The sequence below is a fragment of the Paenibacillus sp. MZ03-122A genome (assembly GCF_024213325.1).
GTDB lineage: Bacteria > Bacillota > Bacilli > Paenibacillales > Paenibacillaceae > Paenibacillus > Paenibacillus polymyxa_B.
On sequence record NZ_JANAVI010000009.1, the window covers coordinates 1 to 57671 of the forward strand.

At 47.3% G+C, this 57671-nt stretch carries 58 protein-coding genes, 1 rRNA gene, 1 pseudogene and 1 riboswitch (1 of these 61 running past the window's edge); of the genes and pseudogenes, 49 read left to right on the forward strand and 11 right to left on the reverse strand.

Features of this window, described 5'->3' with window-relative positions; all coding sequences use genetic code 11:
• The 4 genes from rrf to NLX74_RS18325 form a co-directional block, all read left to right on the forward strand.
• A 5S ribosomal RNA gene (gene rrf, locus NLX74_RS26030) occupies nt 1-77 on the forward strand; the annotation flags it as partial.
• 216 nt (nt 78-293) lie between these two features.
• Nucleotides 294-1286, forward strand: coding sequence for a ketoacyl-ACP synthase III (locus NLX74_RS18315; protein ID WP_235307264.1), 993 nt, complete (start codon nt 294-296; stop codon nt 1284-1286).
• Nucleotides 1287-1415: 129 nt separating this feature from the next.
• Nucleotides 1416-3551 (forward strand): DNA topoisomerase III, encoded by a 2136-nt coding sequence (locus NLX74_RS18320; protein ID WP_254329565.1) that lies wholly within the window; start codon nt 1416-1418, stop codon nt 3549-3551.
• A gap of 109 nt (nt 3552-3660) precedes the next feature.
• Nucleotides 3661-3798, forward strand: a complete 138-nt coding sequence (locus NLX74_RS18325; RefSeq protein WP_254329566.1) for a hypothetical protein — start codon at nt 3661-3663, stop codon at nt 3796-3798.
• A 182-nt stretch (nt 3799-3980) separates the two neighbouring features.
• Here NLX74_RS18325 and NLX74_RS18330 read toward each other — a convergent pair whose 3' ends face one another.
• Nucleotides 3981-5147, reverse strand: a complete 1167-nt coding sequence (locus NLX74_RS18330) for a type II asparaginase (RefSeq protein ID WP_254329567.1) — start codon at nt 5145-5147, stop codon at nt 3981-3983.
• A gap of 351 nt (nt 5148-5498) precedes the next feature.
• Complete coding sequence (locus tag NLX74_RS18335) at nt 5499-5627, reverse strand: DUF4023 family protein (protein ID WP_081112528.1); 129 nt, start codon at nt 5625-5627, stop codon at nt 5499-5501.
• Nucleotides 5628-5821: 194 nt separating this feature from the next.
• Here NLX74_RS18335 and NLX74_RS18340 point away from each other — a divergent pair, with 194 nt between their 5' ends.
• The 27 genes and pseudogenes from NLX74_RS18340 (at nt 5822) to NLX74_RS18470 (ending at nt 32561) form a co-directional block, all read left to right on the forward strand.
• On the forward strand, nt 5822-6085 hold the full coding sequence (locus tag NLX74_RS18340; protein WP_235307267.1) for a DUF1294 domain-containing protein: 264 nt from the start codon (nt 5822-5824) through the stop codon (nt 6083-6085).
• Between the two features lie 144 nt (nt 6086-6229).
• Nucleotides 6230-6664: a universal stress protein gene (locus NLX74_RS18345; RefSeq protein ID WP_061832065.1), complete on the forward strand. Its 435-nt coding sequence runs from the start codon at nt 6230-6232 to the stop codon at nt 6662-6664.
• Between the two features lie 350 nt (nt 6665-7014).
• Nucleotides 7015-7116: riboswitch (purine riboswitch) on the forward strand.
• A gap of 148 nt (nt 7117-7264) precedes the next feature.
• Entirely contained in the window at nt 7265-7750 is a 486-nt protein-coding gene (purE, locus tag NLX74_RS18350; protein ID WP_254329568.1) for a 5-(carboxyamino)imidazole ribonucleotide mutase, read from the forward strand.
• Nucleotides 7747-8922, forward strand: coding sequence for a 5-(carboxyamino)imidazole ribonucleotide synthase (gene purK, locus NLX74_RS18355; protein WP_254329569.1), 1176 nt, complete (start codon nt 7747-7749; stop codon nt 8920-8922). Before purE ends, purK begins: the two co-directional genes overlap by 4 nt.
• 2 nt (nt 8923-8924) lie before the next feature.
• Complete coding sequence (purB, locus tag NLX74_RS18360) at nt 8925-10223, forward strand: adenylosuccinate lyase (protein ID WP_254329570.1); 1299 nt, start codon at nt 8925-8927, stop codon at nt 10221-10223.
• Between the two features lie 707 nt (nt 10224-10930).
• Nucleotides 10931-11812: a phosphoribosylaminoimidazolesuccinocarboxamide synthase gene (locus tag NLX74_RS18365; RefSeq protein WP_025719826.1), complete on the forward strand. Its 882-nt coding sequence runs from the start codon at nt 10931-10933 to the stop codon at nt 11810-11812.
• A gap of 58 nt (nt 11813-11870) precedes the next feature.
• Nucleotides 11871-12116: a phosphoribosylformylglycinamidine synthase subunit PurS gene (gene purS / locus NLX74_RS18370; protein ID WP_013308797.1), complete on the forward strand. Its 246-nt coding sequence runs from the start codon at nt 11871-11873 to the stop codon at nt 12114-12116.
• A 4-nt stretch (nt 12117-12120) separates the two neighbouring features.
• Nucleotides 12121-12810, forward strand: a complete 690-nt coding sequence (purQ, locus tag NLX74_RS18375; protein ID WP_254329571.1) for a phosphoribosylformylglycinamidine synthase subunit PurQ — start codon at nt 12121-12123, stop codon at nt 12808-12810.
• Nucleotides 12788-15031: a phosphoribosylformylglycinamidine synthase subunit PurL gene (gene purL, locus NLX74_RS18380; protein ID WP_254329572.1), complete on the forward strand. Its 2244-nt coding sequence runs from the start codon at nt 12788-12790 to the stop codon at nt 15029-15031. The genes purQ and purL overlap by 23 nt, the downstream gene beginning before the upstream one ends.
• Nucleotides 15016-16497, forward strand: coding sequence for an amidophosphoribosyltransferase (gene purF, locus NLX74_RS18385; protein WP_023987052.1), 1482 nt, complete (start codon nt 15016-15018; stop codon nt 16495-16497). The genes purL and purF overlap by 16 nt, the downstream gene beginning before the upstream one ends.
• Before the next feature lie 26 nt (nt 16498-16523).
• Nucleotides 16524-16760: a hypothetical protein gene (locus NLX74_RS18390; protein ID WP_254329573.1), complete on the forward strand. Its 237-nt coding sequence runs from the start codon at nt 16524-16526 to the stop codon at nt 16758-16760.
• A 447-nt stretch (nt 16761-17207) separates the two neighbouring features.
• Entirely contained in the window at nt 17208-18248 is a 1041-nt protein-coding gene (gene purM, locus NLX74_RS18395) for a phosphoribosylformylglycinamidine cyclo-ligase (protein WP_254329574.1), read from the forward strand.
• On the forward strand, nt 18248-18862 hold the full coding sequence (gene purN / locus NLX74_RS18400; RefSeq protein ID WP_069012413.1) for a phosphoribosylglycinamide formyltransferase: 615 nt from the start codon (nt 18248-18250) through the stop codon (nt 18860-18862). The genes purM and purN overlap by 1 nt, the downstream gene beginning before the upstream one ends.
• 130 nt (nt 18863-18992) lie before the next feature.
• Nucleotides 18993-20540 carry a bifunctional phosphoribosylaminoimidazolecarboxamide formyltransferase/IMP cyclohydrolase gene (gene purH / locus NLX74_RS18405; RefSeq protein ID WP_254329575.1) on the forward strand — a complete coding sequence of 516 codons (1548 nt, stop codon included), beginning with the start codon at nt 18993-18995 and terminating at the stop codon, nt 20538-20540.
• A gap of 71 nt (nt 20541-20611) precedes the next feature.
• Entirely contained in the window at nt 20612-21877 is a 1266-nt protein-coding gene (gene purD, locus NLX74_RS18410; RefSeq protein WP_061832072.1) for a phosphoribosylamine--glycine ligase, read from the forward strand.
• 216 nt (nt 21878-22093) lie between these two features.
• Entirely contained in the window at nt 22094-22549 is a 456-nt protein-coding gene (locus tag NLX74_RS18415) for a DinB family protein (RefSeq protein WP_254329576.1), read from the forward strand.
• Nucleotides 22550-22960: 411 nt separating this feature from the next.
• Nucleotides 22961-23539, forward strand: a complete 579-nt coding sequence (locus tag NLX74_RS18420) for a TetR/AcrR family transcriptional regulator (protein ID WP_254329577.1) — start codon at nt 22961-22963, stop codon at nt 23537-23539.
• A 361-nt stretch (nt 23540-23900) separates the two neighbouring features.
• A complete protein-coding gene (locus tag NLX74_RS18425; protein ID WP_025723270.1) occupies nt 23901-24602 on the forward strand; it encodes an SDR family oxidoreductase in 702 nt (233 codons plus the stop codon).
• Nucleotides 24599-25384: an SDR family NAD(P)-dependent oxidoreductase gene (locus NLX74_RS18430; protein WP_254327222.1), complete on the forward strand. Its 786-nt coding sequence runs from the start codon at nt 24599-24601 to the stop codon at nt 25382-25384. Before NLX74_RS18425 ends, NLX74_RS18430 begins: the two co-directional genes overlap by 4 nt.
• Before the next feature lie 49 nt (nt 25385-25433).
• Entirely contained in the window at nt 25434-26516 is a 1083-nt protein-coding gene (locus NLX74_RS18435; protein WP_235307278.1) for an alkene reductase, read from the forward strand.
• A gap of 111 nt (nt 26517-26627) precedes the next feature.
• Nucleotides 26628-27113 (forward strand): annotated as a pseudogene (locus tag NLX74_RS18440) (NADP-dependent oxidoreductase); the annotation flags it as partial.
• 399 nt (nt 27114-27512) lie between these two features.
• Complete coding sequence (locus tag NLX74_RS18445) at nt 27513-28190, forward strand: TetR/AcrR family transcriptional regulator (RefSeq protein ID WP_235307279.1); 678 nt, start codon at nt 27513-27515, stop codon at nt 28188-28190.
• Between the two features lie 99 nt (nt 28191-28289).
• On the forward strand, nt 28290-29147 hold the full coding sequence (locus tag NLX74_RS18450; RefSeq protein ID WP_254329578.1) for a substrate-binding periplasmic protein: 858 nt from the start codon (nt 28290-28292) through the stop codon (nt 29145-29147).
• An 85-nt stretch (nt 29148-29232) separates the two neighbouring features.
• The gene (locus NLX74_RS18455; protein WP_039272371.1) at nt 29233-29880 is read left to right on the forward strand and encodes an amino acid ABC transporter permease; all 648 of its coding nucleotides are present in this window, start codon (nt 29233-29235) and stop codon (nt 29878-29880) included.
• Between the two features lie 14 nt (nt 29881-29894).
• Nucleotides 29895-30644 carry an amino acid ABC transporter ATP-binding protein gene (locus NLX74_RS18460; RefSeq protein WP_081112529.1) on the forward strand — a complete coding sequence of 250 codons (750 nt, stop codon included), beginning with the start codon at nt 29895-29897 and terminating at the stop codon, nt 30642-30644.
• 54 nt (nt 30645-30698) lie between these two features.
• Nucleotides 30699-31124 carry an OsmC family protein gene (locus tag NLX74_RS18465; RefSeq protein ID WP_023987060.1) on the forward strand — a complete coding sequence of 142 codons (426 nt, stop codon included), beginning with the start codon at nt 30699-30701 and terminating at the stop codon, nt 31122-31124.
• A 183-nt stretch (nt 31125-31307) separates the two neighbouring features.
• The gene (locus NLX74_RS18470) at nt 31308-32561 is read left to right on the forward strand and encodes a serine hydrolase (protein WP_254329579.1); all 1254 of its coding nucleotides are present in this window, start codon (nt 31308-31310) and stop codon (nt 32559-32561) included.
• A 40-nt stretch (nt 32562-32601) separates the two neighbouring features.
• On the opposite strand, the gene NLX74_RS18475 is transcribed toward NLX74_RS18470, so the two are convergent.
• From NLX74_RS18475 to NLX74_RS18495, 5 genes are all read right to left on the reverse strand, one after another.
• The gene (locus NLX74_RS18475; RefSeq protein ID WP_254329580.1) at nt 32602-33579 is read right to left on the reverse strand and encodes a FecCD family ABC transporter permease; all 978 of its coding nucleotides are present in this window, start codon (nt 33577-33579) and stop codon (nt 32602-32604) included.
• Nucleotides 33576-34580, reverse strand: a complete 1005-nt coding sequence (locus NLX74_RS18480) for a FecCD family ABC transporter permease (RefSeq protein ID WP_254329581.1) — start codon at nt 34578-34580, stop codon at nt 33576-33578. Before NLX74_RS18480 ends, NLX74_RS18475 begins: the two co-directional genes overlap by 4 nt.
• Entirely contained in the window at nt 34577-35557 is a 981-nt protein-coding gene (locus NLX74_RS18485) for an ABC transporter substrate-binding protein (RefSeq protein ID WP_250259379.1), read from the reverse strand. The genes NLX74_RS18480 and NLX74_RS18485 overlap by 4 nt, the downstream gene beginning before the upstream one ends.
• Before the next feature lie 201 nt (nt 35558-35758).
• Nucleotides 35759-36487: a response regulator gene (locus NLX74_RS18490; protein WP_254329582.1), complete on the reverse strand. Its 729-nt coding sequence runs from the start codon at nt 36485-36487 to the stop codon at nt 35759-35761.
• Complete coding sequence (locus NLX74_RS18495; protein ID WP_254329583.1) at nt 36480-38153, reverse strand: ATP-binding protein; 1674 nt, start codon at nt 38151-38153, stop codon at nt 36480-36482. The genes NLX74_RS18490 and NLX74_RS18495 overlap by 8 nt, the downstream gene beginning before the upstream one ends.
• 161 nt (nt 38154-38314) lie before the next feature.
• Between NLX74_RS18495 and NLX74_RS18500 the strand changes: the two genes are divergently transcribed.
• Together NLX74_RS18500 and NLX74_RS18505 are read left to right on the forward strand one after the other, a co-directional pair.
• On the forward strand, nt 38315-38608 hold the full coding sequence (locus NLX74_RS18500) for a putative quinol monooxygenase (RefSeq protein WP_250259376.1): 294 nt from the start codon (nt 38315-38317) through the stop codon (nt 38606-38608).
• A gap of 44 nt (nt 38609-38652) precedes the next feature.
• A complete protein-coding gene (locus NLX74_RS18505) occupies nt 38653-39477 on the forward strand; it encodes an aldo/keto reductase (protein WP_235307288.1) in 825 nt (274 codons plus the stop codon).
• Between the two features lie 132 nt (nt 39478-39609).
• On the opposite strand, the gene NLX74_RS18510 is transcribed toward NLX74_RS18505, so the two are convergent.
• Together NLX74_RS18510 and NLX74_RS18515 are read right to left on the reverse strand one after the other, a co-directional pair.
• Nucleotides 39610-40266: an SdpI family protein gene (locus NLX74_RS18510; RefSeq protein WP_254329584.1), complete on the reverse strand. Its 657-nt coding sequence runs from the start codon at nt 40264-40266 to the stop codon at nt 39610-39612.
• Nucleotides 40263-40574 carry an autorepressor SdpR family transcription factor gene (locus NLX74_RS18515; protein ID WP_254329585.1) on the reverse strand — a complete coding sequence of 104 codons (312 nt, stop codon included), beginning with the start codon at nt 40572-40574 and terminating at the stop codon, nt 40263-40265. Before NLX74_RS18515 ends, NLX74_RS18510 begins: the two co-directional genes overlap by 4 nt.
• A 218-nt stretch (nt 40575-40792) precedes the next feature.
• Here NLX74_RS18515 and NLX74_RS18520 point away from each other — a divergent pair, with 218 nt between their 5' ends.
• The 10 genes from NLX74_RS18520 to NLX74_RS18565 all read left to right on the forward strand — a co-directional run bounded on the left by NLX74_RS18520 (nt 40793) and on the right by NLX74_RS18565 (nt 51107).
• Nucleotides 40793-41404 (forward strand): alpha/beta hydrolase, encoded by a 612-nt coding sequence (locus NLX74_RS18520; RefSeq protein ID WP_254329586.1) that lies wholly within the window; start codon nt 40793-40795, stop codon nt 41402-41404.
• Nucleotides 41405-41476: 72 nt separating this feature from the next.
• Nucleotides 41477-41701 carry a small acid-soluble spore protein Tlp gene (gene tlp, locus NLX74_RS18525; RefSeq protein ID WP_013308822.1) on the forward strand — a complete coding sequence of 75 codons (225 nt, stop codon included), beginning with the start codon at nt 41477-41479 and terminating at the stop codon, nt 41699-41701.
• A 240-nt stretch (nt 41702-41941) separates the two neighbouring features.
• A complete protein-coding gene (locus tag NLX74_RS18530; RefSeq protein ID WP_235307292.1) occupies nt 41942-43234 on the forward strand; it encodes an ABC transporter substrate-binding protein in 1293 nt (430 codons plus the stop codon).
• Between the two features lie 27 nt (nt 43235-43261).
• Nucleotides 43262-44224 carry a carbohydrate ABC transporter permease gene (locus NLX74_RS18535; RefSeq protein WP_254329587.1) on the forward strand — a complete coding sequence of 321 codons (963 nt, stop codon included), beginning with the start codon at nt 43262-43264 and terminating at the stop codon, nt 44222-44224.
• Nucleotides 44225-44227: 3 nt separating this feature from the next.
• Nucleotides 44228-45067 (forward strand): carbohydrate ABC transporter permease, encoded by an 840-nt coding sequence (locus NLX74_RS18540; RefSeq protein WP_029517136.1) that lies wholly within the window; start codon nt 44228-44230, stop codon nt 45065-45067.
• Between the two features lie 219 nt (nt 45068-45286).
• The gene (ilvA, locus tag NLX74_RS18545; protein WP_254329588.1) at nt 45287-46573 is read left to right on the forward strand and encodes a threonine ammonia-lyase IlvA; all 1287 of its coding nucleotides are present in this window, start codon (nt 45287-45289) and stop codon (nt 46571-46573) included.
• 188 nt (nt 46574-46761) lie between these two features.
• Nucleotides 46762-47736: an arabinan endo-1,5-alpha-L-arabinosidase AbnA gene (gene abnA / locus NLX74_RS18550; RefSeq protein ID WP_250267473.1), complete on the forward strand. Its 975-nt coding sequence runs from the start codon at nt 46762-46764 to the stop codon at nt 47734-47736.
• Between the two features lie 270 nt (nt 47737-48006).
• Complete coding sequence (locus NLX74_RS18555) at nt 48007-49026, forward strand: FecCD family ABC transporter permease (protein ID WP_483311659.1); 1020 nt, start codon at nt 48007-48009, stop codon at nt 49024-49026.
• Nucleotides 49026-50030: a FecCD family ABC transporter permease gene (locus tag NLX74_RS18560; protein WP_254329590.1), complete on the forward strand. Its 1005-nt coding sequence runs from the start codon at nt 49026-49028 to the stop codon at nt 50028-50030. The genes NLX74_RS18555 and NLX74_RS18560 overlap by 1 nt, the downstream gene beginning before the upstream one ends.
• A gap of 129 nt (nt 50031-50159) precedes the next feature.
• Entirely contained in the window at nt 50160-51107 is a 948-nt protein-coding gene (locus NLX74_RS18565; protein WP_254329591.1) for an ABC transporter substrate-binding protein, read from the forward strand.
• 161 nt (nt 51108-51268) lie between these two features.
• Here NLX74_RS18565 and NLX74_RS18570 read toward each other — a convergent pair whose 3' ends face one another.
• Nucleotides 51269-51700, reverse strand: a complete 432-nt coding sequence (locus tag NLX74_RS18570) for a hypothetical protein (protein ID WP_254329592.1) — start codon at nt 51698-51700, stop codon at nt 51269-51271.
• Between the two features lie 197 nt (nt 51701-51897).
• On the opposite strand from NLX74_RS18570, the gene NLX74_RS18575 reads away from it, so the two are divergent.
• The 3 genes from NLX74_RS18575 to NLX74_RS18585 all read left to right on the forward strand — a co-directional run bounded on the left by NLX74_RS18575 (nt 51898) and on the right by NLX74_RS18585 (nt 54178).
• Nucleotides 51898-52197: a hypothetical protein gene (locus NLX74_RS18575; protein WP_235307298.1), complete on the forward strand. Its 300-nt coding sequence runs from the start codon at nt 51898-51900 to the stop codon at nt 52195-52197.
• A gap of 272 nt (nt 52198-52469) precedes the next feature.
• Nucleotides 52470-53294 carry an alpha/beta hydrolase gene (locus NLX74_RS18580; protein WP_068938549.1) on the forward strand — a complete coding sequence of 275 codons (825 nt, stop codon included), beginning with the start codon at nt 52470-52472 and terminating at the stop codon, nt 53292-53294.
• A gap of 92 nt (nt 53295-53386) precedes the next feature.
• The gene (locus NLX74_RS18585) at nt 53387-54178 is read left to right on the forward strand and encodes a dioxygenase family protein (protein ID WP_235307299.1); all 792 of its coding nucleotides are present in this window, start codon (nt 53387-53389) and stop codon (nt 54176-54178) included.
• A 157-nt stretch (nt 54179-54335) separates the two neighbouring features.
• Here NLX74_RS18585 and NLX74_RS18590 read toward each other — a convergent pair whose 3' ends face one another.
• Nucleotides 54336-54854 carry a DoxX family membrane protein gene (locus tag NLX74_RS18590; RefSeq protein WP_235307300.1) on the reverse strand — a complete coding sequence of 173 codons (519 nt, stop codon included), beginning with the start codon at nt 54852-54854 and terminating at the stop codon, nt 54336-54338.
• A gap of 247 nt (nt 54855-55101) precedes the next feature.
• On the opposite strand from NLX74_RS18590, the gene NLX74_RS18595 reads away from it, so the two are divergent.
• The 3 genes from NLX74_RS18595 to NLX74_RS18605 form a co-directional block, all read left to right on the forward strand.
• A complete protein-coding gene (locus NLX74_RS18595) occupies nt 55102-56196 on the forward strand; it encodes a DUF3048 domain-containing protein (protein ID WP_254329593.1) in 1095 nt (364 codons plus the stop codon).
• A 188-nt stretch (nt 56197-56384) separates the two neighbouring features.
• Nucleotides 56385-56999, forward strand: coding sequence for a DUF47 domain-containing protein (locus NLX74_RS18600; protein ID WP_007428879.1), 615 nt, complete (start codon nt 56385-56387; stop codon nt 56997-56999).
• Nucleotides 57000-57013: 14 nt separating this feature from the next.
• Nucleotides 57014-57671 carry the 5' portion of an inorganic phosphate transporter gene (locus NLX74_RS18605; protein ID WP_039272398.1) on the forward strand. The gene runs 332 nt beyond the window's last position, so the window shows 658 of its 990 coding nt (coding positions 1-658); it begins with the start codon at nt 57014-57016; its stop codon lies off the right edge, out of view.

Genomic DNA, 57671 nt, shown 5'->3' on the forward strand with positions numbered 1-57671 from the left:
CGAACACGACCGTTAAGCCCTCCAGCGCCGATGGTACTTGGACCGCAGGGTCCTGGGAGAGTAGGACGTCGCCAAGCAACAAGCAAGAGAGACCATGATCTTCTGAAGATCTTGGTCTCTTTTTTTTGCGTTAAAAGACAGTGGGATTTTATTTAAAGTGAGTTTGTTATAAGTTCAACTGGATAAGTGGATATTAACTAATAAATAAGAAGACGGTTTTAAAATAATTTAGTACCAGGTATTAGTATCTGGTGTTATAATGTGAATAAGGATTACAAAGGAGAGTGATCAGATTGTTGAATTCAAAAGCTAAGCTTACGGCCTTTGGCACTTATGTACCTGAACGGATTTTGACGAACGCTGACTTGGAGAAGCTTGTGGATACGAGTAACGAGTGGATTGTACAGAGAACGGGTATGCATGAAAGACGCATTGCGGCTGAAGATCAATATGTATCGGATTTATGTATACAAGCTATTACTCGTATGATTAACCTGTATGACGTAAATATAAACGATGTTGAGATGATCATTGTAGCGACGAGTACACCTGATTACTACTTTCCAAGCACGGCTTCACGTATTCAGGCTCATTTTGATATTCCAAACACAGGATCAATAGATGTTAGTGCAGCATGTGCAGGTTTTTCCTATGGACTTCATTTGGCAAATGGCCTTATTACGAGTGGTCTGCATCGTAAGGTGCTGGTAGTGGGAGCCGAAACGTTGTCCAAAATTACAGATTATACGGATCGGACGACGTGCATACTTTTTGGAGATGGTGCAGGGGTTGCACTTGTAGAATATGACGAGGATGAAGGATCATTTTTAACTTCAGATATAGGTACCTATGGGCAAGGGGGAGCACATCTTTACCGTGTGGGATTATCTGATCATTTGGATGGAGAGAAGCTGCAAGACCATGGATTTATTGCTCAAAATGGACGAGAGGTTTATAAATGGGCTGTTCGCTCTGTTCCAACGGGAATCGAACGATTATTGGATAAGGCAAATATGAAGAAGGCGGATCTTGATTGGTTTGTACCTCATAGCGCTAATTTGAGAATGATCGAGTCCATATGTGAAAGAAGTACAGTACCTTTGGAAAAAACGCTGACAAGCGTAGAATTGTATGGTAATACATCGGCGGCATCCATCCCGTTGGCTTTGCAGTGTGGTTTGGATGATGGACGTTTACGGTATGGACAACATGTGTTGTTATATGGATTTGGGGGAGGCCTCACCTATGCGGGTCTGCTATTAAAATGGAGTGTGCCTGATTTGTAAGTTATCCTAACCCATGTAGAAGCAATAGCACTAGTATGTACGATCATGTTAATAAGAGCCGTTGGCATTAGAATTTATCGTAAGTTGGCAGGATGCTATAATTAACACTATGAGAGAAAGGAGCGTAACATGAAGGTATTGGTATTGGCAGAAAAACCGTCCGTGGCCAGAGAGATTGCACGTGTGATGGGTAGCCGCGAGAAGCATAAAAGTTATATAGAAGGACCCCAGTACGTGGTGACGTGGGCACTGGGACATTTGGTTGGCTTAGCAGAGCCAGAGGATTACGATTCTAAGTATGCGACCTGGAATTTGGAGGACCTACCTATTCTTCCGAAGAGTTCAAAGTTAAAGGTGCTGCGCGAAAGTAATCATCAGTTCAAAGCTGTGCAGCAGCTCATGAAGCGGCAGGACATTGGAGAGCTTATCGTGGCAACAGATGCTGCCCGCGAAGGAGAATTGTTGGCACGCTGGATCATCCAAATGGCAAACTGGAAAAAGCCCTTCCGGCGCTTATGGATCTCCTCGCAGACGGACAAGGCGATTAAAGCAGGTTTCGCAAAGCTATTGCCTGGTCAGCAGTTTGATCGTTTATATGAATCGGCTCGCTGTAGAGCTGAAGCAGACTGGATGATTGGTCTCAATGTAACTCGCGCGTTGACTTGTCGTTATAACGCCCAACTTTCGGCTGGAAGAGTGCAGACACCAACGCTGGGGATGATTATGGAACGTGAGAAGGAAATTACCGAATTCCGTTCTCAGGAATATGATACTCTGACGGCGGATTTTGGCGATTTTCAGGCAACTTGGCGGGCAGAAAGCGGGGATTCACGCATGTTTGACCGCACTCAAGCAGAGGCTTTGCGCCGAAGACTTGAGGGGGCCAAAGGCACAGTTGCCAGTGTTAAAAAGAGCGAAAAGAACGAGCCTCACCCGCTGGCGTATGATTTAACGGAGCTGCAAAGAGATGCTAACCAGCGCTATGGCTTTTCGGCTAAACAGACTTCTAATCTGCTTCAGCGTCTGTATGAGCAGCATAAGCTGGTGACCTATCCACGTACAGACAGCCGTTATCTGACATCCGATATGGTGGATACACTTAAGGAAAGGCTCAGTAGTGTAGCAGTAGGTCCGTATGCTTCCTTGGCACGTCCGCTATTGCGTAACAACCTACCAATCACAAAGCGAATTGTGGATGACAGTAAAGTCACGGATCATCATGCGATTATTCCTACTGAGCAGACATTATTGCTTAATCAGTTGAGCCCTGAGGAACGTAAGCTGTATGATCTGATTGCACGACGTTTTATCAGTCTATTCTATCCACCTGCACGTTATGATGCTGTAGCCGTATCAGTAACGGTGGAGCAGGAGACGTTTCAGGTAAAAGGTACAACGGTAAAAGATAGCGGATGGCGTGCTGTATATGACGCGAACCATTATGATATGGATGATGAAGAAGCAGAGGATCGGGAAAACAATGGACGAGGCGTTATTTTACCTGAGCTGCAAAAAGGAGATTCTGTCCGGTTACAGCGTTGTCTTGTACGACCTGGGCGAACAATGCCGCCGAAGCGTTATACAGAAGCTGCCCTGCTCGCTCAGATGGAAAAACATGGACTGGGTACTCCTGCTACCCGTGCCGATCTGATTGAGAAGCTTGTCAGCTCGGATACGATTGAGCGTCAGGGGAACGTGATGCATCCAACCGGGAAAGGTAAGCAACTGATTGAACTGGCGGCTCCACAGCTTCGAACGCCCGAATTGACGGCACGTTGGGAAGCGGAGCTAGAACGGATTGCTCGTGGTCAAGGACAACCGGAACCGTTTTTGAATTCTATTCGTGCTATGGCGAAAGAGCTGGTTTCCACTGTGAAAAATAGCAATGCGGAGTACAAGCCCCATAATGTGACGAATAGTCATTGTCCAGATTGTGGTACAAAGCTATTGGAGAAGAAGGGTAAGAAAGGCAAGTTCCTTGTATGTCCAAGTGCGGATTGCGGTTACCGTCGTTCAGGGGAAAAACGTTTGTCCAATCGACGTTGCCCGCAGTGTCATAAGAAAATGGAAATGAAAGAGGGCAAAGCAGGATTGTATGTAAGATGCCTGCCCTGTGGCATTACCGAGACGTTGGATAAGGACAAGCAACGGGTAAACAAACGGGAACAGCAAAAGCTAGTAAGACAATTTGAAAAACAGGAATCTTTTGGCTCCAGTTTGGGTGATTTGCTTAAAGCAGCGATGGAACAAAAGCAGGGCAAATAGCAGGCAAATAACGGATGACCAAAAATGCTACAGTCAACATAATCAGCAGGTATACGTCGGTATAAAAACGATCACTCCTTGGCATGGTAAGCCGAGGAGGTGAGTATTTATGTCCAAACATAAACCGCTTAAAATCAATAATCAGCAAAATAAATCAAGCATACTGGAGGAGGAAATTGCTGCTCATCCAGAGAAGCAAGCGAAATATCCTCCAAGCTTGAATGGGATTCCCAAACAGCAGTCTTGATGCTGCGTGGGAGGGACAACGAATTATTGTATAGAACCAAGACGATTGGACGTCAGATGAAGTAGTTACTAATGCTAGACCTGTCTCGCAAAAAAAAGAAGCAGCAGTTACGGTGGTCAACCGTAATCGCTGCTTCTTTTTCATAATAGAATGTTGATTTATTTGAATTGGGATAACTACTTTTAGTATTCATTAAAAAAGGATTGAATTTGGTTAACATCGTGTGTTTGGGTCAAAGCAAGCATGAGCAAAATCCGTGCTTTTTGCGGATTAAGCGAATCGGTCGATACAAAGTTCGATGCCGCGTCTTTTGTTGACGGGGACACCACTCCACTTCCCACGCGGCTGGAGCGGGCAATGATCACTCCTTTTTTACCTGCGGCCTCTGCGCCTTCTGAGGAGGTCTTGGACAAGGAGCCATTACCGGAACCAGCTACGACAATTCCCTTGGCACCAGCTGCTACGGCTGCATCATACAGATAGCGACCATTGTTTTGATATTCGTATAAAATATCTACTTGTGGTAGTTGAGTCAGGTTAGAGATGTCGAATACAGAAGAAGTCGTATGCTTGTGTGTGGATTTGTTGTAGTAGTACACTTGATCGCCCACAACAGCTCCAAGGTACCCCTGCTCCACAGACTTGAACGTATCGACTGCTGTTGTGTTCGTTTTGGTGATGTATCTTGCTGCACCGATACGGTCGTTCAACAGGACGAGTACACCCTGACCTTTAGAGGCCGAAGCCCCGGCGACTTTCACTGCATTATAAAGGTTGAAGGGACCATCAGCACTGATGGCAGTAGCTGGACGCATAGAGCCAACGACAACTACTGGCTTATCGCTTTTGATAACAAGATTGAGGAAATAAGCTGTTTCTTCTAATGTATCTGTACCATGTGTAATGACAACGCCATCTATATCGTCTCTGGCAAGCAGTTCATTGGTGCGTTTGGCAAGTTTTAAGAGGATCTCATTATTAACGTCGGGACTACCTACATTAACAACTTGCTCACCACTGACATTTGCAATACTTTTCATCTCAGGAACGGCATTGATCAGAGTTTCTACACCCAACGCGCCTGCTTTGTAGCCGGTTGTATCCGTATTGACGGAAGATGATCCTGCAATGGTCCCTCCTGTGGCAAGTATTTTAATATTGGGTAAATGATTGGTTTGAGGATTTTCGGATTTGTCCGACGTAGTAGTGGTAGAAGCAGGTGCAGTTGTGCTGTTGGTAGCTGCTGCCGCAACCGCAGCGTTGGCGGTAAATCCACCACTCCATAAGGTACTACCGAGAATAAAGCTAGCCAACAGGGGAATCATCGTCATTTTTTTCATGTTAGTCATATAAAGCTCCTCTCCAATCTTAAACCTCAAATATAAATGATAGATTAACTGACAAATATTTTGTCGAATTACGTTAATATCACGAATTATAGGGTGTAAAATTACTTTTAGTCAACACCTATGTTAGGAAATATGACTTTAGAACTTATTTATTATAAATGTAATCGATTTCAAAAAAGACATGTGCAAAACAAAACAACAAGCAGATATCTCATAAGGAGTCTGCTTGCTGTTATTGTGGAAGCTAAACAATAGAGTTTACCCTGTAATCAATTCGCATAAAAGGCTGCAGGGTTAAGTTAATACTTTAGGTTAATAACGCGGCTATACAGCTTAATGCAGATTCGTTGATCAAGGATTGTTGGAATGCTGTTTTGTCGGCAAGCTGGCGCTGGGAGTTCCTTTTCCTCGTTTACGGTTGCGTTCTGCCTTTTTTGCATTTTCTCGCAGCTTTTCAACGTATTCATGGGTGCTTTCCATCGCAGTTCCTCCTTTAAGACGAAATAGATGCACTCGGGGATTGCCCTTATGCCACCTTACTATTTCCGCAAAAGCGCTATCCAAGTCAGAAGAGGCGTTGTTTCTGTAAAAGGGGTGGGGTTATAATGAGGGGGAGAGCGCTATATAAGGCCTAATACCTGAACTTGGTACGGTGTGCAAAAGGAGGAGAGACATTGCAGACAGGCTTGTTGGTATGGCTGCTGTTTATCAATGCAGTAGGCTATCTGGTAATGTCGGAGGATAAAAAGAGAGCACGTAAACATCGTGATCGTGTACCTGAACGGACGTTGTTTTTCCTGGCCCTGATCGGGGGAGCGTTAGGCGTTCTAATTGCCATGTACCGTAAACGCCATAAAACACGGCATATGAGCTTCAGACTAGGTATTCCTGCGTTGCTATTCATGAACGCATTGCTGTTTGGTTATTTTTTACGGTAAGGCTGGGGGTTTAGGTTCTCATAGGGAAGTTTAATGATGAGTGAGAAGACTATTTCAGCCATCCGGTGACATGGAATGAACAACCACAGGAATACATATTTCAGGCTTTGAATCAATAAACTGAATGAGGAAGAGGTGCATATTATGATATTTTCAAAAGTATTGCTTGCTTATGACGGTTCGGATGCATCCAACAAGGCTTTGTTAAAGGCGGCTGAATTGGTCAAGGCATCACCGTCCTCGAAGCTTGAGGTGGTAACGGCATTCGATTTTCCTCGGATCTTTATGGGCGAAGGTTTGGCTCCAATTCCGGCTTCAATAAATAAAGAATATTACGATTTGGCCGAACAAACTACGGATGAAGTTAAAAAACGACTTGCTGAGCAGGGTGTAGATGCCAAGGTGGAACTGATTCAAGGTTCTCCAGCCGAAGTCATTTTGGATTATGCCAATGAGAATGGCTTCGATGCGATTGTGATCGGCAGCCGAGGTTTAGGTGGTATCCGTGAATTTGTATTGGGTAGCGTAAGTCACAATGTGGTGCAGCATGCGCGTATTCCTGTGCTGGTCGTAAAATAACTAAATAAAAAGTAAAAGTCGGTTTACTGCCTGTATAGGGAGTGCCGACTTTTATTTTTTTTCAGTGGGATGCGTTGCGGTCGCTGTTATCAGGGGAGGGGAGCGATAGCTAAATATAATACAATAGTCCTGACCTGTAGGTATATAAGGGTACTGATTTCACTAAACACGAACATTCTATTGTATGATTATTCTAATGTTCGTTTTCAAGTTGACATAAGGTGTAGGGAATTGTTAAACTAGGAAGTGTATTATCGATAAAAAATGAACTTAAGGTACAATTTAATAAGGTACACATGTTTGAGCCGAAACAAACCACGATCATACTTGTAAAGAATATCGATTGGGATGGAATAGGCACAATGCTAACTCGTATAATGCCGGGGATATGGCCCGGAAGTTTCTACCTGGAAACCTTAAATTTCCGGACTACGGGAGACATACGGCTGAAGCCGCATTGGATGCGGTGGAAGAGGCTTGCTTTTGGCATGCCTTTAAGAGGCTCTGTCGTTTGTTTTTTCGTAGTCCGGTGTCTTGAAAATAACGTTATTTTCGAGTGCCGGATTTTTGGCGCTTATTGATAAACAGGGAGTGAAGGACATGTCAGTGCAGGTCGCTGTCATTATGGGCAGCACATCAGACTGGGACACCATGCAGCATGCATGTGCTGTGCTGGACGAGCTTGAAATCGGATATGAGAAAAAAGTAGTTTCAGCCCATCGTACACCGGATTTAATGTTTCGTTTTGCAGAAGAGGCCGCTGGGCGTGGACTAAAGGTCATTATTGCTGGAGCGGGTGGGGCTGCGCATCTGCCAGGAATGGTGGCTGCGAAGACAGCATTGCCGGTCATTGGTGTGCCTGTTCAGTCGAAGGCTCTGAACGGTCTGGACTCCCTGCTCTCCATTGTGCAGATGCCGGGTGGTATTCCGGTTGCCACTGTGGCAATTGGTAAGGCAGGCGCTACAAATGCAGGACTGCTGGCAGCACAAATATTAGGCGCTTTTGACGAAATGATAAGCCAGCGGGTTTTGGCGAGACGCGACCGTATTCGTGATGAGGTGCTGGAAGGCAGTGACTCGCTATGAATGGGGCAAGTGAACCCGCAGGCCGTATCCGACCTCCTGGTACAACGATTGGACTTTTAGGAGGCGGGCAATTAGGAAGAATGCTTGTACTGGCCGGAACCAATCTAGGATATCACTTTGTGACACTGGACCCTGCACCGGATAGCCCTTGTGGACAGGTGTCAGAACAAATCCGCGCTGCCTATGATGATGAGCATGCGGCCAGAGAGCTGGCTGAGCGGTGCGATGTGATCACGTATGAGTTTGAAAATGTGGACGCAGGTGTGGCTGCGCTTTTGGAACAGGAATCCAGCGTACCGCAAGGTAGTAGTCTTTTGTACACAACACAGCATCGTCTGAGAGAAAAGCGTTCTATTGAAGCTGCTGGTGTCCCTGTCGCTCCGTATCGTGAAATCAGTAGTTCTGCGGATATGGTGCAAGCGGTAGCTGAACTGGGTGTACCGTGTGTGCTTAAGACAGCAGTCGGTGGTTATGATGGCAAGGGACAAGTGGTCATTCGCCAACCGGAGCAAGCCACGGCTGCCTACGAACAACTGGCAGGAGGCGGTGCGGAACTGGTATTGGAACAGTTCATTCGTTTTCGCTGCGAAATCTCGGTGATTGTAGCTCGCAGCACGAACGGTGAAGCCAAAGCCTTTCCACCTGCCGAAAACATTCACGTGAACAATATTTTGCACACGTCAATTGTGCCTGCACGTGTGCCAGAGCCTGTCCAGGAGGAAGCACGCAAGTTGGCGCTGGCTGTGGCAGAGTCGCTGGGTGCGGTGGGACTGCTCGCTGTGGAGATGTTTGTCACCGAAGACGGACAATTGTACGTTAATGAGTTAGCACCACGACCGCATAACTCTGGTCATTACACGATGGAGGGGTGCGCGACGTCGCAATTCGAGCAGCACATACGTGCGATTTGCGGTTTACCCTTGGGCAGCACGAAGCTGCTGACTTCCGTTGTGATGGTCAATGTGCTAGGTGAGCATTTGGAGGATGTGGTTCGGCGGTTTGCGCAATCGGATGTTGAAGCTGAAAGATTGGATGTTGTACCCAAGCTGCATTTGTATGGAAAAAGTGAAGCCAAGCCAGGCCGAAAGATGGGACATATTAATCTATTGTGCCAGGATGCGGAACAAGCGCTGGAATGGATTGAACAAACCAATATTTGGGGGAATAAATAGTCATGATCGAACGCTATAGCAGACCGGAAATGAGAGCGATTTGGACGGAAGAAAATAAATTTAAAGCGTGGCTGGAAGTAGAGCTGTGTGCCTGTGAAGCTTGGGCGGAATTAGGGGTTATTCCAAAAGAGGATACTGTGGCTCTGCGTAAGAATGCAAGTTTTGATATTGAACGGATCTATGAAATTGAGCAGGAGACAAGACATGATGTCATTGCTTTTACCCGCACGGTATCCGAAAGTCTTGGAGACGAGCGCAAATGGGTACATTATGGCTTGACCTCCACAGATGTAGTTGATACGGCACTGGGCTACCTGTTAAAGCAGGCGAATGAAATCCTGGAGCGCGATATCTTGAATTTTATTGAAATTTTGAAGGAAAAGGCATTGGCTTACAAGCATACACCGATGATGGGACGTACACATGGAGTGCATGCCGAGCCGACCACATTCGGACTGAAGATGGGATTGTGGTACGAGGAAATGAAGCGCAATCTGGAACGCTTTCGTTTTGCGGCTGACCAAGTACAATACGGTAAAATGTCCGGTGCAGTTGGGACATATGCCAACATTGACCCGGCTGTAGAAGAATTTGTATGCCGCAAGCTGGGCACCAAGCCTGCACCCATTTCTACACAGACGCTTCAGCGCGACCGTCATGCCGAATACATGGCAATATTAGCGTTGATCGCCACATCGCTGGACAAATTTGCTACAGAAGTTCGTGCTCTGCAAAAGAGTGAGTTCCGTGAGGTGGAAGAAGCTTTTGCCAAAGGTCAAAAAGGTTCTTCCGCGATGCCGCATAAACGCAATCCGATCGGCAGTGAAAACATCTCCGGTCTGGCGCGTGTGATTCGTGGGCATATGGTATCTGCGTATGAGAACGTAACCCTGTGGCATGAACGCGACATCTCGCATTCTTCTGTGGAACGTATTATCCTGCCGGATGCAACAATGCTGTTGAACTACATGCTGAACCGTTTTGGCAATATCGTAAAAAATCTGACGGTCTTCCCTGAAAATATGAAGCGCAATATGGCACGTACGTATGGTGTACCATTCTCCGGCCGTATTATGACGAAGCTGATCGACAAAGGCTTTAGTCGTGAAAAAGCCTACGATACCGTGCAGCCGCGTGCTATGCAGGCATGGGAAGAACAACGCCAGTTCCGCGAAATCGTCGAGGCGACCCCGGAAATTACTGCCGTGCTCAGCGCAGACGAAATCGAGGATGCGTTCAACCCAGCCTGGCATCTGAAGAACGTGGATACGATCTTCAAAAAGCTGGGATTAGGGGAGTAGGAGGGAAGGTTGCTGCGTGGTGAGGCCGCTGCGCCAACGGATCATTCTTCCGATTGCTGTTGCCCCTGGATTCCTGTGATTGTATAAGACCAGATAATTGGTTGGAATCCAGAGGCAAAGGCAAGCGCTGACGCTTCTCCAGAACGATTCCGTCCGCTCCGCTGCACCCAGCACCAACCCTCATGTGGGAGCAGAACTAGGGAAGGTGCGGCACATAAGATGCCGCACCTTCCCAAAGGCGATGGAAAAGAGTGTTCCACTGCTTTCTATCGCAGGCCACGTTCTCGGGAGGGCTGCCGAATTTGCGCAGCAAACAGCCCGCTGCCCTCCCGAGAACGCGCAGGCTCAAGAAGCGAAGCCTTGAGCCACCGTATCCGTGCGCAGCGTAGCACATGCGCACAACAGGGCGAAGCCAGAATGCTCGCTGCACGGCATGCCGTGCTACGGCCACGGGCCGAATGGTATTGCGGCGACATGTGCGTAAAAACGTTGTTTTGTACCAACGTAAAAGCGTTGCTGGATGAAAACTTGTGCGAACAAGCCTTCATCCAGCAAAACGCGCTCACACCACTCTAGCCACATAATAAACGCCCCCATCCCGCTCACCAAGCCAACCCTTGCGGGAGTCCCGAGGGCAGCAGCCCTGGGGGTCCTCCCCGAGGGGAGGATTTAGGAGGGGAATACTCTTTTGGAAGAGGTGTAATGAAATGTCATTGTCTACTGCCGAAGGCCTGATCCATGCGCCGCTCTTGTATAAAGGCAAGGTGCGTGAACTGTATGATCTCGGAGAGCATTTTCTGATTGTGGTGACAGACCGAATTTCGGCTTTTGATTATGTGTTAGAGCCACCCGTGCCCGAAAAGGGGAATGTGCTGAATAAGCTCAGCGCTTTCTGGTTTGAGCAGACGAAAGACTTGTTGGAAAACCATGTCGTGCACACTGATGTGAACAAGCTCGGGCATGTGATCGACGAACAGAATAAAGAGTTGCTGAAGGACCGGATCATGGTCACGCTGAAGGCTGAACGCATCGACATTGAGTGTGTGGTGCGCGGATATATTACCGGAGGCGGCTGGCGTCAGTATGAGCAGAACGGTGAGGTGAACGGCATTCCATTGCCAGAGGGGCTGCGTAAAAACGAGCGCTTTCCCAAGCCATTATTTACACCAGCTGCAAAAAATGATGTTGGACACGACGAGGACATTTCCCTTCACCAAATGAAAGAACTGGTCGGGGTTGAACTCACAGGTGAGCTTGAGGAAAAGAGCTTGGCGTTGTACGAATTTGCACGTGCTTTCTGCGAGAAGCGGGGGATTATTTTAGCCGATTGCAAGTTTGAGTTTGGTCTTGTTAACGGTAAGGTGATTTTGATTGACGAAATTTTCACTCCAGATTCATCCCGTTTTTGGGCGCAGGAAAAGTATGAGCTGGATGTTGAGATTGACAGCATGGACAAGGAGCCGGTACGAAGCTATTTGGCATCATCCGGTTGGGACAAGAATAGCAAGCCCGATCCATTGCCTGCTGAGGTCGTAGAAGAAACAACTGCAAGATATACGGATATTTGGCGGCGTCTGACGGCACAGTAAATAGTAATCATAATTCAACCAATAGGATTCACTCATTCGGAGGAGGAACTGAAGGAACATGATGAAAGCAACAGTCTATGTCACGATTAAGCAAAGCGTTTTGGACCCGCAGGGGGTTGCGGTGCAAGGCGCACTACATTCTATGGGTTTCGGAGAAGTGGACAGCGTCAGAATTGGTAAGTATATGGAATTGAATCTGGATACAACAGACCGCGAGAGTGCTGAAAAGCGCATCATTGAGATGTGCGAAAAGCTGTTGGCCAACACGGTCATTGAAGACTACCGCTACGAACTGGAGGGCTGATTCCATGAAATTTGCAGTTCTGGTTTTTCCGGGCTCCAACTGTGATATTGACTGCTATAAGGCGGTAGAGGACACGGTCGGTGAACCTGTCGATTATGTTTGGCATACTGCGACGGATCTGTCGCCTTATGATTGTATTCTTGTTCCAGGAGGCTTCTCCTACGGGGATTACCTGCGTTGCGGCGCGATTTCCCGGTTTGCTCCGGTGATGAAGGAAGTTGCCAAAGCGGCTGCCGAGGGCAAATATATTTTAGGGATTTGCAACGGATTTCAAATTCTGACCGAAGCCGGGTTGTTGCCAGGCGCTTTACGCCGTAATCTGTCGATGAAATTCCTATGCCGGGATACGGTGTTGCAGGTTGCGAATAACCAAACACCTTTTACAAGAGACTATGCTGCTGGTGAAGAGATCATTGTTCCGATCGCCCACGGTGAAGGCAACTATTACTGTGATGATGAGACGCTGGCTCGTTTGCAGGCGAACAATCAGATTGTATTTAAATATAAAGATAATCCTAATGGTTCCGTGACGGATATTGCAGGGATTTGTAATGAGCAAGGTAATGTGCTGGGTATGATGCCCCACCCGGAACGCGCGGTGGACGCATTGCTCGGGACGGATGATGGCAAACGTATGTTTACATCTATTTTGAACGCTTGGAGGGATCGACATGGCGCAGCAAGTGTCCGCTAAGGAACCGACGGCAGAGCAGGTTGCCGAACATAAACTGTATCAGCAGATGGGTGTATCGGACAGTGAATATGCGTTGATCTGTGAATTCATGGGACGTCAGCCCAATTATACGGAGATAGGCGTGTTCAGTGTCATGTGGTCAGAGCATTGTGCTTACAAAAACTCCAAGCCGTTGCTGCGTCGTTTTCCAACAAGCGGTCCACGAGTTCTGATGGGACCCGGCGAGGGTGCAGGCATTGTAGATATCGGTGACAACCAAGCGGTTGTATTTAAGATTGAAAGTCATAACCATCCATCCGCTGTGGAGCCTTTTCAAGGGGCAGCGACTGGGGTAGGCGGTATCATCCGTGATATTTTCTCCATGGGTGCAAGACCAGTTGCGGTGTTGAACTCTCTGCGTTTTGGCAAGTTGGAGAGCGACCGTGTGAAATATTTGTTTGAGCATGTGGTATCCGGTATTGCGGGGTACGGGAACTGTATCGGTATTCCGACTGTAGGTGGCGAGGTTGTATTTGATGAAAGCTACGAAGGCAATCCGCTCGTCAATGCAATGTGTGTCGGACTGATTGATCATGATAAAATCCAGCGTGGTGTGGCTAAAGGGGTCGGTAACCCAGTGTTCTATGTGGGCCCGCCGACAGGTCGTGATGGGATTCATGGAGCGACATTCGCATCGGTTGAGCTGACAGAAGAATCTGAAGCGAACCGGACTGCGGTTCAAGTAGGCGATCCTTTTATGGAGAAGCTGGTTATGGAATCATGTCTGGAACTGATCGACAGTGGTATTGTGCTGGGTATTCAAGATATGGGTGCCGCAGGACTTACCTGCTCCAGTGCGGAGATGGCGAGTAAGGCTGGCAACGGTCTGGAGCTGTATCTGGATCAGGTACCGCAGCGTGAAGAGGGCATGACACCTTATGAAATGATGCTGTCCGAATCACAAGAACGGATGCTGTTCGTAGTAGAGCCTAAGGATGAAGCACAGGCACTGGAAATTTTCGAGCGCTGGGGTGTTATTTGTGCAAAGGTCGGTAAAGTGACGGATGACGGTCGTTTGCGTTTGTTCCATCACAATGAAGTGGTCGGAGACATGCCAGTGACGGCGCTGGTTGACGAGTGTCCGATTTATGACAAGCCTTCCGAAGTCCCTGCTTATTATGAGCAAAATGCTGCTATTGACACACTTCGTTATGCAGAAGTGACCGATTTGAACGGTGCGTTGAAAAAGGTGCTGTCATCACCAAGTGTAGCCAGTAAGAAATGGGTATACGAGCAGTATGACTACATGGTACGCACGAGTACAGCCGTTCGTCCGGGATCGGATGCAGCTGTTGTGACTGTGCGCGGAACTCGTAAGGGACTCGCCATGACGACAGATTGTAACGGACGTTATGTATACCTTGATCCAGAGGTAGGCGGACGGATTGCAGTCAGCGAAGCAGCGCGTAACATTGTATGCTCCGGCGGCGAGCCGTTGGCAATTACGGATAACCTGAACTTCGGTAACCCTGAAAAGCCGGACATTTTCTGGCAAATGGAAAAAGCCGTGGACGGTATGGCAGAAGCTTGCCGTGTACTGGATACACCTGTCATCGGGGGCAATGTCAGCTTGTACAATGAAAATGCTAAAGGCTCCATCTATCCGACGCCTGTTGTCGGTATGGTAGGTCTGGTACATGATACAGATCATATTACGACACAAGGCTTCAAAGCCGAAGGCGATGTGATTTTTCTGGTAGGGGAAACGAAGGCTGAGCTGGGAGGCAGTGAGTTCCAAGCTGTCGTACACGGTGTATCCGAGGGACGCCCGCCTGAGCTGGATTTGAACGTAGAGAAAAAACTGCTGACTGCGGTACTGGGAGCGATTCAGGGCGGATTGGTACAATCTGCGCATGATTTGGCAGAGGGCGGATTGGCTGTAGCGCTTGCGGAATCTGGGATTAGCAGCGGATTGGGAGCACAGGTCAACGTAGAAACGACTTTGCGTCCTGACCATGCTTTGTTTAGCGAAAGCCAATCCCGTATTTTGTTATCTGCATCGCCGGATAAAGCGTCTGCTCTTGAAGCACATCTGCGTAGTTTGGAAGTGCCAGTTACTGTATTAGGAAAAGTTGAAGGATCACAATTGACAGTTGAGGTGAACGGACAACCTGCTTTGAACGAGGCAGTCGCCAGTTTGAAGCAAATCTGGGAGGATGTCATTCCATGTCTGATGAAATAACAGCACGGACGTTGTGGACTGGAGATTATTATAATGAAGGCTCTGGTAAAGAGGGGCTGTTTGATAAATTAAAAGAGGAATGCGGCGTGTTTGGAGTGTATAGGCACTCCGATGCCGCTTCCCTAGCATATTACGGATTGCATGCACTCCAGCATCGCGGGGAGGAAAGTGCAGGCATCTGTGTGAGCAGTGGCGACGAGTTCCATTATCATCGTGGAATGGGGCTTGTAAAAGAAGTATTCAATAAAGATTTGATGGCTTCGCTGACAGGCGATATTGCCATAGGACATGTGCGCTACTCGACAAGTGGAGACAGTAAGCTAACGAATGCACAGCCTTTGGTGTTCAAGTATCGTGATGGCGATCTAGCAGTAGCTACGAACGGGAATATTGTGAATGCTTTGCAAATCCGGCATGAGCTGGAGCAGGGCGGGTCTATTTTTCAAACGACCAGCGATACAGAAGTAGTGGCGCATTTGATCGCACGATCATCCAAGGATTTAGTGGAGGCCGCGAAAGATGCATTGAAGCGTATTGTCGGCGGATTTGCCTTTCTGATTATGACCAACGATAAATTGCTGGTCGCCTCTGATCCCAATGGCTTGCGTCCGTTGACGATGGGCAGATTAGGTGATGCATATTTGTTTGCTTCTGAAACCTGTGCTTTGGAAACGATTGGGGCAGAGCTGTTGCGCGATATCGAGCCGGGTGAACTGTTGGTGTTGGACAAAAATGGTCTGCACGAAGACCGTTACAGTGAAGGCAAGCATCGTAAAGCACTGTGCGCGATGGAATATATTTATTTTGCCCGTCCTGACAGTGATTTGAATGGTTCCAATCTTCATGCTGCGCGCAAGAGAATGGGTAGCCAGATGGCGCTGGAAGCTTTTGTCGATGCGGATCTGGTGACAGGAGTGCCGGATTCCAGTATTTCGGCTGCGATTGGTTATGCTGAACAGACAGGTATTCCTTATGAGCTGGGTATGATTAAAAATAAATACACTGGACGTACCTTCATTCAGCCGAGTCAGGAGCTACGCGAGCAGGGTGTGAAAATGAAGCTGAGCGCTGTACGACGTGTTGTTGAAGGTAAACGAGTCATTATGATCGACGATTCTATTGTCCGGGGCACTACATCCCGCCGAATCGTGAATATGCTGCGGGATGCAGGGGCACTGGAGGTACATGTACGTATTACCTCGCCGCCTTTCAAAAACCCGTGCTTCTATGGCATCGACACACCGGATCGCCGGGAGCTGATTGCTTCATCTAAAACCGTCGAGGAAATTCGTGAGGAAATTAACGCCGATTCGCTTTACTTTATGAGCGCCGAGGGTTTGATTGCCGCTGTAGGTGGATATAACGAACAGGATTACAAAGGCGGCTTGTGCCTAGCCTGTTTCGATAATGATTACCCGACTCAAGTAGATTTCAAAGGTGAAGAAAAGTTCGGATGTAGTTGTTAGTATAGGGAACAAAAGAGGTACAGTCGGTGCATGTTGTAGGTGAGGGTGGTTCTGAGGGAGCCACTCCGCGTGTGGAAGGTTCTTCCGATCGCTGTTGCCCTGGATTCCTGGATTGGAATAACCCCTTAGAGGGTTGGAATCCAGCGGCAAAGGCGAACGCTTCGCTTCTCCAGAATCCTTCCACCCGCTCCGTTCCTCAGATGTGCAGCATTTTGCAGCAGTGCCTGTACCTCTTTGGTTCCCACCGGGAAGAGGATAGGTAAGGTCGTTAAAAACTCATGGCATAACTATTTCATGCCATGAGTTTTTAACTGGCGGCCTGTGGGACCGCCCGTGAGCCAGCGAAGCGAGGCTCAGGCAGCAGGCAGGGTAAAGCGCCTGCCTCAAGGGTCAAAGAAGTAAGCCGCCCGTTGGCGCCGTTCACTTCTTTGCCCGGCACGTCCCCGCCTTTGCGAAGCAAACAGTCCGGGACGTGCCCCGCCGCCTCTATTCAAGGCGGCCACGCACTAAAGCGTGTCCTTGTGAATTGCGGGAATGACCCGCAATTCACAAAGGACAACACGCGACTCACAGCACGAACCAACCCACCAAGTAGCACCCAACCCTACACATCTGACCGATTCTTGAGGGGTCCAGGGGGAGCAGCCCAATGGAATCCTCCCTATTAGGGAGGACTTAGGAGGGTCAATCATTTGAAGGAGTGTTCATGAATGTCCGAAGCATACAAAAACGCAGGGGTAGATATCGCTGCCGGTAATGAAGCAGTAGAACGGATGAAAAAGCACGTTAAACGTACCTTCCGTCCCGAAGTGCTGACGGACTTGGGCGGATTCGGTGCATTGTTCGGCCTGAATAAGGATAAGTACGAGGAGCCTGTACTCGTTTCCGGTACCGATGGTGTCGGCACGAAGCTGAAGCTTGCTTTCGCAATGGATCGTCATGACACCATTGGTATTGACGCGGTTGCGATGTGTGTAAACGACATTGTCGTCGGGGGAGCGGAGCCACTTTTTTTTCTGGATTACCTCGCTTGTGACAAGGTTGTGCCCGAGAAAATTGAAGCTATAGTCGCTGGAATCGCAGAGGGATGCCATCAATCGGGCTGTGCGCTGGTCGGCGGTGAAACCGCAGAAATGCCAGGGATGTATAGCGAGGGTGAATATGATATTGCCGGATTCACGGTAGGGATTGTAGATAAAAGCAAAATTATCAACGGTAGCTCCATTGCTCCCGGAGACACAGTGATCGGTCTGGCCTCCAGTGGAGTTCACAGTAACGGCTTCTCACTGGTGCGCAAGCTGTTATTGGAACAGCAGGGTTATGATTTGCATGATGAAATCGAAGGCTTGAACGGCAAACTGGGCGATGTACTGCTGGAGCCGACGAAAATTTACGTGAAATCTGTTTTGGCATTGCTGGACAAGGTAAAAGTAAAAGGCATGGCGCATATCACAGGTGGCGGTTTTATTGAAAATATCCCTAGAGTGTTACCGGATCACGTCAATGTGGATATAGAATACGGCACTTGGCCGATTTTGCCAATCTTCCAGCTCATGCAGGAAAAAGGCGTAATCTCCAACAAAGACATGTTCACAACCTTTAATATGGGTATTGGGATGATAATCGTTGTAGGCGAAGAGCATGCACAGACTGCACTGGAAGTTCTGAAGGAACAGGGCGAAGCCGCATATGTGATCGGAAAAGTAACGGAAGGCAGTTCTATCGTGACCTTTACGGGAGCAGAGGTGTAATGAACGAGTACCGGATTGCTGTTTTTGCATCAGGCGAAGGGACGAATTTTCAGTCATTGGTGGATGCGGCTGCGCGAGGAGAACTGGGTGGCGCCTCGGTAGAATTGCTCATCTGTGACAAGCCTGCGGCTCCTGCCGTAGCTAGAGCCCAGAAAGCTGGAATTGCGTGCCATACTTTTCGACCCAAGGAATATCCTTCTCGAGAAGACTATGAGCGTGAATTGGTGGCTTTACTGGAGCAGAAATCGATTGATCTCATCGTGTTAGCTGGCTACATGCGTTTGCTATCCAGCGTCATGGTCGATGCCTACGCAGGAAAAATTATTAATATTCATCCGTCACTACTTCCGGCATTTCCAGGGAAAGATGCTGTTGGACAGGCATTGACCTATGGGGTCAAGGTAAGTGGCGTTACCGTTCATTTTGTGGACGGGGGCATGGACACGGGAGCCATTATTGCCCAGCGTGTCGTGGAAGTTGACGACCATGATACAGCGGAATCCTTATCCGCAGCCATTCAATCCGTGGAACGCCAGCTATATCCAGAGGTAGTTGGCAAATTGGCCCAAGGTAAAATCCAATTAAATGGTCGCAAAGTGATTTCACTTCTCTAAGAATGATTGTAATTTGTCATATCATTGTCATATCAAGGATGCTGTACAGGCATTTTCCGATATTTCTCGGGAAATAAAATGATAAAAGAGAATTTTGCAAAATTCTGAAAGAGCTAAAGGAGGAGACAGGGTGAGTATTAAAAGAGCGCTCGTCAGCGTATCGGATAAGCGGGGGATCGTGGAATTTTGCCGCGAGTTGTCCAAATTGGGTGTGGAGATCGTTTCGACAGGGGGAACGAGCAGCTTGTTGTCGAAGAAGGGCATTCCCGTCATCGGCATTTCAGAGATAACGGGTTTTCCTGAAATTATGGATGGACGTGTAAAAACACTCCACCCTGCGGTACACAGCGGCTTGCTGGCTGTTCGGGATAATGAAGAGCATCAGCGTCAGATGAAAGAACTTGGATTGGGTTATATTGATCTGGTCGTTGTGAATCTGTATCCTTTTGCGGAAACGATCGCCAAACCCGGTGTAACTTATGAGGACGCGATTGAAAATATCGACATCGGCGGTCCAACGATGCTTCGTTCTGCGGCAAAAAATCATGCTTTTGTCAGTGTGGTAGTCGATGCTGATGACTATAGCACAGTGTTGGAGGAAATTCGTAAGGATGGCGATACGGAACTGAATACCCGTAAGCGTTTGGCCGCAAAAGTTTTCCGTCATACGGCGTCATACGACGCTTTGATATCCGATTATTTGTCGAATGTGACAGGTGAGCCGTTGCCTGAGCGTTACACTGTAACCTATGAAAAAATTCAGGATTTGCGTTATGGCGAAAATCCACATCAGCAGGCGGCATTTTACCGTGAGCCATTGGCGGCAAAGGGTACGCTGACAACAGCGAAACAACTTCACGGCAAAGAGCTGTCTTACAATAACATCAATGATGCTAATGCCGCTTTGCAAATCGTCAAAGAATTCAGCGAACCTACCGTAGTAGCAGTTAAGCATATGAATCCTTGTGGTGTGGGGATTGGCGGAAGTATTTATGAAGCGTACAGCAAGGCGTATGCAGCTGATCCAACCTCGATTTTCGGTGGCATCGTAGCGGCTAACCGGATTATTGATGGTGATACAGCGAATAAGCTGAGTGAGATCTTTTTGGAAATTGTACTGGCACCGGGCTTTACGAAAGAAGCATTGGAGACTTTAACGAAAAAGAAAAATATTCGTTTGCTTGATCTGGGTGAGCTTTCCCGGTCTGAACAGGCAGAGAGCCGTTTCGTCGTGACTTCCATTGAAGGTGGTATGGTAGTTCAGCAAAATGACATTCACGCTGTAGACTCAGATGCACTTACAGTTGTAACGGAGCGGGCACCATCCGAGGAAGAACTGAGACAGCTTTTGTTTAGCTGGAAAGTGGTTAAGCATGTGAAATCCAACGCCATCGTACTGGCGGCAGATAATATGACCATTGGCGTAGGCGCAGGACAAATGAACCGTGTCGGCGCGGCCAAGATTGCTATCGAGCAGGCCGGTGACAAAGCAAAAGGTGCCGTACTGGCATCCGATGCATTTTTTCCGATGGGCGATACGTTGGAGTTGGCAGCTAAAGCAGGCATCACAGCAGTTATTCAGCCGGGCGGCTCCATCAAAGACGAAGAGTCCATCAAGGTTGCAAACGAATACGGCATTGCCATGGTCTTTACAGGCGTACGTCATTTCAAGCACTAACTTGTATGAGTTGAGGATGCAGCAGCATTTTCACCTGAACAATCTTAATGGGAGCGGGAGGAAACACCTGAATGGATATTTTGGTTATCGGAGGGGGCGGCCGCGAACATGCAATTGTGTGGGCGCTGAAGAAAAGCCCCAAGGCCGGGCAAATCTATTGCGCACCAGGCAATGCTGGTATCGGACAGTTAGCGGAGTGCGTGCCGATTCCGGTGAGTGACTTTGACGCGCTGACAGAACTGGCGGAATCCAAAAAGGTAGGACTTGTCGTGGTTGGTCCCGATGATCCGCTGGCAGATGGTATTGTGGATGCTTTTGAAGCGAAAGGCATTCCAGTATTCGGACCGCGTAAAAATGCAGCGGAAATTGAAGGCAGCAAAATCTTCATGAAGGATTTGCTCCATAAATATCATATTCCGACAGCAACCTATCGCAAGTTTTATACTTACGAGGAAGCACATGCATACTTGAAGGAACAACCGATTCCGGTTGTCATTAAGGCAGACGGACTCGCGGCAGGCAAAGGGGTAACGGTCGCTTACTCAATGGAGGAAGCGGAAAAGGCTCTCTCTGACATTATGGTGACCAAGGTGTTTGGTGAAGCCGGGGCACAGGTCGTGATCGAGGAGTTTCTGGCTGGTCAGGAAATGTCGATTCTCTCCTTTGTCGACGGCGAAACGGTTCGTCCGATGGCCGCGGCCCAAGACCACAAGCCCATTTTTGATGGTGACAAAGGGCCGAATACAGGTGGCATGGGTACGTATTCTCCGTTGCCTCACATAGCCAATTCTATTATTGAGGAAGCAATTGAGACGATCATCAAGCCGACGGCCAAGGCCATGGTTGCTGAAGGGCGTCCATTCCGAGGTGTATTATTTGCCGGATTGATGATTTCGCCGGATGGCAAGCCAAAGACCATTGAGTTTAATGCACGTTTCGGTGATCCGGAAACTCAAGTGGTTCTGCCTCGTTTAAAATCCGATCTGCTCGATATTTTTCTTGCTGCTGTAAATGGCACGCTGGATCAGGTGGAGATCGAGTGGAAGGATGAAGCGGCGGTATGTGTGGTGCTGGCATCTGGAGGTTATCCTGGAGCTTACGCCAAAGGTGTACCTATCCACGGATTGGAACAGGTAGACGAAGCTATCGTGTTCCATGCTGGAACGGGCATCAACGAACAGGGTGAGTGGGTAACGAACGGCGGACGTGTATTAGGTGTGGTCGGCTTGGGACGTGATATTGCCGGGGCACGGAACAAAGCTTACGAACAGGCGGATCGTATTACCTTTGAAGGTAAACAAAACCGTACGGACATTGCGGCAAAAGCATTGCTGTAGCAGCGATATAAAGGATAAAGAGAACCTCTGTGGAGGTTCTCTTTTTGTTCAAAGGAAATAAAGTTGTAGACTGAGAAAATAAAGCGTTTTCTTAGTGCTTGGTTTACAGCAACAAGGAATTCACCCAAAAAAGGTTGTTTTAGTTCATTCAAATGATTAAACTAACGGTTAATAGTAGGTTCAAGTAATTGATGAGATGAAGAGGGGGAAACCGAAATGAAGACGATCAAGTGCATGATGGACCACCTGTACTGGGCGGACGGACGCATCTTGGACGCGCTCGAGGAGAGTGAGACGAAGAACAAGGAACTTCTGAAGCTGGTTCGGCACGTCGCGGTCGCGGAACGAGTCTGGCTGTCCCGATTGCAGGGCAAGGGTAGCGCGCAATATTCGTTGTGGGAGGAAGCAGAAGACCTGACGGCGATTCGGACGATATTCGAAGAAAACGCCGAACAATATCGCGTCTATATCGAAGGGCTCGAGGAATCCGAGTTGGACGAGATGATCGACTATGCGAACCAGAGCGGGGTTCCGTTCCGAACGTCCGTCCGGGACATCCTGTCGCAGGTCCTCTTACATGGTCAATATCACCGGGGACAGATCAACCGGTCGCTTCGGATCGAATCGGCAGAGCCTACCCAAGTCGATTACATCACGTTCGCGAGGCTCTAACAGAGCCTAATAATCACCTTTACTCGGAATGGGATTGGCATGAACGACGGGTACGATAGCTCAACAAATTGCTTTTACCATATAAGAGCAACAAGCTAATGTATATTAGCAGACGATGGTGTTTTATAAGTGATAAGAACCTACACTGCCTTATTTAGGATCAAAGAGAGCCCATACCCTTATAAATTGGAAAATTAATTTGCTTCCAAATACGGTTATGGGCTTATTTACTTTTCATAAGCACTACATTAGACTGCCGGTACTTGTTTAAGCTAACGGGCAGGGGAGTTACAATATGTAGAATTGTAGGATAACCAACTCGATGGAAATATTATGTCATTCAAAAAGAGCATAACGATTCTTTACTGATCGTTCTCAATATGTTATATTAATTGAGGGAGGGAGATTGGAATGGCGAGAAGCAAGGAGTTTGAAGAGAAAGAAGTCTTGGATAAGGCGATGCGGCTCTTTTGGGAGCAGGGATACGAGAAAACGTCCATGACCGAGTTGGTTGAGCATATGGGTATTCATCGAAGAAGTTTGTATGATACTTTTGGAGATAAGCATAGTCTGTTCCTGAAAGCGATGGATTGGTTTGACGACAAAATCATCGCCGCACTTGCAGGAGGGGTTAAACGATCCAAGACCGCATCGGAGGCATTACAGTTTATTTTTAGCTTCATGATCGACGGGGATGAGGACTCGCCAGCCGGCTGCTTAATGGTGAATTCGGCCGTAGAATTGGCGGCGCGTGACGTCGAGGTGGACAACAAGTCCACGAAAGCATTCACGACAGCAGAGCAATTGCTCAGGGAGATTATTCTTTGGGGACAACGTGACGGTGAATTCACCTCCACATACAATGCTGAGGAATTGGCGGAATACCTGCATAATGTATGGATTGGGTTAAGGGTAATGGCAAGAACCTCGGCTTCCAGAGAAAAGCTTCACCGTATTACTCATATTTCGATGAAGTTCCTGGAAGAATAAGGGTAATTGTGGTAGTCAGTTCAGATGTGAAGTGTCCCTTCTGCTAATCCATGCTCTTTGCGATCGAGTTATCTTACGCCTATTTTAGAATGAACATTCTAAAAACGCCGAAAGAAGCTCTAAAGCATAGTTTACAATGAAGTTTATCAGCGCAGTTAAAACAACAAACAACACAACACATAAAAACAACAGAGTAAGGCACTCAGCATTTTTTTTAACGATTTTGAGAGTGACCGTTCTCGTTAGAAAACAAGTATCGAGTAAAACTCGCTTACCGTAATTACTACGTATCAAAACGCAGACCAAATAGCTTCAAGAAAACAATTTCATAAACAAAATACAATAAAAGGAGCACATGAAAATGAATATTTCTCAACAAGTTGCATTTGTCACTGGCGCGAACCGAGGTTTTGGTCGCCATCTTGCCCTTGAACTTCTATCCAGAGGGGCTAAGGTGTATGCCGGAGCAAGAAATCCGCAGTCCATTGACATTCCCGGTGCAATTCCTGTAAAGCTTGATATTACGAACCCTCAAGAGGTAGCGGCAGCTGCTATGGCCGCTCAAGATGTTACGCTTCTGATCAACAATGCAGGCTCGGCTACAGGAGCTACTTTGCTTGACGGTGATCTCGATCAAATACAGTTGGAATTTAATACGCACTTCTTTGGCACATTATCCATGATTCGCAATTTCGCACCTATTCTTATTAATAATGGTGGGGGATCCATACTGAATATCCTTTCCGCATTATCATGGTTCAGTAGTGGCGGGAGTGAAGGCGCTTATTCGGCTGCAAAGGCGGCTGCGTGGGCAATGACGAACGAGTTACGCTTAAATCTGTATCCTCAAAATGTGAGAGTAGCTGGCTTGCATGTGGGCTTTATGGATACAGACATGACGTCAGGCGTTGAAGCTCCGAAGTCCAACCCTGCTGATATTGCAAAAATTGCAATTGATGGAATAGAGTCCGATAGCTTTGAAATTCTTGCTGATGAACCGAGCCGTCAACTCCAGCGTGCTCTCGCTGGCGGTGTAGCTGCTATTTACCCACAGCTTAAATGATGAGCAAAACTGTACTAATTACCGGAGCGTCGGGCGGAATTGGAAAAGAGCTGGCGGATCGTTTCGCCAAAGACGGATACGATTTGGTGCTGGTCGCACGCAGCGAGGACAAGCTCGTGGATCTCGCGAGGGAATATCGGAAAAAGTACCGTGTCCAAACGACATACATCGCCAAAGATGTTGCATTACCTGGCGTGGCAGAGGAAATCTACAGGGAGCTTAAAGAAAAAGGGATCACCGTCGACTTTCTTGTTAATAATGCGGGCTTCGGCTTGTACGGGGAATTCTTGGAGACACAGTTGGAGCAAGAGATGAATATGATCGACATTAATATCAAGGCTCTGACTGTAATGACTAAGGTGTTCTTACCGGATATGGTCAAAAGGCAGCAAGGGGGCGTGCTAAATGTGGCTTCGTTGGTGGCTTTTTTTCCTGGACCACTGATGGCAGTTTACTATGCGACAAAAGCGTACGTACTATCGTTCACTGAGGCTTTGGAAAATGAGCTGCGGGGCACAGGCGTGACTGTGTCCGCACTCTGTCCGGGAGCGACAGCGACTGGCTTTGTCGATCGTGCTGGGCTAGCCACCTCAAAGCTGTTTAGAAGCGGCGTCATGGAGGTTGGGCAGGTGGCTGACATAGGATATCGCGAATTCTTGCGGGGCAAGACTTTAATCATAACAGGGGGGCGCAACAAGTTCATGGCGTTCTTGCCGCGGTTGCTGCCTCGCAAGCTCATGACAAATGCGGTCAGATCCGCACAGGCTAAAGTGGAGCGATAATCGAAAGACATTGGAGTTAATAAACTCAATTCAAAGAGGGGGTTTTAAAATGGAAAAACTGTGGAGCAAAACGAAAATTGGCAACCTGGAATTACCTCATCGGTTAGCGATGGCACCAATGACACGTAGTAGAGCGCAAGAGGATGGTACGCCGGGAGAGCTAACTTCCCATTATTATGCTCAAAGAGCATCGATGGGTTTAATTATTACTGAAGGCACACAACCTTCTGATGATGGTCAAGGTTACTTAAGGTCACCGGGCATCTATACGGAAAAGCATATTGAAGGTTGGAAAAAGGTTACGGATGCGGTACATGAAGAAGGTGGATTTATATTTATCCAATTAATGCATGTCGGTCGTGTGTCGCACCCCGACAATACACCACATCATCGTCAACCCGTTGCACCATCTGCGATCGCACCCGGTGTAGAAATGTTTACGGCTAAAGGGATGCAGGAAATACCCGTTCCAAGAGAGTTAAGTGAAGAAAATATCCAGACGACAATTGCAGACTTCCGGAAAGCAGCAGCGGCAGCTATTAAAGCAGGAGCCGACGGCGTTGAAATTCATGGAGCAAATGGTTATCTGATTAATCAATTTATTGGGGAGAATTCTAATATACGATCGGATAAATACGGTGGATCGATAGAGAACCGTGCTCGCTTTGCAATTGAAGTAACGAAAGCAATCGTTGAAGAAATTGGAGCAGAACGAACAGGCTTCCGTATTTCGCCGGGAACACCTCTTAACGGAATTGATGAGGGCGAACACAGTCTTGAAGTTTATCTTCACCTTGTAAAAGAATTAGCTCAATATAATTTAGCTTACCTCCATGTTATGCATTTAGGGAACGAAACACTGCTCCGTGAAATTCGCAACATCTGGCCAAATCCATTATTAGTCAATAGAGCTGGACGGGCTCTAGAAGATCTTAGTGTAGATATTGATAATGGCCTTGCTGATATGGCGCCAGTCGGGGTATGGTCATTAGCTAATCCGGACTTAGTTGAACGCCTTAAAGAAGGCTTTCCTTTGAATGAAGCAGATCGTAAAACATTGTACTCTGGTAACGGAAGCGAGGGTTACACAGATTATCCTACGATGAAAGAACTTCAATCTCAACATCAGTAAAGAATAACATGGATATTGCTTTATGATGGCGTACAAGTTAAAGTACGCCATCAATTTTTCCAATAAACGAATGTGGAATTAAGATAAATGAGAAAAGGAGAAGATGAAGAATTGAAAGCTGCGCAAATGCAAAAATATTCAAAACAAATCCAATTAGAAATAAACAATATAAAAATACCGGAAATCAATAACCATGAGGTTCTTATCAAAGTAAAAGCTGCAGGTGTAAATCCCTTAGACATTCTTATTTTAAATGGTAGTATTCGCATGATTGCCGATTATGACTTCCCTTTAACTTTAGGAAACGAACTATCCGGCGTTATTGAGGCTGTTGGAAAAGATGTTGTGAAATTCAAGGTTGGAGATCCCGTTTATACGAGGCTGCCAATAAATAAAATCGGAGCTTTTGCTGAGTATGCGGCAGTCCATGAGGATGCGATTTCCGTTATGCCTAAAAATCTTTCTTTTATTGAGGCCGCCGCGGTACCCCTCACGGCTTTGACTGCATATCAAGCCTTGCATGATGTACTTCATGTTCAACCCGATAAAAAACTATTTATTTCTGGAGGAACCGGCGGCTTTGGTACGATGGCTATAATTTTGATGACATTAACATGGCTTTAAATAAAGTTTCTACTGGCCACTCCGAAGGAAAAGTGATAGTAACCTTCTAAGGAGAGGATATATGAATTTTGGAAATACGCTCGAAAGGTGCCTTGGCATAACACCACATTCACGCTTCGTAGCATTTGGCTGATTACGCTAAAGGAGAACGTTAGTTTAATAAAACAGCAGTAGTCTAAGACTGCCGCTGTCTTTTTTGTTGGCGCCAGTCTAATACTTATTTTATGGGATCTGTCGGTTAAAATTCAAAAGCCGCTTGGAGCAGCAAAACTTTATTTTCTTCTGACACTTTTTTCTTTGACAAAAGTATACTTATCCTATAGGATTAAAAATACAAAACTGACTGACTGATCAATCGGGAGGAGGGAACCCATGCAGCCACGAAAGGCGAAGCAGTCCGAGACCGTCCCAAATGACCAACCTTCCGAGCACGCGGGGGAAGAAACAGACCGCAGAACACAGCTTCTTCACATTGCATTGAAGCGGTTCGCCGAGCAGGGTTACCATCAAACAAAGATTTCAGATATCGTGGTAGAGGCGGGAGTAGCCCAAGGCACGTTTTATTGGCATTTTAGAAGTAAAGAGGCACTGGCGCTGGAGATTATCGCTACCGGTCGTGAACAACTACTGTCAGCGATTGGACAGGGATATCGCCGTGATGCGGGAACGCTGGCTGATATGGTTAAGGCATCGGAGGCGCTGTTTGTTCGGTTATTTGATTTTGCATTGGAGAACCGCTATCTGATGGGTTTGCTGCTGATCGGCAGTGGTGTCGATGAACCGGTGCGCCAGAGTATCCGAGAGACAAGGGCCGCGATGGAGCTGGCATTCCGGCGCAATATGGAAAGAGCGATCGAGCTGAACATGTTGCCTGCTGAATTGGATGTCGAATTAAGGGCGGCACTACTCATGAGTATGATCGAAGGTGTCATTACACGCTGGCTATTCGGTTCAGAGGGAACATATGACCACATCACGCAGATAACTGCTAAAAGATTGGCAGCAGAGGCGGCTAATTTTGAGTTTTATGGACTATTAGGTCAAAGCTAGAGGGTCAACATCGCATGAATGGGTAGTTGGCAACAAATAATATAGCCAAATCACATATATGAACTCAATCATTTACATCCAGACAGGAGAGAAGGATACATGAAAATACGTAAAAAAGGGTTCTTGGTAACTACACTCATAGCTGTGGCATTGTTCAGCCTTGTGCTGAGCGCTTGCGGTACTAAGCCAGAAGCTTCTAATACTAGCAATGGAGCGGGTAGCAGTAATGTGGCAGCGAGTAACCAGCTCGAAGCAATCAAGAAGGCTGGTGTAATTAAGGTAGGCATGATGGGCACCTATCCGCCGTACAATTTCCTGAACGATAACAAGGAATTGGACGGATTTGATGTGGATATCGCCAAAGAATTGGCGAAGCGGATTGGAGTGAAACCAGAGTTCACGGCACAAGAATTCTCGGGACTGGTTCCAAGTTTGCAAAAGAAAAAATTCGATGCAGTGATTAGTCAGGTGACGATTACAGAGGATCGTAAGAAGGCTATTGACTTCACAGAGCCTTATATCACAAACAATGTAAATATTATCGTAAACAGCAAAACAAATGATATTACCAAGCTGGAGGACTTTAAAGGCAAAACCATTGGTGTCGGCTTGGGAACGAATGATGAATCTTATCTGCGGAATGAAGTACTGCCGAAGGTTGGCGATTTTGAGATTAAAACGTATGATGATGTCATTACTTCCTTAAAGGATCTAAACTCTGGTCGTATTGACGCAACAATTAACAATCTGTATGCTCTCAAGCCCATTATCGATAAAAACGGGTTCCAAATTAAAGCCGTAGGCGAGCCGATTAAATCGGATCAAGCGGGTGTAGCCATTAACCAGAAAACTCCTGAGCTCAAAGAAGCCTTGAACAAGGCTTTGAAGGAAATGAAGGAAGACGGCACTTACAAAACAATTTTCAAAAAATGGTTTGGCGAGGAGCCAAAAGAATAACGTAAGCCTGTTAGAGGCGTCTGGCTCCAGTCTTGGCTTTCATGCTGACATGGGGCCACTCGTCTGAAAGAAGGGAATATAACCAATGCTTGAATTAATGTGGGAGAACGTCCCTTTTTTATTAAAGGGTGCTTATTATACACTATATATTACGATTGTCTCTATGTTTTTTGGCCTAATCATTGGTTTGATTGTTGCTGTGGCCCGGTTGAAGGGGAATCGACCTGTTCGATGGCTGGCGCGCATGTATGTATCGATCATTCGGGGGACGCCGGTTTTGGTGCAGATTGCGGTCATTTATTATGGACTGGATGATTATGGAATATCATTCGGATCGCTGACAGCTGCTTGTCTGGCACTTAGCATTAATACAGGGGCGTACTTATCGGAGACGTTCCGTGGAGCTATTTTAGCCGTACCCCAGGGACAGACCGAGGCAGCTTATGCAACGGGAATGTCGCCTGGTCAAACGATGTGGCGTATTATTCTTCCTCAGGCGGTACGGATCGCAATTGCACCGATGGGGAATACATTTGTAGGTATGCTTAAAGAAACGTCGCTGGTGTCGGTTATCGGGGTCAGTGAATTGATGCGGCAGGCACAGCTTTTACAGGCGCAGTATTTGCTTTACATGCCGTTTTTGCTCGAAATTGGCCTGATGTACTGGATTATGAGCATTGGATTCTCCGCCATACTGGAGCGGGTGGAAAAGCGTCTGGCTCGAGCTTATTAAGGTGGAGATGATAGATGATGATAACAACTAACGGATTAGGTAAACGATTCGGACAGGTAGAGGTTTTGAAAAGCATTGATTTTCAGGTTGCCGCTCGTGAAATCGTCGTATTACTCGGCCCGAGCGGTTCAGGTAAAAGTACCTTGCTGCGCTGCCTGAACGGTCTAGAAGAGCTGTCTTCCGGCAAGTTTGAGGTGAATGGGATTGAGGTCGATGCTACGGCTCCCGTTCGTGTCCGCCAAGCAGCCATTCGTGAGATTCGCAAACAGACAGGGATGGTGTTCCAGCAGTTCAATCTGTATCCGCACAAAACCGCAATCGGCAATGTCATTGAAGGACTGCTGACAGTAAAAAAAATGCCGCGCGACAAGGCTATTTCCATCGGACAACGGTTGTTGGAGCGGGTGGGGTTATCGGAAAAGCAGGATGTACATCCTTCACGTCTGTCCGGTGGACAACAGCAACGAGTTGCCATTGCGCGTGCGCTGGCGATGGACCCGGCGATTATGCTGTTCGACGAGCCGACATCGGCGCTTGATCCCGAGCTGGTAGGGGAAGTGCTGGGTGTTATGCGAGAGCTGGCTCAAGACGGAATGACGATGGTCGTCGTTACTCATGAGATGAAATTTGCTCGCGAGGTGGCGGACAAGGTCGTATTTATGGCAGATGGTATCATTTTGGAGGAGGCAGCGCCACAGGCGTTTTTTGACACTCCCCAGCATGAGAGAACACAGAAATTTTTACGCCAAATCAGTGAATTTTAAAGTAAGATCGAGGATGAATCATAGATTATTAAGATGGAAAGAAGGCCTTTGAACATGAAAGTATCTACAACTTGGCACGGCAAACGCGCGTTTACTTCGGAGGGTCCATCCGGTTATTCCGTTGGGATGGATGCTACGGCGGCTTATGGCGGTGATGGTAAAGGGATGACACCCATGGAACTGCTGTTGGCGGGTCTGGCGGGATGTATGGGCATTGATATTACGATGATTTTGGATCGTTTCTTGTCGGACATTACTCGCATCGATATTGACGCAGAAGGTACGCGCAAGGAAGAAATGCCGACAGGCTTTACAGCGATTGATCTGACATTCCACGTAGATGGAGATATTCCGGATTACCGCGTATGGAAAGCGATTCAGATGGGTAAGGAAAAATATTGTGCAGTATCCGATTCCTTAAAAGCGGAAATTCGGATGCACCTCATATTGAATGGAACCGAAGTACCCTATCCAGCATAAGTGTTAAAGGATAGTGAAAGAGAGTCAGCCTGTGTTATATACAGGAGGCTCTCTTTTTTATGTTATTTGAAAATATGACACGTAATGAAACTTTTTGTACTCTATTTTCGTTTAAAATAGAAATTGAAATATAAAAATGGAAAAATAAACCTGTGTGTGAAGTGCATACGGGGGGAGGTAATAGTGAAACGAAAGCGCCTTATCGTGGTAGCAACTAGTTTGGCTACAGTACTCATCGTTATGGGTGTAGCGGCAGGCTTACTATCTTTCATGCAGAATCAAGTGGCTAATCCCCCGAATACCGTCCGGCCCACATCTGCGATTGCAGCTGACGTTAAGGAAGAAACGAAGGAACAGGATGCTGCCCGCCGTTTACTTCATTTTGTGGAGGCGAATGCAGAAAAAGTTTCGATTACGATTCTAAGAGATGGAAAAAAGCTGGCAGGCCAAGAGGAAAACCGGATGATGCCTTTGGCGAGCACCGTCAAAACAATCATTGCGATCGAATATGCCAAGCAAGCGATGGTGGGTAAGATTAACCCGGAAGGGAGAGTGAAGCTGATCTCGCTGGAAAGGTTTTATTTGCCGGGTTTGGATGGGGGTGCTCATACGGCGTGGCTACAGAATATGGAGGCTAAAGGGCGGATACAGAATGAAACTGTATCTGTACGAGACGTCGCCAAGGGGATGATTCAATTCAGTTCCAACGCCAATGCGGAGTATTTAATGGACAAACTGGGGGTGGGTGCGATCAATCGGACGAGAGCCAAAATGGGGCTGAAAAATCATGATCCTATTTATCCGTTTGTATCCTCCATTTTGATTCCTTACGAATGGATGAGGGAGAGACAAGGTGAGAATTGGAATAATACAAAGAATAATATTTCTGCCAAAGAAGCCATTCAGGCGATGTCTGATACGGAATTTCGCCGATATGCCCGCGTGATTCATAACAAGCTGCGCCGTGATGTGAGTGGTTCTTACAAGAGAAACGCAGATATTACGACTTGGTATGATCAGGATTATGATCGTATCAATACGGATCGCTTTATAGCTTCAACGACAGCCGATTATGCCTCTTTAATGAGTAAGCTGAATCGTCGTCAAGGGTTCACAAAAGCTGAGCAAAAGTTATTGTCCGAGGTCTTGGAGGAACCATTTATGGTTCTTCCTGAAAACCAGCAATCCCTGAAACATACTGGGCAAAAAGGTGGCTCCACGGCTTATGCTTTGACACTGACCATGTATGCGACAGATAAGGAAGGGCATTCGACAGAGCTAGCTGTCTTTTTTAACGATTTGGACCCAAGCACAAATGCCAGCTTTCCCGAAATGATAAATGATTTTAAAAAGAGGCTACTGCATGATGAATCGTTTATAAAAGAAGTTAATCGGCGTATCGGTGTACAGGTAGCGCTGCTAAACGCTAGGGTATAGTACTGCGTTTAGCTGCGCTGCGCAACTTCTTATCCTCATCCTATCCGCTGTCTTTTTGTTTGCGTTCCCGCAGCAATAGATACAGAAAATAGGGCGCGCCAATGACGGCTGTCACGATGCCAGCGGGAATTTCGAGCGGCGGCTTCAGACCTCGTCCCAGCGCGTCAGCAAAGATGAGAATCAGGGCGCCGATCATCGCTGAACCGGGCAATAGATAGCGGTGGCGATTGCCAAATAACCGCCGTGCCAGATGCGGTGCCAGCAGTCCAATAAATCCGATGGAGCCGATGGCAGCGACACAGGAGGCAGCCAAGGCGACTGACACGGCTAGCAGTCCTGTACGCACACGCTTCACGCTAAGTCCCAGCCCAGCAGAGCTTTCCTCATCTAGGCTCATAATGTCCAGCTTGCGCTGTAGTGTATAGGCGAGAGGCAGCAACACGATTAACCACGGCAGTAGCCCATACACTTCGTCCCAGCCTTTGCCCCACAGACTTCCAGCTAGCCAAGTGAGCGTGTCGCTGGCTTCGAGTGGATACTTGACCAGTATATAATCGGTCGCAGCCTGAAAAATAGCGCCCACCGCCAGTCCGGTCAAGGCTAGCATATTGGGACGCATGCCTCCCTTCATCGAAAGCTGTACGAGCAACAGTGCAGCTAGCCCAGCCCCGACAAAGGCGGCTACAGGTAGCAGTGCCACTGGGGATGAGGGCAGTAGCACGATGACGAGAACCGCCGCAAAGCCGGCCCCCTTGGATACACCTACCACATCTGGCGAGGCTAGCGGGTTGCGGATCATGCCTTGCAGCAGAACACCGGCTACTGCCAGCCCAGCTCCGGCCATGATAGCCAGCAGGCCACGTGGCAGCCGATAATGATGAACGATGAACCAGGAAGTGGCACTCCGGTCCGTTAGAGCCTTGATCAGCTCAGAGGGCGTAATGTAGGTGCTGCCCACGCCTATAGCTATAAAAGCAACACCTAGCATGAGCGTGAGTAAAATCCACATTTTTTTCATCGTGAAGCCCTCCCGTTCTTATGCGCCAGATATAAAAAGAAGGGCGCACCCACCAGCGCGGTTACAATGCCAACGGGTGATTCATAAGGAAATGCAATAAATCGTCCAAGCACGTCTGCATATGTCAGCAGCAGAGCTCCGCAGATTGCAGACAGGGGAATGACCCGTTTGTAATTGTCGCCTGTAAACATCTTGATGATATTCGGTACCATCAGGCCCACAAAGCCGATGGACCCGGCTACCGCTATGGCAGAGCCTGCCAGCATAATCACTGAGGCCGAGGCTAGTAGGCGGACAAGACGTACGTTTTGTCCCAATCCCTGTGCAACCTCCGTCCCGAGGCTCAGCACAGATAGCGAGGGGGCCAGCGCCAGCGCAAGAATCATACCCACGGCGAACCATGGCAGCACCAGACGCGTGTCGGCCCAAGTGGACCCGTCGATGGCTCCGGCGAGCCAATACAGCACATCAGATATTTGCTCGTTGAACACGAGCAGTCCCTGGGTGATGGAGGCCAGCAGCAGATGCACGGCCATCCCGGCAAGGGCCAGCTTGACCGGCGTCATGCCCGCCGTTCCGGCCAGCCCGTATACGAAGGAGCCACCTGCGATGGCCCCGGCAAAAGCAAAATAAATACTGCCGGACGATCCGATATTCGGCAGCAGCACGACGGACAGCACGACAGCCAGCGAAGCGCCTGAGCTGACCCCGAATACCTGCGGCGAAGCCAACGGGTTGCGTGTGATGGCCTGCATCAGGGCTCCAGCCACGGCAAGCCCGGCCCCGACAATTAGGCCAATAACGGCACGCGGTAGGCGTACCGTCAAGACAATGAGCTGATCCTTAGACGGATGCTCCGTGAACAGCGCAGTCAGCATGGTGGGGATGTCCATCCTGACTGGGCCAATCGCCACGCTAAGCAGCAATCCAGCCAGCAACGCAGCGATAAGTGCAAAGAAGACCGGCTTATTCAGCCGGTCGCGTGAGGCTTGTCCGATCAACGGGAGCCGTCTCCTTTACTTTGCGCGGGATACAGAAGCGAAATGGCTTGCTCCAGTATTTTTTCGGCTGAGCCGAGTCCACGGTATCGGGTCCACAGTGCCCGGTTTACTTCGTAAACTTCCCCTTTTTTGACGGCCGTAATGTTTTGCCAAAGCGGGTTTTGCTTCCATTCCGCAATCAGCTTCTCATCGGCTTCCACCAAAAAGATCACATCAGGATCCGCTTGTGAAATTTGCTCCAGCGTCAGCTTGACGGTAGGCTCGCTTGTATTTTGAAGGGCATTGTGGATACCCGCTTGCTCCAGTAGTTGTCCATCAAAGGATGAAGCGCCGTGAGCCGATAGTGAATCAGAACGGAATACCCCTAGTAATACGCTGCGTGGCTCACCAGCTTTGATGCCTTCTTTCAACTTTTCCATTGTAGCTTTATGCGTAGCGAGAATTTGCTCGCCTTTTTCCTTCTCACCCAACGCATCGGCGATGACACCGAAGGATGCCAAGTTTTGTTCATAGGAAGAATTGCGGCTCTTTAGAACAATGGTCGGAGCAATCTCACTAAGTTCTTTGTATATGCTTTTATGACGATTCAGATCAGCAATAATCAAATCCGGCTTCAAGGAGCTGATCGTTTCCAGGTTTGGTTGTTTGCGTGTGCCTACTGGTGTGAAGTCGATTTTCTTGCCGAGCAGCCCATCAATATCATCGTCATTTTCCTGAGCTATACCGACAGGTGTTACGCCCAGTTGGGTTGTGGCATCGACAAAAGAGAATTCCAGGGTTACGATTCTTTTGGGTGTACCTGTAACTTTGGTTTCTCCCATCTCATGTTTAATCATTCGAGTGTCGCCTGTTGCTTGAGGTGCTACTGCGCTGTTATCTTGTGACTGGCTTCCACATCCCGCCATAATGACCGTCAGTAGTGCCAGGACCGCTGCAAGCAGCATACCTGTGCGCAGTGGTTGTTTCGGTGTTGCCATATGTTATCCCCCGTTCCAGTATGATTATCAGAGAAACTGATAATCATTATCAATCAACTAACTGTTGATCATTCTAGCAATCGGGAAGGAGGACGTAAATAATGTGGTTATTTAAACCGTTTTGATCGATTAAGTGAATTAAATTCAATAAAATTATGAATAGGAGGAGGGGGAAGTACCAGGACATCAGAGTTGGACGGTTTATGCATCCCTCCGCTGTCGGCGATAGATACGCTCCGGTCTGCCGACGGTTCCGTACACCTGATCGTGGTGCGCGTCGCCACTTTCCACTAAATACTCCAGATACCTTCTGGCTGTAGAACGGCTCATACCCAGCTCGATTCCCACTGTACCTGTAGTCACTTCACCCCGTCGATTCAGGAGATCTAGCACTTTGTCGCAAGTTACTTTATCGATGCCTTTGGCCCATAGTTCTCCAACTCCGTTCCCCGCCATCCGACCGGTGCCCGCGCTTTGAAGCAAACTGTCAATTTCAGATTGTTCGACTGTGGATTGTTCCTCTTGCCATGTTGTGATTTGTCGCCGAAATCGGGCATATTCCTCCAAGGTCGCACGCAATCTCTCGAATATAAGCGGCTTTACGATAAAATCAAACACGCCTGCTCGAACGGCTTGTACCACTGTTTCAGCTTCTTTGGCGGCAGTCAGCATAATAACATCTGTACCCGGATAGTGTTGCTTGATGAACGATAGCAGGGTTAGACCATCCGTATCGGGAAAATAAACATCCAGCACGACTAGAGGAGGACGGAGCACGTCCAGTTGAAGTTTTGCCTCAAATTCGTTCGTCGCGATTGCACATACGGTGAACCCGTCCACCTTTTCAATAAATCGGCAGTTAATCTCCGCAATTCGCGGATCGTCTTCAATAATAAGAACCTCAATGTCCGATAAAACCCGCTCATTCATGGGCATAACCTCCTTTTGCATCATTACTCGTATCTGTCCTAATTAAAGGAATGTATACCTCAAAAATACTTCCTCCACCAGGACGTTTGTGCACTTCTATAGAGCCGCCCATTCGTTCAGTGTACTCCAGCACGAGAGCAAGGCCATATCCATGTCCTGCTTCTGCTTTGGTCGAAGCTCCTCTGACAAACAGCTTTTCTTGGATATCGTCCGAAATTCCCGATCCGTTATCTGCAACTTCGACGATGATGGCTTCAGTCGTTTCTTCAAGCCGGAACCAGACCTGTCCGTCAGAGATGGAGGACATCGCAACAGCTTCCATGGCATTGTCCAGCAGGTTTCCGGCTATGGAAGCGAGAAAGGACCACTCTAACGTAGGAGACTGGGTTGAGAATGCTCCTTTAATATCAGAATGGAGTAAAATCCCTTTTTCCAGCGCCTGTTTCTTCTTACCGATCAGTAGGCTGGCGATGATTGAATCGGGCAGGAGAGCTGTGGCAATCGGCCTGTGTACACGATATTCCTCTGACTCCTGTGTGATAAAGTCCACTGCTTCGTCATAACACTCCAACTGAATCAGGCCGGATATGAGATACAGCCGATTGGCGTATTCGTGTGTTTGTGATCGCAGTACTTCCGCGTAATCTTTGACCTCTGTCAACTGTTGTGTCATGTGGAGCAGTTCGGTCTTGTCACGCAGACTGGCAACCGTGCCCATGATGCGACCGGAACGATCCTGGATCGGCACACGGCTGACGACTACAATTCGCTGCTGGACCTCAATTTCCTCATTCCATATGTACTGTCCCTGATCTGGCCCCGTCGTTGAATGCTCTACTGTGTAATCGGCAACAAGCATATCAATCAGTACATCCGGAACACCTGTCAAGTGACGAAGGTCGCATCCGTAGATAGAGGTTTCCGGCGGGAGTCCGATCAAGCGAGCTGCCTGTGGATTGGCAAGTGTGATTTGTCCGTTACTATTCACCGCGATAATCCCTTCGCCGATGGACTCAATAATAGCTTGCTTTTCCTGGTACAGCCGTCCGATCTCCACTGGCTCCAGTCCATGCAGTGCGCGGCGTACCCGTTGCGCTATAACCAGGCTTCCCAATATGCCGATCATCAGCGCGCCCACCATAAACCAGAGCCATGCATATGTGTATGTACGAATATTTTGCTGCACATCTGTCATTAAAAAACCTACAGAGACGAGCCCGATGGCCTTACCTTGCGTATCATAAACGGCTGTTTTGGCGCGTATTGACGGTCCGAGAGAGCCCGTCGATTCAGTGATAAAGGACTGCCCTTGCAGTACCTTATCATTCATGGGGTCAATCATAGGCGTGCCGATGCGCTCCGGGTTTACATGCCACTGCCGGATGAGATGACGATCAGCAATAGTAATAAAATCAGCGCCGCTGCTGGCTTGGACAGGTTTTATGACCTCGTTGATACGCGAACGCAATTGCGTCGTCTCAGTCTGCTCCAGAGCGTCTCTGACCTGCGCATCTACGGCGAGGGTATTGGCGACGGTGAGCGCCCTTTCTCCGATTTCATCATATAGAGCGGAGGTAATCATATATCGAAAGGATAATCCCAACAGCCCGGTAACTACCAGTACTAAAAGGGATATAAATACCATTAGTTTTGTCTGAAAACGCACATGCCTTCACCGCCGTTAAACAAAATATAGGAGGAACGGATCTGCTGATCTTCTCCCCCATACGATCTATTTTACTGTATTACAGAAACGCCCGCACTTTTATTCTTTCGAAAGAATGGTCTATAATAGAAATAGTTACATAATACGAGGAGGAACATAAAATGATTATTATTCATGCCGATATGAAAGTTTTACCTGAAAAAAGAGAGGCTTTTTTGCAACAAACCGAAGGGCTGATCAGCGCATCCCAAGCTGAAGAAGGCAATGTACGCTACACGTTAATGCAGGATCTGAATGATCCCAACGCATTTACGATGGTTGAAGAGTGGAAAGATGCTGCTGCTGTAGATTTCCATAATAATTCTGCCCATTTCCAGGCATTTGTTGCCGCGGCTAAAGAATTGTTGGCTGCCCCGCTTCAAGTGAATGCTTTTCAGGATGCAACTAAACTGTAATCATCCCGTTGGATCATTCATAATCAGGAACAGGAGGAATAGACATGGGGAACATTGCGGATACAACTGTACTGAATAACGGAGTTCAGATGCCTTGGCTCGGTTTTGGTACTTACAAGGCGGAAGGCAATGAGGTCTACGAAGCGGTCAAAACAGCTATTGAGGTCGGTTACCGTCACATTGATACAGCGGCGATCTACGGTAACGAGGAACTGGTTGGACAAGCCATTCGTGATAGTGGGACGTCTAGAGAAAATCTGTTTGTAACCACCAAGCTATGGAATCAGGATCAGGGCTACGATTCAACACTGCGTGCCTTTGAGGAAAGCCGTAAGCGGCTGGGTCTGGATATCATTGATCTGTATCTCATTCATTGGCCTGGCAAGGATAAGTACAAGGAAACCTGGAAGGCATTCGAACGACTGTATGAAGAAGGAAGCGTACGCGCTATCGGAGTTAGTAACTTCCAAGTTCACCATCTCGAAGACCTCCTCAAAGACAGCAACATGGTTCCTGTCATCAACCAAGTAGAGCTTCACCCTCGTCTGACTCAACAAGAACTGCATCAATACTGCCGGGAGCACCAGATTCAGCTTGAATCGTGGAGTCCACTGATGAAGGGGAAATTAACCGAGCAAGCGGACATCGTTGAGATTGCTGCCAAATACGGTAAAACCTCTTCGCAGGTTATTTTGCGTTGGCATCTGGATCGGGGGATTGTGACGATTCCCAAATCTGTAACCCCGCATCGTATTCGCGAAAATGCTGATTTATTCGACTTTGAATTGACGGCTGAGGATATTGAACGAATCAATGGTCTTCATCTTGATGAGCGTGTAGGCACTCATCCCGATAAGCTACTGTTCTAATATTAAAGATTAAATGTACAAAGAACCTCCTATTCTACGTTAATCGTGGATGGGAGGTTCTTTTTTTATTTATGCATTGGGATCATCTCATACGCTTTTGTCCGTTTGGACAGAGTTACCACGTCCTGTATCCTACTGTTGATTTAATTTGCGATGCAGGAGGAAGGAGTAGAGGATGGGGGTGACGACGGATATACCCAGCCCGGTGAGAAAAATGACCGTCCCGGCCACTCCACCGACCCATGCCGCTACCAAACCCGAAGCACCACCGAGCATCATCATAGGTCCGCCGAAACGGTGCGTTTTACGCCACACCTCGGGGTTAGACAGAGTCCACGGCGTGCGGATACCGAAGGTATAGTTCGGCTGTACCTGAGTCAGAAAATTACCCATCACCATCAGCAGCAGGCCTATTATACCCAAAATTATAGTATTCATTTGCAGTCGTATGTTCAGGTTATACAGCAGCATTCCCCAACCAGCTATAGCGAGGATCAGAGAAGTACCTATACGCGTAACTTCATAGGCTTTTGAAAATTTCTCATAATTTGCTCTGTTGGGGTCCATATAGCGGGCTAATCGAATGACCAGCGGTACTAGACCCAACAGCACGAGCATGATAATAGAACCACCTTTGCTCATATACCCGTCTGCTGTATTGTCAAAGCTAAAATGAGAGGCCAGCACATCGGGAAGCCGGTTATACAGCAGTAAAGCGCCTATAGCAGGTGATAAGGCAATCAAAGTCGTCAAAACATCCGTCAAGCTCCAAGGTGTTCGCAATTTCATTTAGATTCCTCCCTATCCTTAATATGATTCACATTTTTCTTGGCAGGGATATCAGAGTGGGCGATACTGAACATCCAGCCGATGACATCCGCCACAACCGTTGTATGCAGGGTGTAGATAATGTTTTGCCCCTGTCGTTCATCCAGTACCAGCCCAGCCTGCTTCAGGATATTGAGATGGTGGGAGATGCTGGGCTTACTAATTTGAAAATGTTCAGCCACTTCGCCTGCGCTCATACTTTTCTCCTTTAAAAGCTGTAAGATTGTACGCCGGGTCGGATCAGCCAAAGCTTTGAAGGCATCGTTCAAAATACATTTCCTCCTTTAGATATTTAGATAATATTCTAAATATCTAATATCATATTAAAATAGAGCTATAATACATGTCAACGGAACAATACATCATTTTAGAAAAAAAAGATTTAAATCATACTCATTAGGTTTGTAAAAGGTAGCGAAGTTGGCTATAATTAATTTATACTAAAAATAAGAATCTTAATTTAAAGAAAACTGAGGAGGAAATATAAATGAAACACGTATTTCGTAAAGGAACTCATCCGCAAGCCCCGGTTATTTTGCTGTTGCATGGTACAGGCGGGAACGAACAAGACCTGATACCTTTGGCTGAGATGGTAGCACCGGGAGCTTCTGTGTTAGGCGTGAGAGGAAATGTGCTGGAAAATGGGATGCCGCGTTTCTTTCGCCGTTTGGCAGAAGGAGTGTTCGACATTGAGGATCTCGTATTTCGCACCAAAGAACTGAGCGAATTTGTGGATACAGCTGCAGAGCAATACGATTTTGACCGTAATAACGTGGTGGCTCTTGGCTATTCCAATGGAGCAAACATAGCGGCCAGTATGCTCTTTCACGATGCAAAAGCGCTGCGTGGAGCTATTCTGCATCATGCGATGGTGCCGCTGCGTGGGCTGAATTTGCCTGATTTAAACGGTATCCCTGTATATCTGTCTTCCGGTGAAAATGACCCGATCGTTCCGGTCACGGAATCCCGTGAGCTGCAAGCTTTACTGGAAGGTGCTGGTGCGCAGGTGAATGCGTATTGGGAACGCAATGGTCATCAATTGACTCGGACTGAAGCCGAAGCCGCAGGAAAGTGGTTTGGGGAGCATTTTAATGCATAAAATGATTCGATAGCGATCAAGCTACGGATTAGCGCTCTACTGAGCGACCCATTATTAGGAGGCGACAAACGAATGGCAAAACCAGATAATCGAGCCGACAATGTTGAACATTTGCAACAAAGTATTCAGAACACACAGCAGAACCTGCATGAAGCTGAAGGATATCTAAACGAATTTTCCTCTGAAATCAGCAACGAGGAGCGTAAGCAGATCGAAGAAAAAAATAATCGTCGTAAAGAAAGTATTAGATCATTTCGGGAAGAAGTGAAGGACGAAGCAGCACATTCGCAAGAATAATTTAAAAAGCGCGACCCAATTCCGAGTTTCAATTGGAATTGGGTCGTTTTTTTATGCAAAAATCATCATAGCCTCATACAATTCATTTTCCCCCTATAATGCAAGGGGGACGCTAATCTGCATTGAAAATAAATATTTTATAAATAATGTTGTTGTAAACTAATTTGTATTGATGTTAAATAATAAAAGAAAGCGCAATCATTTATGAATTAGGATTTCATCATGCGAAGGGGGAAGGATATGCTGCTGCGAAGAAAAAGCATGGCTTTGATGCTTATGGCGGTGGTTTTGATGGCTGGACTGCTGCAAGGCTGTTCTTTCAAGACCGATGAAAAGGATGGGCCGGGAACAGAACTTGTATTATGGACGTTCAATGAACTGCATGAGAAGTTTTTTCTGCAAATGGCTGACCAATGGAACCAACAGCACCCTGATGAACTGATTAATTTGAAAGCGAATACATTCCCCTATGACAACCACCACAGCAAGCTGTCGATTGCGCTGCAATCAGGGGTGGGAGCGCCGGATATCGCGGATATCGAGGTGAACAAGATCGGTAATTTCCTCAAAGGGATACCGCAACTGGTCCCACTCAATCCGGTGATTGACCCAGAGATCAAAAACATTGTGCCTTCCAGAGTACAGATTTACGGTAAAGACGGGAAGTATTACGGTATTGATTTCCATGTCGGGGCCGAAGTGATGTATTACAATAAAGAAATTTTGGATCAGGCGGGGGTAGACCCGGATTCCATCGTCACCTGGGCAGACTATGCTGCTGCAGGCAAGCAAGTGCTGGCGAAAACAGGCAAGCCGATGGCGACCCTGGAAACGAATGACCTGTGGAACTATTGGCCGATGATCTCCCAGCAGAATTCGGATTTTCTGGATGACAAGGGCGAGTTAACGCTGGATAACGAAACGAATATTAAAACACTCGAGTTTCTTCAGCAGATGGTAAAAGACAAAATCGCTATTCCCGCACCAGGCGGCGGGCACCACATGGAGGAATACTACGGGTTTATGAACAAAGGTGGGGCCGCTTCGGTATGGATGCCGATGTGGTATATGGGACGTTTTACGGATTACATGCCTGACCTGAAAGGGAAAATCATCATCAGACCCATGCCAGCGTGGGAAAAAGGCGGTTTTCGCTCAGCGGGTATGGGCGGAACCGGAACAGTAGTCACGAACCAATCAGAGCACCAAGATCTGGCGATGCGCTTTCTAGCCTTTGCCAAGCTATCCAAGCAAGGGAATGTGGAGATCTGGAAGCAGCTTGGTTTTGATCCCATCCGCAGTGAAGTGTGGACCATGCCGGAAGCCAAAGCCAAGAATAAATTTACGGAGTATTTCGGAACGAATATTTTTGACACGCTCATCGAAGTCAAAGATGAAATCAATGCGGTGCATATCGGACCGAAAACACCTGATATTGCCAGTGCTGTGCGCAATAAAATACTTTATCGGACACTACAGAATGGCGAAGATCCAGCCACGGTGCTACATGAGCTGGCAGATGAACTGAGATAGACCCCAACAGGAAAGGGAGTGAGATTCATGGCAACGCCCGTTCATACGAACGCTAATGTACCGACAGGTCAGCCGCCACAACCTCAGCGTCCGACCAGAAGCCGATGGAGTCGCTTTATTCATTCCAGCCGTACGGCACCGTATGTGTTTGTCCTTCCATTTTTATTGTCCTTTGCGCTATTTTTTGCCTATCCAGTCATCTCGACGGTCATTATGAGCTTTCAGGAAGTCCTGCCAGGGATAACAACTTATGTTGGACTGGAAAATTATAAGGACTTAATCAATCCTACGTTTGGAAAGGCGATATTGAACAGCGTACTGTATACGCTGCTTACACTAGTCGTGCTGATTCCTCTGCCGCTGGTATTGGCAGTATTGCTGAATTCGCCTAAAATGCCGGGCAGAGGGTTGTTTCGCTCCGTGATGTTTATACCTGCACTAACCTCGGTGGTGGTAGCAGGAACGATCTTCCGCCTCATGTTCGGGGAATTGGATGGTTCGCTGATGAACTCCCTGTTGGAGGTATTCGGTCTGGAGCCTTACAAATGGCTAATGAATGCGAACACCGGCTTTTTAGCGTTGATTGTGCTGGCCTTGTGGAGATGGTTGGGCGTAAATATGTTGTACTACATGTCGGGACTCCAGAACATTCCTCCTGAGTTGTATGAGGCTGCGCAGATTGATGGAGCCAGTCGTTTTGATTCATTTTGGCGGATTACGATTCCTATGCTGAAACCAGTAACGATCTACGTATTTACGATTAGCATTTATGCGGGTTTGTCCATGTTCACGGAGAGCTACATGTTGTGGAACGGAAATAACTCCCCGAACGATATTGGTTTAACAATTGTTGGCTATCTCTATCGCCAAGGTCTAGAGCAGAACAGTATGGGCTTCGGAGCTGCGGTGGGCATTGTATTGCTCGTATTTACACTAGTGCTGAACCTGATCCAGCTCAAATTTTTCGGCATGTTCCGGAAGGAGGATTAAGCGATGGCTCAGAAACAAAAAGGCTCGTTATCCGCATTGCTCGTTGTCCTGTTTATTCTATTTGCCGGATTTGCCCTGTTTCCGCTATTTGCTGTGACGCTTGCCTCGTTCAAGCCATCGACGGAGCTATTGCGCTACGGATTGAATCTTAAGCTGGAGTGGGACATCATGTCCCTGAAAAACTATGCGTTCATCTTTCAGGGGACGACGGATTATTTTCAATGGTACTGGAACAGTATTGTCATTACCGTCTTGTTTACGGTGTTATGTCTGATATTGTCCGCGATGGTAGGCTATGGTCTGGAGATGTACCGTTTTAGATTGAAAAATGTGATTTTCACACTGGTGCTGGTCGTGATGATGATCCCGGTAGAAATTATCATGCTGCCGCTCTACAAGCTAATGATCGGCATGAAGCTGATCAATACAGTATGGGGTGTAATTCTACCATTCGTCGTCGCGCCGATCCCGATCTTTTTCTTCCGTCAATATTTGAGTGGTGTTCCCAAGGACTTCATGGATGCTGCACGGGTTGACGGCTGTTCAGAATATGGCATTTTCGTGCGAATTATGATGCCTCTGATGGCGCCTGCATTTGCAGCAATGGCTATTTTGCAGGCGATGAACAGTTGGAATAACTTCCTCTGGCCGATGATTGTATTGCGTACCAACGACATGCTGACACTGCCAATTGGACTGTCCAGTCTGCTGACGCCATATGGCAACAATTATGATGTGCTGATCGCGGGTTCCGTTTTGGCTATTTTACCGATTCTCGTCGTGTTCCTGTTCTTCCAGCGTTACTTTATTGAAGGGATGACGGCAGGCGGAGTAAAAGGATAATCGGAAAGGTATTATAAATAGAGCAACGGAGTACAAGAAATGTGCAACGTCAGAAAAGGCTGATCGGGCATTGTCCCGGTCTGCCTTTTTTTAGATTTGATTGATTTTCATTCTCATTTTCATTTTCATGACTATCATCTGCACAAGCTATGGGTAAACGTGTTATGATATTTGAAAGATTTCAAATACAGAAATATTCAGGCGGAGCGTGGAGAACCTATGGAACCAACAGAAACCCAGAAAACTGACCCGGCCATGACGTCAGCCGTTGGCATGGAGGATATTGTACGAGCGCATCATATGCTGCGTGAGGTGATTGTACGTACACCTTTACAGAGGGATGCCGTCCTATCGGCCAAATATAACTGTAATGTGTATCTGAAAAGAGAGGATCTCCAAGTCGTGCGGTCCTTTAAAATCCGTGGAGCTTACAACATGATCCGCAGTTTGACCCCTGAGCAAATGGAAAAAGGCATCGTGTGTGCGAGTGCAGGGAATCATGCGCAAGGTGTGGCTTTTTCATGTAACGCACTTGGTATCCACGGTAAAATATTTATGCCGAGTACAACGCCCAATCAGAAGGTGAAGCAGGTTCGTCGCTTTGGCGGTAACAGTGTAGAGGTCATTCTGACCGGAGACACGTTTGACGATGCCTATGACGAGGCCATGAAGGTATGCAGCGAGCAGGCAATGACCTTCATCCATCCGTTCGATCAGCCGAAAATTATTGCGGGCAATGGTACGATTGCGATGGAAGTGATGGAGAGCCTAGATACACCTATGGACTATGTGTTCGTAACGATTGGCGGCGGCGGTTTGGCGGCAGGCGTAGGTACGTATGTTAAAACCGTGAGTCCGTCCACCAAGGTAATTGGCGTGGAGCCCCTCGGCGCGGCGTCGATGACGGAAGCGATGCGTTTGCACAAGGTGGTTACACTGGATCAAATAGACAAGTTTGTTGACGGAGCTGCGGTGAAGCGTGTGGGTCAGCTGACATACGATATTTGTAAACACACCTTGGACGATATTGTGAAGGTACCGGAAGGCAAAGCATGTACCGCGATTCTGGAACTGTATAATGAAAATGCGATTGTTGTGGAGCCTGCGGGTTCACTGCCTGTTGCAGCACTTGATCTGTATCGCGAGCAAATTCAAGGCAAAACGGTTGTCTGTATCGTCAGCGGTGGTAACAACGATATAGATCGTATGCAGGAGATTAAGGAACGGTCCCTAATTTACGAAGGACTGAAGCATTATTTTATGGTGAATTTCCCACAAAGAGCTGGGGCACTGCGTGAGTTTCTACAGGATGTGCTTGGACCGGACGACGATATTACTAGGTTTGAATATACGAAAAAGAATGATAAGGAAAATGGACCAGCTTTGGTCGGCATTGAGCTGTTTCACAAGGAAGACTATCTTCCTTTAATTGAACGAATGAACCGCAAGGGGCTTAAATATACGGAACTGAACAAAAACGAAAATCTATTTAATATGTTAATTTGAAAAGGAGCCTACGGGCTCCTTTTTATGTATAATGCATAGTTTATAAACTTCTTTTTATTTGAAATAAAGCGTTTACAAAAGTGAATGTGATAGGTTAATACATGTGTAACTTCATAAGTATAAATACTAACGTAATAGATGTGTCACCTGATTTTTATTATAAGATACTCATTCGGAGGTGCGTAAGAATGTTGGAAGCATGGAAAAAATCAGTACAGAGTAAATTGACCCGAACGGCGTTTGCTGCTGTAACCTCGGCTGCTTTAATGCTGTCAGTGATGCCATCTGCATCCGCAGAGCATTGGGCGTTAACTGGCGATGTGGCAGTGCATGATCCGTCCATTACGAAGGAAGGCAACGCATGGTATATTTTCTCCACAGGACAGGGGATACAGGTTCAAAGATCGGACGACGGTCGCAATTTTTACAGATTGCCGCAAATATTCCTGTCGCCGCCATCATGGTGGAAATCGTATGTACCTAAGCAAAAGCCTAACGATGTATGGGCACCGGATGCTCAAAAGTATAATGGACGGGTATGGCTGTACTATTCCATTTCTACTTTTGGTGCCCGGACCTCGGCTATCGGACTAGCCTCCGCAACGAGTATTGGCGCGGGGAGCTGGAGAGATGATGGACTAGTGCTGCGTACGACGGATGCTAACGATTACAATGCCATTGACCCGAATCTCGTCATTGACGCTTCAGGTAACCCGTGGCTTTCCTTTGGTTCATGGAATTCAGGCTTGAAAGTGACTCGACTGGACAAAAATACGATGAAGCCTACGGGCCAGATCTATTCTATCGCCAAGCGTACGGCTGGTGGTTTGGAAGCGCCACATGTTACATACCGCGACGGCTATTATTATCTATTTGCTTCCATTGATAACTGCTGCAAAGGCGTAGACAGTAATTATAAGATTATTTACGGTCGCTCTACTAGTATTACCGGACCGTATGTGGACAAGAGCGGAAAAAGCTTGATGGATGGCGGTGGAACGATACTGGATGCGGGGAATGACCGTTGGAAGGGACCGGGTGGACAATCTGTCTATAACAACAGTGTGATTGCACGTCATGCCTATGATGCCACTGATGGTGGAAATCCAAAGCTTCTGATTAGTGATTTGAAATGGGATTCGGCAGGCTGGCCTACGTACTAAAGAGAGGACCGTTTGGAGTCACCTGTGTAGTAAAATCATATAGATATATTCAAAAACTGTTCCTCCTAAGGGGAACAGTTTTTGGCTTGCAATGTCATAGAAACATGCTATTATGTATCAAGTTGATAATAATTATCATTATCGTTATCGTTATCGTTATGAGAGTCGTGGTGGTTTTCAGGTATGGAGGGAGTGACCTCACGAATGCAGTTTAAAGACAGCATGGACAAACATACAGATCTGACAGAGAGGGAAGTTCCTAAAGTAGTCATAACAGCACGTCCAGTGCTTCGAGCGGGTAGGATTCGGCAGGCGTTGTTGTTCACAGCTTCGGCTGTATTGTTGGCATTGGCCATATTCGCCGCCATTTCTTTCGGAGCCAAGGACTTGACCGTAAGCACCGTGTGGTCGGCAGTATTTCACTATGATCGTTCGCTAATGACACATCAGATCATTCACGAGCTGAGATTACCGCGTGTACTGGGTGCAGCTGTTATTGGAGCTGCGCTGGCGGTGGCAGGCTCTCTGATTCAGGGTATTACACGCAACCCGCTGGGAGATACAGGTGTGCTGGGCATTAACGCAGGAGCGATGTTTGTAGTTGCTGTGAGTTTTGCCTTTTTCCCCAATCTATCTTATGGGACGTTAATTGTATTGTCGTTCCTGGGGGCGCTGATGAGTACCTTACTAGTATTTGGTCTGGGAGCATCTGCACCGGGAGGATTGACACCTATGAGGTTGACGGTGTCTGGAGCTGTGACGGCTGCCTTGTTAGGTTCCATGACTTCGGGGATTGCGATTTATTTTGATCTAAGTCAGGATTTAGCCTTCTGGTATGCGGGTGGTGTAGCCGGGATTAAGTGGTCGCAGCTTGAGATTCTTGCACCGATTCTACTTATGGTGATCGCCTGGTCTATGGGGCTGGCACGTTCCATTTCGCTGATTTCGATGGGTGATGAGGTGGCGTTAAACCTTGGGTTGAATCTCAGGCGTATCCGGCTTTTGGGTCTGCTGACTGTAGTAGTACTGGCTGGACTCTCTGTATCGGCTGCCGGAGCCATCGGCTTTGTAGGTTTGGTTATCCCACATATCGCTCGCAAGCTAATCGGTGTGGATTATCGCCAGATCGTGCCGCTGTCTGCGTTATTGGGAGCCGTGCTACTGGTGCTGGCAGATTTGGGAGCGAGAATGGCAAATCCACCAGAGGAGCTAGCTATCGGAATTATGGTGTCTTTTATCGGAGTACCCTTTTTCCTCTTTCTCGCCCGTAAGGAAAGGAGGGATTTATAGTGAGACGCTCTTTAGGGATCGGGGATACAAGGACGACAAAGGCTTGGCTCGTTTGTTTGGTATTGGCGGGGATCAGCTTTGCCGTCCTTGTTTTGGGTTTGAATACCGGAACGATTCGTATTCCACCGCTACGCGTGCTGGATACGTTGTTTGGCGGTGGCAGTGGACGTGATCATATCGTTCTGTTCGAGTATCGTTTGCCTCGTATCGTTGTAACGGTGTTGGCCGGAGCGGTCATGCAAGGCTTGTCACGGAACGCACTCGCTGATCCCGGAGTTCTGGGACTTCACGCAGGGGCAGCGTTGGGGCTGGTAATGTTCGTTAGCTTTTTTCGCGATCTGGACGGATCAGCCGCCGTTCTGATCCCCTTGTTTACCTTTGCAGGAGGTGTCATTGCGGCCGTGCTGATTGTTTTGTTGTCCTATAGCCGCAACAGAGGAATCGTGCCCGTGCGTCTGATTTTGTCCGGCATCGGTGTAGCCTCGGGTCTTAGCGCCATAACGCTGTATTGGTCGTTGCGGTTGGATGAGGATACGTACGCATTTACTGCACGTTGGTTGGCTGGCAGCGTTTGGGGCCGGGATTGGATACATGCAGCGGCTTTGCTGCCTTGGATTGTCATTGTACTGCCCTACGTTCTGTCGCAGACGCGCAGTCTGAACAACCTGTCGTTGGGCGACGAGACCGCAGCTGGAATCGGCACAAGTGTGAAGCGGCAGCGCCTATTACTGCTGGGCGCAGCCGTGGCTCTATCCAGTGCCAGCGTATCCATGGCCGGAGGCATCGGTTTTATTGGGCTGATTGCACCTCATCTGGCTCGCCGTCTGGTTGGGCCGATGTACCAGCATTTGCTGCCAGTAGCTTGTTTGGTCGGGGTCGTCATTCTGGTCACCGCAGATACGATTGGGCGTTCGGTGTTTCAGCCGAATGCGATTCCCGCAGGTGTGGTGGTTGCTGTGGTAGGGGCTCCGTATTTTTTATTCCTGCTGTCCCGAACAAAATGACAGAAGGAATAGATACATATGAAATCATATGGTACAAATGATACAACCCGCTGAAATTAATAACTGAGTAGAAGCCTTCTATATTGATCATTATAATGTAGAGTTTCTGTGGCATAGGAGAGAGTAATCATGAGAAAGCACAAATTTGAGGGTTCAGGTTTTAAACGTTCATGGATAGTCACAACTCTTGTTGTATGCATGATCATGTTGTCCGCTTGCGGTCAAGCAGCCGACAAGCAGGCTACCGATACGAAAGCGGCTGGCAGTGCGCAGACAACCATTAGTGCGGATTCGCGTATTGCTTCGATGTCTATTCATTTGACGAACAACCTGCTGGCATTGGGCATTACTCCGGCTGGTTCGGTCATTGGCGGAGATGTGAAGGATTTTCTGCCCCATGTAAAAGATCGTCTTCAAAATACCCGTAAGCTAGGTGTTGTCACAGACCCGGATATGGAAGCGGTACTGGAGCTTCAACCTGATCATATTTTCTTGGACAAAAAATATTCGGGAACCGATGTGGCCAAATTTGAAAAAATTGCGCCGACCGAAGTTTTTGATCTGGATGAAGGCACATGGAAGGATCAATTAAAAAAAATAGCCGTTATGGTCAAACATGAAGCACAGGCAGACGCATTTCTAAAAGACTATGATACACAGAAGGAACGAGTCAAAAAGCTGATTCATTCAAAAATTGGGGACGGAACGGTTATGGCTGTACGTGTGACGGCGAAAGAGGTCCGTGTTATGGGGATGAAGCGTCCGGTGGGACCGCTGTTGTATCAGGACTTGGGCTTGAAGCCAGCCAAAGGTGTAGAAAAGATCAGCAAGGCTTATCAGGTTGTTTCCCAAGAGGTTTTACCGGATTATGATGCTGATGCGATCCTTGTTATCATCAGTAAAGGCGCGGATGCCCAAAAGGTATACAAGCAGCTGGAAGGAAATACAGTATGGCAAGGTCTCAAGGCGGTGAAGCAAGGGCATGTCTACATGTTGGACGGACAGCCTTGGCTGGACTATTCCGCGACGGGACATAAAATTGCTCTGGATAATGCAGAACAACTATTTTCCAAATAAGTTCTAAAGTATATCAAGCCGTATTCCCCCATGCAGCTTCTTGCAGGCCAGGAATACGGCTTTTTGGCGCACACCCATGCTGTAAGTCGGTTGCCTGATCGAAATGAAAAGGAGCTGCTGCGATCCAAAATGAGGCAGCTCCATATAATGAGAATTGCGGGCTATGAACGTTTTTTACGGAGAAAAATCGGTTTGAGTCCAATAAATCCAATGGCGGCGAGAATTAAATTCACCCAAGGTGAGATTCTGAATACTGGCAGTACACTGCGCAGCGCCAGTCCGGCGACAAGAATCACGACAACTAACACAACATACATCAAGATGGATTTAAGATTCATCTGGGGCTTTGCAGGGGCAGGGTCTGGCTGTTGTGTCTCCTCGCCTTCTTCGGGACGGTCCATAAAATTCATCAGAGCTTCAACGAGTAGAATGGCTCCTGCAGCGATGATGATAAGGGTGGATAGGCTGATTTTTTCAAAGGGTTTGATATCCCCACCTGTAAAGGTGACAAACCATCCGATAATTGCCTGTGTCAAGAAAAACATAGACAAGGCAATCCATGCAATAAGCGTATAATTTTTTGCTTTATTCATTTCTTCCTCCTGCATTATGAGCGTATCCCGGGCTGATGGAACCGCCATTTCGTAACAAAGACAGTATACGTGAGGAAGCGTCGGATGGCAAAAGACTTTATCTATAAAATGTATATTACCGCTGCATTCTCCTCAAACTGGATACAGGGTGAGCACATAGAGCAACCTGAATATAAACGTTAAGAGGGTGTGGCATCATGAAACTGGAGAACCAGGCAGATTATTCAGTCCAAAAACGACTGGCAAACGCTTCGAACGGGAATAGCGGGGTGGCCTCGTCTACAAATGTGAGTCACCGGAGCGTTCAAGGATCATCTCCAACGTACCGTATACTGGACGATATCGAAGTGGCTAAGGATACAGAATTTGCGGGTGAACTAGGTGCACAGAACTACCGCAGCCTGTGGCATGAGGATGAACATAACGGCGCCTCTTGTAAGCTGGAGTGGGAGGGACGAACGGAGACCCACCAAATGTTTAGGAACAGCTACGAATAACGAACGTCTACTTTAATGTAGTGGATTCACTCTAATAAGTGTAGTATAGCGTTCTCCGGAATCGCATCGGGGAGCGCTATTTGTTTACTTTTTTAACGATGTGAACTGACAGGTTGACAAGGAAGCAGGGCAATGATAGACTGACTTTACTATAAAATCTTATTAAACTTATCGGAATTAAAGTGAATGAATATCCTGGATGGATATTCCACGTTACGATATGAGTTTGAATTCATAAATGTGTAGTGAAGCTTGAAACAGGGGGAATCAGGATGGAACGGCAAATTGGAATTCGCTTTGAACATGAAGAACTGGCAGCAACAATTCATTATCCAAACCGTACAAATGAGGGAGATCGTCAGAGAAGGGTTCCTCTCGTTGTTATATGTCACGGTTTTGTAGGCAATCGTATCGGAGTAGATCGATTATTCGTCAAGACTGCGCGTGAACTGGCGGAAGGGGGATATTTTGTCCTGCGTTTTGATTTTGCCGGTTGTGGAGAAAGCACAGGGGAATATGGCAAGCAGGGGTTAGAATCCATGATTAATCAGACACGTACCGTGTTGGATTACGCCGTCAATTGCGCGGACATTGACCCGACCAAGGTGACGCTGATCGGTCACAGTCTGGGGGGCGCGGTAGCCCTTCTCACAGCCGTACGGGACAAGAGAGTACAAAATCTGGTTCTTTGGTCCGCAGTGGGCTATCCGTTCAACGACATCGTCAAAATTACGGAGCGAAGCGTGTACGATGAGTCTGTTAAAACCGGTCATGCCGACTATTTGGGCTATAAGTTTACGCCTGCTTATTTTGAGTCGTTAGCTCAATTTCAGCCGTTCCAGGAGGCCGTTAAATTTAACGGAGATGTGCTCGTTGTTCATGGTACCTCGGATGATATTATTCCTGTGGATTATGCATTTCTGTTTCAAAAGATATTCTGGATGCGTCCAGAGGGGCGCTGTGATAAAGAGATTATTTTCCAGGGAGATCACACTTTCTCGTCAGGTAAAGAGCGGCAACGGCTGATTGATCGAACACTTGAATGGCTGGATGAACAGGAAAATATTCAACGGGATTGGCAGCACTGGATGATCTGATTTCAGTGTGAAACGGATTGTATTGGAAATTGCGCCTCCGCCGGAGTAAAATGGAAGAGTAACACTATACTGGCGTGTGGAGGTTGGCAGCGATGACATTACCCTCAATTTTTGTTGCGCATGGTTCACCGACACTGGCTGTAGAAAATAACGCATATACCAGCTTTCTTGCAAAGCTGGGCGCGAGCCTGCCCCGACCCAAAGGAATTGTCATTTTTTCCGCGCATTGGGATAGCCCCGATCAATGTATTGGCGCGGATGATCAGCATGCAGCGTTGCACGATTTCTATGGCTTTCCCGAAGAAATGTACTCAATTGATTACCCTGCACCAGGCGATCCAAAGCTGTATGAGGAGATAGAGCATCTGTTCAGTCAGCATAACCTGTTCCACCAGCCGGTTCGGAACCGAGGACTGGATCATGGAGCATGGGTGGTTTTGCGGCATATATATCCTGATGCAGACATACCGGTCGTACCCTTATCCATTGATTCTCGGCGCGCTCCCCAGGAGCAATACGAGATTGGGCGGATGCTGGCTCCGTTGCGAAAACAAGGGATTTTGATTATTGGTAGCGGTGGATTGGTCCACAACTTGCGGACACTCAAGCAGACGAGTGAGCCAGCTGATTGGGCCGTTCAATATGATGACTGGATTGGACAGCAGCTTCAAGACTGGAATTTGCGTCACCTATTCCAATATGACAAGAAGGCTCCATATGCCAAACAGGCGGTACCTTCTTATGGAATAGAGCATTTTTCACCTTTGTTTTATGCGATGGGGGCTGCGGATCATGAGCGCTCCGCGCGTAAGCTTTTTCAATCGTATGTCCTTGGCTCGTTAAGTCTCAATTGTTGGGCTTTTGGTCAAGAAAGTGATACGTAAATGTAAAAAAAGAACTTCCGAATCCACATGGTGTGTGGGAATGGAAGTTCTTTTGTGTATTTTCGTCTTCGATTAATTAGAAGGCACGTGTATCGTGAGCATAACAGCGCAAAAAAATAACCATTATCCCGGAGGATAACGGTTATTTTGGGAATGTTTAAGCTATTTTTCGACTAGGGTCCACTGGAAAGGTATCTTTATTTTTACGAAACAGTCCACGCAGGAAGGGCAATACCCAACGGTCAAAGCCAATTCTTCCGGCATTTGCACCAGCAACTACAAGGAAGATTTCAAACAGCAGGTAGATTGCATTGGTGCTTACTGTACCCGAGAACAGGAACGAGAAGTTCATAACCATAGCCATCAAAGCAGCCAGCGTAGTCAATGTACCGAGAAGCAGGCCAACCCCGACCAAGAACTCACCCAATGGGATCAGGACGTTGAACAAACCTACATTCGGCAGGGCAAAGGCTTCCAGGAACGATCCCCACCAGCCTTGTACAGCGGGATGGTCTCCACCTGTTTTAGCAATGGCCCCCGAGATAAATCCGCCTGCATCGAATCCACCTGTCAGCTTTTCAAGTCCGTGGGTCATCCATTCATAACCTAGATAAACCCGTACTACAGTCAGCAACCACATTGCGACTTTGTTTTCACGTAACCAGCTGTTAAACATTCAAACCACTCCTCTTTCTTAATCTATAATGTTGGTTGTATTTCATTTTGTTGGGATGATCATCTTTGCTACACCTTTATTGTAGTAGGTTCAGTTACAGTTATTTGTGATAAAAATCACAAAGTCTGAATATTTTTTAAATTTTAATGTCTTTAGATAAGTATTCTATGAGTGGTTACGCTTCAATCAAGACAAAAACAGGAAATAAAGCTTATAATGAGAAAAATAACTAAGTGGAGGGATGAACTTGTCCGGGCCCATTTCCCAACGAAATCATTGGTTGCGTGTGATGGCCTCAGCTCTGTTATGCATGACGCTGATGTCTTGTACTGCTATGTCCAATACGGGTGAATCTGAATCCGTTCCCCAACCGACCAAGCAAGTAACAGAGAAGGAGGCACTTGAACCGCCGAAGGAGCAGTCTATTCCGGCATTTACAGCTCCGCTTACCGGTCTTCCGGTGGAGCAGCCTGTTTTGGAGCGGCCGCTCGCTGTCATGATTAACAATGCTCCGGCTGCACGTCCACAGGCAGGACTTAGCCAGGCAGACATGGTATATGAAGTTCTTGCAGAAGGCGGGATTACCCGTCTGGTCGCTTTTTTCCAAAGTCATGGTGGAGATGTAAAGATCGGGCCGGTCCGTAGCATTCGACCGTATTTGATTGAGCTGGGCGAAACCTATGGTGCGTTGCCGATACACGCAGGGGGAAGCACAGATGCCTATGCGATTTTACAGCAGCAGCGGAAGGAACATCTGGATGAGATTTCAAATGGAGGGGCTTACTTCTGGCGAAGCAAAGATCGTCGTCCTCCACATAATTTATACACAGACGTGAACAGACTGCGCAAAGGAAGCGATAGTAAAGGGTATGCCAAGCAGACGGACGTTCCAGTATATTCTTACCTTAAATCCGGTGAAACCCCAGTTATGGTGGACGAGACTGCAGCATCTTTGCAAATTCGGTTTTTGCTTAAAAGCTATCGGGTATCTTATACCTATGATCCAGCGAATCAACAATATAAGCGTTTTGTGAACGAAAAGTCACATGTGGATCAAAATAATAACCAACAGCTCTCAGCAGCCAATGTTATTGTAATGAGCGCTAGACATCAAACGTTGGATGATGTAGGCAGATTAAGTGTTGAGCTCGACGGCAGTGGAGAGGCCATGGTGTTTCAACAAGGACAGTTAATACAGGCTGAGTGGCGGCATACACCAGGCGATGCGATTCGTTTTATGAAAAATGGGGTTGAAATCCCGTTAACGCCAGGTACATCCTATATACATGTGGTACCTGCAGATACTTCACTGAAGGAACATGTAACCATAGCAGCAAATTAGAAAACGAAATACACCTTTTTAGGAAGAAATTGTCGGATAATGACCTTCCATGTCGGGCACTGTATACGTATGTCATGAAATTTGCTTTTACAAACATTACAAAAACATTGATGAGTGTGATAAGATAGCAAAGGTTGTCTATTGCAGTCGAAACAGGTTGCGGATATTTTCGTAAAGGGGTAATCGTTATGAGATTGAAGAAAAAGGATATATTCTTCGAGACGTTGGAAAATATGGCAGATACGATCGTGCAAGCAGCCGATTATTTTGCCCAACATACTTCAAATCTTCAGGATGTGACTTTGTTTACAAATGAAATGAAGAAGTATGAAAATAAGTGTGATGATTACACACACACGATTATTACTGAGCTGAACAAGACCTTCATTACGCCGTTGGAACGCGACGACATCATGGAACTGACAACAACCATGGATGATGTGTTGGACGGTCTTGAAGCGACGGCTTCTCGTTTTTATATGTACAACATTACGGAGCCGGACGAGTATATTGTGCAGTTCGCTGATATTTTGCGTCAATCAGCTTACGAAATTCAGAAAGCTGTACATTTGCTTTCACAGAAAAAATTGCTGGCCATTCGTGAATACACTATTCGCCTGAATGATTTGGAAAATCAGGGGGATGAATTATTGCGTATTTGCATCAAAAACCTGTTTGCAACTGTAACTGACCCTATTGAACTGATTAAACGCAAAGAATTGTACGAACGCCTTGAAACGACAACGGATTCATGCGAGGATGTTGCAAATATGCTGGAATCCATCATTATGCGTAACTCGTAAGGGAGTCCTTTTACATGGATACAAGTTTACTGGTATTGGGTATTGTTATTTTTCTTGCTCTGGCATTTGATTTTATTAATGGTTTTCATGATACGGCGAACGCGATTGCAACTTCGGTATCGACCCGTGCATTGACCCCGCGACGTGCGATTATTATGGCTGCGGTCATGAACTTTCTCGGGGCAATATTGTTTACAGGCGTTGCGAAGACCATTGGTGGAAGTGTCGCTGATCCAACCAAGCTTACGAATGGAATTGATATCGTCATTGCGACGCTGATCGCTGCGATTATCTGGAACCTCTTAACCTGGTGGTTCGGTATTCCTTCATCTTCTTCTCATGCACTAATTGGTGCATTGGCTGGAGCGGTGTATGTAGGTGCGGGATCGGATAAATTGAACTGGAGCGGCTTCATCGGGATTGTCGAAGGACTTATTTTCTCCCCGTTGATTGCTTTTGTTGTCGGTTACATCGTGATGATAATTTTAAAATACATCTTCGCTCGTCGTAGTCCGCATACGGTAAACAAAGGGTTTCGTACAATGCAGGTCATTACGGCAGCGCTTCAGTCGTTCACGCATGGTACGAATGATGCTCAAAAGGCGATGGGGATTATTACATTCGCACTCGTTTCGGCGGGGTATCAGGACCATTTGGAAGTACCCATGTGGG

Bases quoted from the DNA above. Each gene is read 5' to 3' on its own strand.
- NLX74_RS18320 (WP_254329565.1), top strand. From the start codon at position 1,416: ATGAAGGTATTGGTATTGGCAGAAAAACCGTCCGTGGCCAGAGAGATT.
- NLX74_RS18325 (WP_254329566.1), top strand. From the start codon at position 3,661: ATGTCCAAACATAAACCGCTTAAAATCAATAATCAGCAAAATAAATCA.
- NLX74_RS18330 (WP_254329567.1), bottom strand. From the start codon at position 5,147: ATGACTAACATGAAAAAAATGACGATGATTCCCCTGTTGGCTAGCTTT.
- NLX74_RS18335 (WP_081112528.1), bottom strand. From the start codon at position 5,627: ATGGAAAGCACCCATGAATACGTTGAAAAGCTGCGAGAAAATGCAAAA.
- NLX74_RS18345 (WP_061832065.1), top strand. From the start codon at position 6,230: ATGATATTTTCAAAAGTATTGCTTGCTTATGACGGTTCGGATGCATCC.
- purE (WP_254329568.1), top strand. From the start codon at position 7,265: ATGTCAGTGCAGGTCGCTGTCATTATGGGCAGCACATCAGACTGGGAC.
- purK (WP_254329569.1), top strand. From the start codon at position 7,747: ATGAATGGGGCAAGTGAACCCGCAGGCCGTATCCGACCTCCTGGTACA.
- purB (WP_254329570.1), top strand. From the start codon at position 8,925: ATGATCGAACGCTATAGCAGACCGGAAATGAGAGCGATTTGGACGGAA.
- NLX74_RS18365 (WP_025719826.1), top strand. From the start codon at position 10,931: ATGTCATTGTCTACTGCCGAAGGCCTGATCCATGCGCCGCTCTTGTAT.
- purS (WP_013308797.1), top strand. From the start codon at position 11,871: ATGATGAAAGCAACAGTCTATGTCACGATTAAGCAAAGCGTTTTGGAC.
- purQ (WP_254329571.1), top strand. From the start codon at position 12,121: ATGAAATTTGCAGTTCTGGTTTTTCCGGGCTCCAACTGTGATATTGAC.
- purL (WP_254329572.1), top strand. From the start codon at position 12,788: ATGGCGCAGCAAGTGTCCGCTAAGGAACCGACGGCAGAGCAGGTTGCC.
- purF (WP_023987052.1), top strand. From the start codon at position 15,016: ATGTCTGATGAAATAACAGCACGGACGTTGTGGACTGGAGATTATTAT.
- purM (WP_254329574.1), top strand. From the start codon at position 17,208: ATGTCCGAAGCATACAAAAACGCAGGGGTAGATATCGCTGCCGGTAAT.
- purN (WP_069012413.1), top strand. From the start codon at position 18,248: ATGAACGAGTACCGGATTGCTGTTTTTGCATCAGGCGAAGGGACGAAT.
- purD (WP_061832072.1), top strand. From the start codon at position 20,612: ATGGATATTTTGGTTATCGGAGGGGGCGGCCGCGAACATGCAATTGTG.
- NLX74_RS18415 (WP_254329576.1), top strand. From the start codon at position 22,094: ATGAAGACGATCAAGTGCATGATGGACCACCTGTACTGGGCGGACGGA.
- NLX74_RS18420 (WP_254329577.1), top strand. From the start codon at position 22,961: ATGGCGAGAAGCAAGGAGTTTGAAGAGAAAGAAGTCTTGGATAAGGCG.
- NLX74_RS18425 (WP_025723270.1), top strand. From the start codon at position 23,901: ATGAATATTTCTCAACAAGTTGCATTTGTCACTGGCGCGAACCGAGGT.
- NLX74_RS18430 (WP_254327222.1), top strand. From the start codon at position 24,599: ATGATGAGCAAAACTGTACTAATTACCGGAGCGTCGGGCGGAATTGGA.
- NLX74_RS18435 (WP_235307278.1), top strand. From the start codon at position 25,434: ATGGAAAAACTGTGGAGCAAAACGAAAATTGGCAACCTGGAATTACCT.
- NLX74_RS18445 (WP_235307279.1), top strand. From the start codon at position 27,513: ATGCAGCCACGAAAGGCGAAGCAGTCCGAGACCGTCCCAAATGACCAA.
- NLX74_RS18450 (WP_254329578.1), top strand. From the start codon at position 28,290: ATGAAAATACGTAAAAAAGGGTTCTTGGTAACTACACTCATAGCTGTG.
- NLX74_RS18455 (WP_039272371.1), top strand. From the start codon at position 29,233: ATGCTTGAATTAATGTGGGAGAACGTCCCTTTTTTATTAAAGGGTGCT.
- NLX74_RS18460 (WP_081112529.1), top strand. From the start codon at position 29,895: ATGATGATAACAACTAACGGATTAGGTAAACGATTCGGACAGGTAGAG.
- NLX74_RS18465 (WP_023987060.1), top strand. From the start codon at position 30,699: ATGAAAGTATCTACAACTTGGCACGGCAAACGCGCGTTTACTTCGGAG.
- NLX74_RS18475 (WP_254329580.1), bottom strand. From the start codon at position 33,579: ATGAAAAAAATGTGGATTTTACTCACGCTCATGCTAGGTGTTGCTTTT.
- NLX74_RS18485 (WP_250259379.1), bottom strand. From the start codon at position 35,557: ATGGCAACACCGAAACAACCACTGCGCACAGGTATGCTGCTTGCAGCG.
- NLX74_RS18490 (WP_254329582.1), bottom strand. From the start codon at position 36,487: ATGAATGAGCGGGTTTTATCGGACATTGAGGTTCTTATTATTGAAGAC.
- NLX74_RS18500 (WP_250259376.1), top strand. From the start codon at position 38,315: ATGATTATTATTCATGCCGATATGAAAGTTTTACCTGAAAAAAGAGAG.
- NLX74_RS18505 (WP_235307288.1), top strand. From the start codon at position 38,653: ATGGGGAACATTGCGGATACAACTGTACTGAATAACGGAGTTCAGATG.
- NLX74_RS18510 (WP_254329584.1), bottom strand. From the start codon at position 40,266: ATGAAATTGCGAACACCTTGGAGCTTGACGGATGTTTTGACGACTTTG.
- NLX74_RS18520 (WP_254329586.1), top strand. From the start codon at position 40,793: ATGAAACACGTATTTCGTAAAGGAACTCATCCGCAAGCCCCGGTTATT.
- tlp (WP_013308822.1), top strand. From the start codon at position 41,477: ATGGCAAAACCAGATAATCGAGCCGACAATGTTGAACATTTGCAACAA.
- NLX74_RS18530 (WP_235307292.1), top strand. From the start codon at position 41,942: ATGCTGCTGCGAAGAAAAAGCATGGCTTTGATGCTTATGGCGGTGGTT.
- NLX74_RS18535 (WP_254329587.1), top strand. From the start codon at position 43,262: ATGGCAACGCCCGTTCATACGAACGCTAATGTACCGACAGGTCAGCCG.
- NLX74_RS18540 (WP_029517136.1), top strand. From the start codon at position 44,228: ATGGCTCAGAAACAAAAAGGCTCGTTATCCGCATTGCTCGTTGTCCTG.
- ilvA (WP_254329588.1), top strand. From the start codon at position 45,287: ATGGAACCAACAGAAACCCAGAAAACTGACCCGGCCATGACGTCAGCC.
- abnA (WP_250267473.1), top strand. From the start codon at position 46,762: ATGTTGGAAGCATGGAAAAAATCAGTACAGAGTAAATTGACCCGAACG.
- NLX74_RS18565 (WP_254329591.1), top strand. From the start codon at position 50,160: ATGAGAAAGCACAAATTTGAGGGTTCAGGTTTTAAACGTTCATGGATA.
- NLX74_RS18570 (WP_254329592.1), bottom strand. From the start codon at position 51,700: ATGAATAAAGCAAAAAATTATACGCTTATTGCATGGATTGCCTTGTCT.
- NLX74_RS18575 (WP_235307298.1), top strand. From the start codon at position 51,898: ATGAAACTGGAGAACCAGGCAGATTATTCAGTCCAAAAACGACTGGCA.
- NLX74_RS18580 (WP_068938549.1), top strand. From the start codon at position 52,470: ATGGAACGGCAAATTGGAATTCGCTTTGAACATGAAGAACTGGCAGCA.
- NLX74_RS18585 (WP_235307299.1), top strand. From the start codon at position 53,387: ATGACATTACCCTCAATTTTTGTTGCGCATGGTTCACCGACACTGGCT.
- NLX74_RS18590 (WP_235307300.1), bottom strand. From the start codon at position 54,854: ATGTTTAACAGCTGGTTACGTGAAAACAAAGTCGCAATGTGGTTGCTG.
- NLX74_RS18600 (WP_007428879.1), top strand. From the start codon at position 56,385: ATGAGATTGAAGAAAAAGGATATATTCTTCGAGACGTTGGAAAATATG.